Source organism: Allobosea sp. P1_B10, from assembly GCF_056406735.1.
Genome location: NZ_JBFTZP010000011.1, coordinates 1 through 56,759, shown reverse-complemented (window position 1 = coordinate 56,759; position 56,759 = coordinate 1). Strand labels below are relative to the sequence as shown.

50 protein-coding genes, 1 tRNA gene and 1 pseudogene (1 of these 52 running past the window's edge) are annotated in these 56,759 nt (G+C 65.0%); 28 read left to right on the top strand and 24 right to left on the bottom strand.

Going from position 1 to position 56,759, the window contains the following annotated elements; translation table 11 throughout:
* Positions 1 to 390: the 3' portion of a DoxX family protein gene (locus AC1D2L_RS20410; protein WP_476847731.1), read on the top strand. The gene continues 6 nt to the left of window position 1, outside the view; the window shows 390 of its 396 coding nt (coding positions 7-396); its start codon lies beyond the left edge, outside the window; the stop codon is at positions 388 to 390.
* Positions 391 to 464: 74 nt separating this feature from the next.
* On the opposite strand, the gene trxA is transcribed toward AC1D2L_RS20410, so the two are convergent.
* The 11 genes from trxA to AC1D2L_RS20355 form a co-directional block, all read right to left on the bottom strand.
* On the bottom strand, positions 465 to 785 hold the full coding sequence (gene trxA, locus AC1D2L_RS20405) for a thioredoxin (protein ID WP_476847730.1): 321 nt from the start codon (positions 783 to 785) through the stop codon (positions 465 to 467).
* A gap of 109 nt (positions 786 to 894) precedes the next feature.
* Positions 895 to 4,359 carry a double-strand break repair helicase AddA gene (addA, locus tag AC1D2L_RS20400; RefSeq protein ID WP_476847729.1) on the bottom strand — a complete coding sequence of 1,155 codons (3,465 nt, stop codon included), beginning with the start codon at positions 4,357 to 4,359 and terminating at the stop codon, positions 895 to 897.
* A complete protein-coding gene (addB, locus tag AC1D2L_RS20395; RefSeq protein WP_476847728.1) occupies positions 4,356 to 7,466 on the bottom strand; it encodes a double-strand break repair protein AddB in 3,111 nt (1,036 codons plus the stop codon). The genes addA and addB overlap by 4 nt, the downstream gene beginning before the upstream one ends.
* Positions 7,459 to 8,166, bottom strand: a complete 708-nt coding sequence (locus AC1D2L_RS20390) for a nucleotidyltransferase family protein (RefSeq protein WP_476847780.1) — start codon at positions 8,164 to 8,166, stop codon at positions 7,459 to 7,461. The genes addB and AC1D2L_RS20390 overlap by 8 nt, the downstream gene beginning before the upstream one ends.
* Before the next feature lie 191 nt (positions 8,167 to 8,357).
* Entirely contained in the window at positions 8,358 to 9,914 is a 1,557-nt protein-coding gene (tsaE, locus tag AC1D2L_RS20385) for a tRNA (adenosine(37)-N6)-threonylcarbamoyltransferase complex ATPase subunit type 1 TsaE (protein ID WP_476847727.1), read from the bottom strand.
* On the bottom strand, positions 9,911 to 12,391 hold the full coding sequence (locus tag AC1D2L_RS20380; protein ID WP_476847726.1) for a sensor histidine kinase: 2,481 nt from the start codon (positions 12,389 to 12,391) through the stop codon (positions 9,911 to 9,913). The genes tsaE and AC1D2L_RS20380 overlap by 4 nt, the downstream gene beginning before the upstream one ends.
* A gap of 399 nt (positions 12,392 to 12,790) precedes the next feature.
* On the bottom strand, positions 12,791 to 14,191 hold the full coding sequence (ahcY, locus tag AC1D2L_RS20375; protein WP_476847725.1) for an adenosylhomocysteinase: 1,401 nt from the start codon (positions 14,189 to 14,191) through the stop codon (positions 12,791 to 12,793).
* Between the two features lie 261 nt (positions 14,192 to 14,452).
* Positions 14,453 to 15,241 (bottom strand): class II glutamine amidotransferase, encoded by a 789-nt coding sequence (locus AC1D2L_RS20370; protein WP_476847724.1) that lies wholly within the window; start codon positions 15,239 to 15,241, stop codon positions 14,453 to 14,455.
* 87 nt (positions 15,242 to 15,328) lie between these two features.
* Positions 15,329 to 16,336, bottom strand: a complete 1,008-nt coding sequence (locus AC1D2L_RS20365) for an Lnb N-terminal periplasmic domain-containing protein (protein ID WP_476847723.1) — start codon at positions 16,334 to 16,336, stop codon at positions 15,329 to 15,331.
* Positions 16,337 to 16,430: 94 nt separating this feature from the next.
* Complete coding sequence (locus AC1D2L_RS20360; RefSeq protein WP_476847722.1) at positions 16,431 to 18,041, bottom strand: phosphoenolpyruvate carboxykinase; 1,611 nt, start codon at positions 18,039 to 18,041, stop codon at positions 16,431 to 16,433.
* 217 nt (positions 18,042 to 18,258) lie between these two features.
* Positions 18,259 to 19,038, bottom strand: coding sequence for a HugZ family pyridoxamine 5'-phosphate oxidase (locus AC1D2L_RS20355; RefSeq protein WP_476847721.1), 780 nt, complete (start codon positions 19,036 to 19,038; stop codon positions 18,259 to 18,261).
* Between the two features lie 213 nt (positions 19,039 to 19,251).
* On the opposite strand from AC1D2L_RS20355, the gene AC1D2L_RS20350 reads away from it, so the two are divergent.
* From AC1D2L_RS20350 to hrpB, 6 genes are all read left to right on the top strand, one after another.
* A complete protein-coding gene (locus AC1D2L_RS20350) occupies positions 19,252 to 19,953 on the top strand; it encodes a response regulator transcription factor (protein WP_108045638.1) in 702 nt (233 codons plus the stop codon).
* A 110-nt stretch (positions 19,954 to 20,063) separates the two neighbouring features.
* A complete protein-coding gene (locus AC1D2L_RS20345; protein ID WP_476847720.1) occupies positions 20,064 to 21,860 on the top strand; it encodes a stimulus-sensing domain-containing protein in 1,797 nt (598 codons plus the stop codon).
* Positions 21,861 to 21,865: 5 nt separating this feature from the next.
* Positions 21,866 to 22,333: an HPr kinase/phosphorylase gene (locus AC1D2L_RS20340; RefSeq protein WP_476847719.1), complete on the top strand. Its 468-nt coding sequence runs from the start codon at positions 21,866 to 21,868 to the stop codon at positions 22,331 to 22,333.
* A gap of 111 nt (positions 22,334 to 22,444) precedes the next feature.
* The gene (locus AC1D2L_RS20335; protein WP_476847718.1) at positions 22,445 to 22,846 is read left to right on the top strand and encodes a PTS sugar transporter subunit IIA; all 402 of its coding nucleotides are present in this window, start codon (positions 22,445 to 22,447) and stop codon (positions 22,844 to 22,846) included.
* Between the two features lie 19 nt (positions 22,847 to 22,865).
* The gene (locus AC1D2L_RS20330) at positions 22,866 to 23,192 is read left to right on the top strand and encodes an HPr family phosphocarrier protein (RefSeq protein ID WP_476847717.1); all 327 of its coding nucleotides are present in this window, start codon (positions 22,866 to 22,868) and stop codon (positions 23,190 to 23,192) included.
* A gap of 239 nt (positions 23,193 to 23,431) precedes the next feature.
* Positions 23,432 to 25,939: an ATP-dependent helicase HrpB gene (gene hrpB, locus AC1D2L_RS20325; protein WP_476847716.1), complete on the top strand. Its 2,508-nt coding sequence runs from the start codon at positions 23,432 to 23,434 to the stop codon at positions 25,937 to 25,939.
* A gap of 116 nt (positions 25,940 to 26,055) precedes the next feature.
* Here hrpB and AC1D2L_RS20320 read toward each other — a convergent pair whose 3' ends face one another.
* The 3 genes from AC1D2L_RS20320 to aroA form a co-directional block, all read right to left on the bottom strand.
* Positions 26,056 to 26,871 carry a DUF1194 domain-containing protein gene (locus AC1D2L_RS20320; RefSeq protein WP_476847715.1) on the bottom strand — a complete coding sequence of 272 codons (816 nt, stop codon included), beginning with the start codon at positions 26,869 to 26,871 and terminating at the stop codon, positions 26,056 to 26,058.
* A 94-nt stretch (positions 26,872 to 26,965) separates the two neighbouring features.
* Positions 26,966 to 27,622 carry a (d)CMP kinase gene (gene cmk / locus AC1D2L_RS20315; protein ID WP_476847714.1) on the bottom strand — a complete coding sequence of 219 codons (657 nt, stop codon included), beginning with the start codon at positions 27,620 to 27,622 and terminating at the stop codon, positions 26,966 to 26,968.
* A complete protein-coding gene (aroA, locus tag AC1D2L_RS20310; RefSeq protein WP_476847713.1) occupies positions 27,619 to 28,959 on the bottom strand; it encodes a 3-phosphoshikimate 1-carboxyvinyltransferase in 1,341 nt (446 codons plus the stop codon). The genes cmk and aroA overlap by 4 nt, the downstream gene beginning before the upstream one ends.
* Before the next feature lie 262 nt (positions 28,960 to 29,221).
* On the opposite strand from aroA, the gene AC1D2L_RS20305 reads away from it, so the two are divergent.
* The 6 genes from AC1D2L_RS20305 to AC1D2L_RS20280 all read left to right on the top strand — a co-directional run bounded on the left by AC1D2L_RS20305 (position 29,222) and on the right by AC1D2L_RS20280 (position 33,728).
* The gene (locus AC1D2L_RS20305) at positions 29,222 to 29,623 is read left to right on the top strand and encodes a TIGR02300 family protein (RefSeq protein WP_476847712.1); all 402 of its coding nucleotides are present in this window, start codon (positions 29,222 to 29,224) and stop codon (positions 29,621 to 29,623) included.
* A gap of 203 nt (positions 29,624 to 29,826) precedes the next feature.
* A tRNA-Ala gene (locus tag AC1D2L_RS20300) sits at positions 29,827 to 29,902 on the top strand.
* Between the two features lie 165 nt (positions 29,903 to 30,067).
* Complete coding sequence (locus tag AC1D2L_RS20295; protein WP_476847711.1) at positions 30,068 to 30,781, top strand: tyrosine-type recombinase/integrase; 714 nt, start codon at positions 30,068 to 30,070, stop codon at positions 30,779 to 30,781.
* An 87-nt stretch (positions 30,782 to 30,868) separates the two neighbouring features.
* A complete protein-coding gene (locus AC1D2L_RS20290) occupies positions 30,869 to 31,054 on the top strand; it encodes a hypothetical protein (RefSeq protein WP_476847710.1) in 186 nt (61 codons plus the stop codon).
* A gap of 50 nt (positions 31,055 to 31,104) precedes the next feature.
* Positions 31,105 to 31,947 carry a hypothetical protein gene (locus AC1D2L_RS20285; RefSeq protein ID WP_476847709.1) on the top strand — a complete coding sequence of 281 codons (843 nt, stop codon included), beginning with the start codon at positions 31,105 to 31,107 and terminating at the stop codon, positions 31,945 to 31,947.
* A gap of 2 nt (positions 31,948 to 31,949) precedes the next feature.
* Positions 31,950 to 33,728, top strand: a complete 1,779-nt coding sequence (locus AC1D2L_RS20280; RefSeq protein ID WP_476847708.1) for a DnaB-like helicase C-terminal domain-containing protein — start codon at positions 31,950 to 31,952, stop codon at positions 33,726 to 33,728.
* A gap of 315 nt (positions 33,729 to 34,043) precedes the next feature.
* Here the strand turns inward: AC1D2L_RS20280 and AC1D2L_RS20275 are convergent, their stop codons facing one another.
* Together AC1D2L_RS20275 and AC1D2L_RS20270 are read right to left on the bottom strand one after the other, a co-directional pair.
* Entirely contained in the window at positions 34,044 to 35,708 is a 1,665-nt protein-coding gene (locus tag AC1D2L_RS20275; RefSeq protein ID WP_476847707.1) for a calcium-binding protein, read from the bottom strand.
* Between the two features lie 646 nt (positions 35,709 to 36,354).
* On the bottom strand, positions 36,355 to 37,857 hold the full coding sequence (locus AC1D2L_RS20270; RefSeq protein WP_476847706.1) for a hypothetical protein: 1,503 nt from the start codon (positions 37,855 to 37,857) through the stop codon (positions 36,355 to 36,357).
* Here AC1D2L_RS20270 and AC1D2L_RS20265 point away from each other — a divergent pair.
* Together AC1D2L_RS20265 and AC1D2L_RS20260 are read left to right on the top strand one after the other, a co-directional pair.
* Positions 37,836 to 38,156 carry a hypothetical protein gene (locus AC1D2L_RS20265; RefSeq protein WP_476847705.1) on the top strand — a complete coding sequence of 107 codons (321 nt, stop codon included), beginning with the start codon at positions 37,836 to 37,838 and terminating at the stop codon, positions 38,154 to 38,156. The two genes, AC1D2L_RS20270 and AC1D2L_RS20265, sit on opposite strands and share 22 nt — an antisense overlap.
* Positions 38,157 to 38,509: 353 nt before the next feature.
* Positions 38,510 to 38,815: a hypothetical protein gene (locus AC1D2L_RS20260; RefSeq protein ID WP_476847704.1), complete on the top strand. Its 306-nt coding sequence runs from the start codon at positions 38,510 to 38,512 to the stop codon at positions 38,813 to 38,815.
* 27 nt (positions 38,816 to 38,842) lie between these two features.
* Here the strand turns inward: AC1D2L_RS20260 and AC1D2L_RS20255 are convergent, their stop codons facing one another.
* Positions 38,843 to 39,118: a helix-turn-helix transcriptional regulator gene (locus tag AC1D2L_RS20255; protein ID WP_476847703.1), complete on the bottom strand. Its 276-nt coding sequence runs from the start codon at positions 39,116 to 39,118 to the stop codon at positions 38,843 to 38,845.
* Between the two features lie 97 nt (positions 39,119 to 39,215).
* Here AC1D2L_RS20255 and AC1D2L_RS20250 point away from each other — a divergent pair, with 97 nt between their 5' ends.
* The 8 genes from AC1D2L_RS20250 (at position 39,216) to AC1D2L_RS20215 (ending at position 47,279) form a co-directional block, all read left to right on the top strand.
* A complete protein-coding gene (locus AC1D2L_RS20250) occupies positions 39,216 to 39,611 on the top strand; it encodes a hypothetical protein (protein WP_476847702.1) in 396 nt (131 codons plus the stop codon).
* Between the two features lie 136 nt (positions 39,612 to 39,747).
* On the top strand, positions 39,748 to 40,872 hold the full coding sequence (locus AC1D2L_RS20245) for a hypothetical protein (RefSeq protein WP_476847701.1): 1,125 nt from the start codon (positions 39,748 to 39,750) through the stop codon (positions 40,870 to 40,872).
* 74 nt (positions 40,873 to 40,946) lie between these two features.
* Positions 40,947 to 41,381: a hypothetical protein gene (locus AC1D2L_RS20240; protein WP_476847700.1), complete on the top strand. Its 435-nt coding sequence runs from the start codon at positions 40,947 to 40,949 to the stop codon at positions 41,379 to 41,381.
* Positions 41,382 to 41,393: 12 nt separating this feature from the next.
* Positions 41,394 to 44,033, top strand: coding sequence for a hypothetical protein (locus AC1D2L_RS20235; RefSeq protein ID WP_476847699.1), 2,640 nt, complete (start codon positions 41,394 to 41,396; stop codon positions 44,031 to 44,033).
* A gap of 1,160 nt (positions 44,034 to 45,193) precedes the next feature.
* On the top strand, positions 45,194 to 46,069 hold the full coding sequence (locus tag AC1D2L_RS20230) for a hypothetical protein (protein ID WP_476847698.1): 876 nt from the start codon (positions 45,194 to 45,196) through the stop codon (positions 46,067 to 46,069).
* 181 nt (positions 46,070 to 46,250) lie between these two features.
* Complete coding sequence (locus tag AC1D2L_RS20225; protein WP_476847697.1) at positions 46,251 to 46,706, top strand: DUF5681 domain-containing protein; 456 nt, start codon at positions 46,251 to 46,253, stop codon at positions 46,704 to 46,706.
* 169 nt (positions 46,707 to 46,875) lie between these two features.
* Positions 46,876 to 47,064 (top strand): hypothetical protein, encoded by a 189-nt coding sequence (locus AC1D2L_RS20220; protein WP_476847696.1) that lies wholly within the window; start codon positions 46,876 to 46,878, stop codon positions 47,062 to 47,064.
* Positions 47,061 to 47,279 carry a hypothetical protein gene (locus AC1D2L_RS20215; RefSeq protein WP_476847695.1) on the top strand — a complete coding sequence of 73 codons (219 nt, stop codon included), beginning with the start codon at positions 47,061 to 47,063 and terminating at the stop codon, positions 47,277 to 47,279. Before AC1D2L_RS20220 ends, AC1D2L_RS20215 begins: the two co-directional genes overlap by 4 nt.
* Before the next feature lie 515 nt (positions 47,280 to 47,794).
* On the opposite strand, the gene AC1D2L_RS20210 is transcribed toward AC1D2L_RS20215, so the two are convergent.
* The 3 genes from AC1D2L_RS20210 to AC1D2L_RS20200 all read right to left on the bottom strand — a co-directional run bounded on the left by AC1D2L_RS20210 (position 47,795) and on the right by AC1D2L_RS20200 (position 51,642).
* Positions 47,795 to 48,679, bottom strand: a complete 885-nt coding sequence (locus tag AC1D2L_RS20210) for a hypothetical protein (protein WP_476847694.1) — start codon at positions 48,677 to 48,679, stop codon at positions 47,795 to 47,797.
* A gap of 2,003 nt (positions 48,680 to 50,682) precedes the next feature.
* A complete protein-coding gene (locus AC1D2L_RS20205) occupies positions 50,683 to 50,967 on the bottom strand; it encodes a hypothetical protein (RefSeq protein WP_476847693.1) in 285 nt (94 codons plus the stop codon).
* A gap of 192 nt (positions 50,968 to 51,159) precedes the next feature.
* Positions 51,160 to 51,642 (bottom strand): hypothetical protein, encoded by a 483-nt coding sequence (locus AC1D2L_RS20200; protein WP_476847692.1) that lies wholly within the window; start codon positions 51,640 to 51,642, stop codon positions 51,160 to 51,162.
* A 206-nt stretch (positions 51,643 to 51,848) separates the two neighbouring features.
* Here AC1D2L_RS20200 and AC1D2L_RS20195 point away from each other — a divergent pair, with 206 nt between their 5' ends.
* The gene (locus AC1D2L_RS20195) at positions 51,849 to 52,481 is read left to right on the top strand and encodes a hypothetical protein (protein ID WP_476847691.1); all 633 of its coding nucleotides are present in this window, start codon (positions 51,849 to 51,851) and stop codon (positions 52,479 to 52,481) included.
* A 133-nt stretch (positions 52,482 to 52,614) separates the two neighbouring features.
* Here AC1D2L_RS20195 and AC1D2L_RS20190 read toward each other — a convergent pair whose 3' ends face one another.
* Together AC1D2L_RS20190 and AC1D2L_RS20185 are read right to left on the bottom strand one after the other, a co-directional pair.
* Positions 52,615 to 53,004, bottom strand: a complete 390-nt coding sequence (locus tag AC1D2L_RS20190) for a PilZ domain-containing protein (protein WP_476847690.1) — start codon at positions 53,002 to 53,004, stop codon at positions 52,615 to 52,617.
* 225 nt (positions 53,005 to 53,229) lie between these two features.
* Complete coding sequence (locus tag AC1D2L_RS20185) at positions 53,230 to 53,628, bottom strand: BLUF domain-containing protein (protein WP_476847689.1); 399 nt, start codon at positions 53,626 to 53,628, stop codon at positions 53,230 to 53,232.
* A gap of 168 nt (positions 53,629 to 53,796) precedes the next feature.
* On the opposite strand from AC1D2L_RS20185, the gene AC1D2L_RS20180 reads away from it, so the two are divergent.
* The 4 genes from AC1D2L_RS20180 (at position 53,797) to AC1D2L_RS20165 (ending at position 56,183) form a co-directional block, all read left to right on the top strand.
* On the top strand, positions 53,797 to 54,105 hold the full coding sequence (locus tag AC1D2L_RS20180; protein ID WP_476847688.1) for a hypothetical protein: 309 nt from the start codon (positions 53,797 to 53,799) through the stop codon (positions 54,103 to 54,105).
* Between the two features lie 102 nt (positions 54,106 to 54,207).
* Positions 54,208 to 54,474 carry a hypothetical protein gene (locus AC1D2L_RS20175; protein ID WP_476847687.1) on the top strand — a complete coding sequence of 89 codons (267 nt, stop codon included), beginning with the start codon at positions 54,208 to 54,210 and terminating at the stop codon, positions 54,472 to 54,474.
* Positions 54,471 to 54,776: a hypothetical protein gene (locus AC1D2L_RS20170; protein ID WP_476847686.1), complete on the top strand. Its 306-nt coding sequence runs from the start codon at positions 54,471 to 54,473 to the stop codon at positions 54,774 to 54,776. Before AC1D2L_RS20175 ends, AC1D2L_RS20170 begins: the two co-directional genes overlap by 4 nt.
* A 126-nt stretch (positions 54,777 to 54,902) precedes the next feature.
* A complete protein-coding gene (locus AC1D2L_RS20165) occupies positions 54,903 to 56,183 on the top strand; it encodes an NAD(P)/FAD-dependent oxidoreductase (protein WP_476847685.1) in 1,281 nt (426 codons plus the stop codon).
* A gap of 76 nt (positions 56,184 to 56,259) precedes the next feature.
* On the opposite strand, the pseudogene AC1D2L_RS20160 reads toward AC1D2L_RS20165, so the two are convergent.
* Both AC1D2L_RS20160 and AC1D2L_RS20155 read right to left on the bottom strand, forming a co-directional pair.
* Positions 56,260 to 56,526, bottom strand: a pseudogene (locus AC1D2L_RS20160) (alpha/beta family hydrolase); the annotation flags it as partial.
* 45 nt (positions 56,527 to 56,571) lie between these two features.
* Positions 56,572 to 56,759, bottom strand: a 188-nt coding sequence (locus AC1D2L_RS20155; protein ID WP_476847684.1) for an integrase core domain-containing protein, incomplete at its 5' end; no start/stop codon positions are given.

The following is a 56,759-nucleotide window of genomic DNA, read 5'->3' as shown; positions in this document are numbered from 1 at the left end:
GCCTTCAATTCGCTCGGACGCTTCGCGCCGCACCTCCTTGGTGTGCTGCGAATCTTTACGGCGCTGACTTTTATCTCGCACGGTACGCAGAAGATTCTTGCTTTCCCGGTTGCGCCCTCATGGGGCATGCCGGCTGCCTTCTCGCTCCCCTGGACCGCCGGGATGCTCGAAATCATCGGCGGCGCACTCGTGCTCGTCGGCTTCCTGACCCGGCCCGCCGCCTTCGTGCTGTCGGGCCTCATGGCCAGTGCCTACTGGATGTCTCATGCTCCCAAGAGCTTCTACCCGCTCCTGAATGGTGGCGAGGCGGCCATGCTGTTCTGCTTCATCTTCCTCTACATCGCTGCCGCCGGTCCCGGCGCCTTCGCGATCGATTCCCGCAAGGGCTGAGAGCGTCACGCTCATGAAAAACCCGCCATCCCCGAGGGGCTGGCGGGTTTTTTTCGTCTGTAGCCGGGCGCGGATCAGACGGCGCCGGCGATCCAGCGCGACAGGTCGCTCTTGGGCGCCGCGCCGACCTTCTGCGAGGTCAGCTTGCCGTCCTTGAAAAGCATCAGGGTCGGGATCGAGCGAATGCCGAACTGGGCAGGGATGGCCTGGTTCTCGTCGACGTTCATCTTCACGATCTTGACCTTGCCGCCCATCTCGCCGGCGATCTCCTCGAGCGCCGGGCCGATCATCCGGCAGGGGCCGCACCATTCGGCCCAGAAATCGACCACGACCGGCTCGGCAGACTGGAGGACATCGGCCTCGAAGCTTGCATCGGTCACTTTGCTGGTAGCCATGGCTGAATTGCCTTTCGAAAACATGTTGGCAGCGTCGCTGCATTCGTCGGTGAAGCTATGAATGCGGGGGGCCGGGGTCAAGGCGCGCCCGTAAGCCGGTGAAGCAGGTCTAACCCGCCATTTTCGCCAGGGCGGCCTCGAGCAGCCCGGCATCCGGCTCCAGGATGTCGAGCGTCGCGGTGTAGATCGCCAGCGTTCGGATGCTGCGGCCGGGATAGATCTCGCTGACGAGTGCCCGGTAGGCACCGAGCTGCGCCAGCGTCGTCGCGGGCATCGCGTCGACACCCGCAGGCGGTCGTGCCGTCGTCTTGAAGTCGGCGATGACAATGCTGTCGGGGGCGATTGCGAGCCGGTCGATCTGCCCCGAGACGGCGCGCGTCTCGCCATTTCCAAGCGTGATCGTGCCCGCAACCGGCACCTCCGCCAGCGAGCCACCGGCGAACAGGAGAGCGAGGTCAGGCTGGCCCAGCAGCGCCTGCACCTCCGCGACCGTCCGGGCTCGGCGCTGCGGCGTCAGGGCCGTGCCGCGCGCCTCGGCCAGTGCCTGCGCGACGCTGGCGCGCTGCTCGGGAGAGACACCGGGCAGAATCTGGAGCAGCAGATGCGCCAGGCGGCCCGCAGCCGCAGCGGCTGCGAGGAAGGGTCCATCGGCGGGACGTTCGGCGCCATCGGCAGCAGCCAGAGCGCTGGAGGGTTTCAGCGGCGGGGCGGGCTCGGCTTCGGTCGGCGCGGCGCGGCGCAACCACGCAGGCTGTTCAACAGGCAGCAGAGGCGGCGTGGCCTCCTCGCCGAGATGTGGGTGGGGCGCCGAGGTCATGAAGCGCAGGATCGTGCCCTCGCCATCGGGCGCCGGCACCTTGACGAGCCCGGCAGCGGATGCGCCCAGCCCGGCCGCAACCATCGCGTACCAGGACCCCTCCGGCGCCTCGCCCTTGGTCTGCGCGCCGCAGACGATCAGCCGGTCTTCGGCCCGGGTCATCGCGACATAGAGCAGACGATGATGCTCCTCGACCATCTGGGCGACGACCCTGGCCTTGGCTTCACGCGTTGCGGGCGCATCGTCGCTGCTCGCGGGCGGCCAAATCGGCACGGGAGCGCCAGTCGGCGGAGCGACCATCATGATCTTGGGCAGGCGTTTCGCACCGGGCTCTGGCGCCAGATCGGCCATGATCACGATCCCGGCCTCCAGCCCCTTGGCGCCGTGGACGGTCATGACCCGCACCTCGCCGGCGCTCGACGACAGGTCGCGCTTCACATCTGCAGCGGTGCCGGAGATGTGTTGCAGGAAGCCGGCAAGCGAGGGGCCGTATTTGCGCTCGTGGTCGAGCGCGACATTGAGGAAGGCGTCGAGCGCGTCCCCGGCCTCGCTGCCGAGACGGGCCAGCGCGAGGTTGCGCCCGCCGCCGGGACCGAGCAGGCCCGCGAAGAAGCGGAACGGTCCGCAACGCGCGGCCTCCTCGGTCCAATCCGCAAGCATGGCCTCGATCGCGGCATAGCGCGGCTCGCTTTGCGCTGCCTCCTGCAACGCCGTGCGCAAAGAACCCGTCCGGAGCGGCGCCAGTCGCAGCAGGTCGTCATCGTCGAGCCCGATCAGCGGCGTCTTCAGCGCGGTTGCCAGCGTCAGGTCGTCGTCGGGCAGCAGCAGGGTGCGCCCGAGGACGACCAAATCCTCGACGGCCGGGTGGTCGGCGAGCGTCAGGCGGTCGCGGCCGGTCACCGGCACGTTCTCGTCCTTGAGCGCTCGGACGATGGCCTCGAACAGCGCGCCGCGCTGGCGCAGCAGGATCATCACGTCGCCCGGCGCAAAAGGATTGCCGAGGTCGTCGCGCCGCTCGCGGTGCCATTTGCCCAGCGTCGCGGCGATCCGCGTCGCGAGTTTCGCGGTGCCGCTGCGGCGCGTCACGGCATCGACGGGCGTCGTCCAGGCGTCGGGGGGATCGCCGACATCATCGGCGCAGATCGGCCAGAGGTCGACGCAGCCGGGATCGCCCTGGCGCACGGTGTCGTGCAGTTCTGGGCTCGCCGAGCCGTCGAAGACGAGCCCGCGGGCATGCTCCGGCAGCGCGAACACTGCATCGACCGCCTGCATGATGTCGCGCGTCGAGCGGAAGGAGGTGTTGAGGCTCACCGGCTCGAAGCGTTGCTGCGCGTCCGCGATGCGGCGGCCGAGGCGCGTCCGTTCTGCGCCGAAGACGGCCGGCGCCGCGCCCTGGAAACCATAGATCGACTGCTTCTCGTCGCCGACGGCAAAGACCGTGCGCGGCTGCGGGCTCTCCTCGCGGCCGCCGAGCCCGCTGGTGAACTCGTCGGTCAGCCGGCGCAAGATCGCCCATTGCGACTCGCTGGTGTCCTGCGCCTCGTCGAGCAGGATGTGGTCGATGCCGGCGTCGAGCTTGTAGAGCACCCAGGCGGCGTCGACCCGCGCCAGCAACGAGCCCGCCTTGGCGATGAGGTCGTCATAGTCGAGCAGCGAGCGCTGGCTCTTGAGGCGCTGGTAGCTCGCGAGCATCCGCGTCACAAGCACGGCCAGCGCATGGCTGCGGTCGCGGATCGCGATGGCGTTGAGCGCATCGCTGGCTTCGAGGACGGCCTTCGCGACGCTTTCCAGCACCGAGAGCAAGTCGGGCTCGAGCAGGGACTTGCCGCGCCCGCTGACGTTGGAATTGATCGTCCCTTCGCCGGTGATGAAGCCGGGCCGGCAGAAGGCGACGGGGTCGCCATCGTCCTGGCCCGCGATCAGCGCCCGCAAGGTGCCCGCAAATTTCTGGCGGGTGGCGCTGCCGGCTTCGAGTTCGGTGATCAGGCGCGGCAGGCCGGCCATCGTCGAGATCGTCAGCCGGAAGCAGCCATGCACCTCGTCGGCATCGAGCTCGGGCGTCACGTCTAAAAATGCCGCGATGCCCGCCCGCATCTCGGCGGCATCGCGGGCGCGGCCCTGCGTGTCGCTGAACAGGGCGCGCTGGCGCAGCGCCTCCTGCATCATCCCGTCAAAGGTGTCCTGCGCGGCCTGCCGGGCGAGCAGGTCGAGCGCGCGGGCGGCCTCGCCCTCGGGGTCCGCCACGACGGCGGCCAGAAGCTCGCGTCGCGCCGCGCGCAGCATCTCGGCCTGCGCGAGATCGTCGGCGACCTCGAAGCGCGGCGGCACGTTCGCTTCGAAGGGTGCCGCCTGCAGCACGCGCGTGCAGAAGGCGTGGATGGTCTCGATCTTCAGCCCGCCCGGCGTCTCCAGCGCCTGCGCGAACAGCCGGCGTGCGGCCGCGCGCTGCTTCACCGAGGGCGCCTCGCCCGTCAGCTTGGTCAGCTCCCGGGCGAGGTCCCCATCAGGCAGCGTCGCCCAGACCGAGAGCGCCTTGAAGATGCGGTTGGCCATGTTGGCGGCCGCGGCCTTGGTATAGGTGATGCAGAGCATCCGGCCGGGCGCGACGTTCGCCAACAGCAACCGCAGCACCCGGTTGACCAGCACATGCGTCTTGCCCGAGCCCGCATTGGCCGAGACCCAGGCGCTCAGGCCGGGGCTCGCCGCCAGCGCCTGGCGTTGCTGCGTCAGTTCGGGAACGATCCAGCCGGGCTTCATGCCTCGCCCCCGTCATCGTCGCCCGCGGCAGCCGCCGACCATTCCTTGACCCGCGCGAGATGGTCGTAGGCGCTGGCATATTTGATGTAATCGGGCGCGCGGCGCGAGACGAAGGCCTCGCGGCCGGAGCGCAAAGCATCGAGATGCTCGAGCAGATGCGTGAGATGGCGGGCCGCGACATCCGCCACGCTTTCCCCGCTGAATTCGAGCGGCTTGTCCTTGGCCCAGCCCTTGGGATCGTGGTGGAGCTTGAGATAGACCAGAGACTCGACCGGCGTCGCGCCGACAAAACCCTCGAAGCCGGCGCGGGCCGCAAGCTCGGCCTCCAGCGTCAATTGCGGCGCAAAGCCTTTTTCGACCTGCGCCTTGCTCGGTGGGGCGCCGGTCTTGAAGTCGATGATGCGCAAGGCGGGCTCGCGCGTGATCTCGATCCGGTCGGCCCGGCCGCTGAGCCTGAACTCGGCGCCATCGGCGAGCCTGAACGCGGCCGCGGTGCGCAATTCGACGCCGACACGCGCAAGCGTCTCGCGCCGGCGCTGCTCCCAGCTGATGAAATGTCCGGCTGTGATCAGGAAACGCGGCCACCAGAAGGCCTGCACCTCGGGAGTCGCGGCGAACTTGCGGAAGGCCTCCACACCGATGGCGATCAACAGCGCATAGGCGTCGGCCGGCAACTGGTCGGGATAGGTCTCGGCGAATGTGCCCACGATGTCGTGCAGCAGGCTGCCGCGATCCTGGGCGCCGGGATCCTCGACCAGCGCATCGAGCGCGTCGAGCTTCAGGATTTTTCGCGCATGGATCTGGTAGGGATCGCGATAGAGCGTCTCGACATCGGTGACGCTGAGCGAGAGCGGCTGCAAGGCACGTGCCGGTTTTGGCGCTGGCCGTCCGACGGGCTTGACCGGCGCCGCCTTGCTCAGCACCTCGGCAAGGCCGAGCAACTGCGCGCCGGCCGCGCTGGCCTGCGCCCAGAGCGGCTCCGGCGTCACCGCCTTCAGCCGCAGCCAGAACCGCGAGGCGATCGTCTCGGATTCGCCGGCTTTGCGCGCCCGCGTCAGCGTGACTTTTCGCGCCATCAGCGCGAGCTCGAAATCATGGGCGGTCTGGCCGATGCGACGCTCCGGCGCCGGCAGGCCGAGTTCCGTGCGCATCGGCCGGTTGATGAAGGCGTCAGTCTTGGCGTCGGGCGGCCAGATCGTCTCGTTGAGCCCGCCGAGCACGACATGGTCGGCCTCGAGGAGGCGCGCCTCGAGCAGACCCCAGATTTTTACGCGGGGGTGCCCGCCGCCCGGCCGGCGCACGACGCGCTCTCCCAGCAGGCCTTCGAGGATCGCGATGAAGTCCGAGGCCCTGCCGCCGGCGGGCATGTCAGCTTCAGCGCCCGCGAGATCGTCGAACAGCGCCGACAGAGCTTCGCCGTCGAACCCGGCAAAGGCGCGGTCGGCGCCTTCCTCGTCGAGGGCGAAGGCGAGTACGGCCGCCTTGGCTGCGGGGGCCACGGTCGCGAAGGAGGCATCGGCTGCCTGCAACGCTTCGATCAGCGGGGCGAGCGCGGTCTCGATCCGCTCGAGCAGCTGGGCCGCGAGCGCTTCGTCATCACCTGTCAGGCGGCGGCGCGGGCCGGGCGCATGAGGCTGCGCCTTGAACCCGGGCATCGCGGCGAGCGCCCCGCGGAGCCCTTGCAGCCCAGGCGTCACGGCGACGCCGCGCCAGCTTCCGATCTCGAGCGCGGCTGCCGCACGCCGCATCGCCTCGGCTGGGAATCCGAGCCGGCACAGCGGATGTGCCAGCAGCGGGACCAGGCTCGCCGGCGTGGCATTGGCAAGGGCGGCTTCGAGGATGAGCCGCATCAGCGCACCGACCGGCCAGCGCGACAGGGGCAGGCCGGCGGAATCGTCGACATCCACGCCCCAGCGCTGCAGCTCGATGGCGACGCGCTCGGCCAGCCCGCGATCGGGCGTGATCAGCGCCGCCTGCGCGCCCGGCTGCTCCAGCGTCTCGCGCAGGGCGATAGCGACGGCCAGAGCCTCCTCGCGCTCGTTGGCGGCCTCGACCAGGCGCAGACCGGCAAATCCGGGCGCCAGTGTCTCGCTCGTGAGGCGTTCCGCCAGCCCAGCCCAGAGTTCGGTCACCGAGGCCGGCAGCAGCGCCTCGCGCAACAGGCTGGCCCGGGCCGCGCGGCTGGCATCGGCGCTCCCGAGGCTTCGGACATCGGCGCGCGTGGCCTGCATGATCCCAAGCAGATGATGCAGCGCCGCCTGCGGATGCGAAGGGGCGGGCTCTGTCGCGATCGCCTTCCAGGCGGGTTCGCCGAGCTGCGTGTCGAGACCGGGCAGCACGACGGCGCCGTTCGGCAGTCGGGCGATGGCCGAGAGCAGCCGCGCGGTGGCGGGGACCGTTCCGGTCGAGCCCGCGGCGATGATCGGCCCGCTGGCGGCGCCGGCGAGCAGGCGCTCGCGCTCGGCCTCCAGCATGGCGTTGCGGAAGGAGGCGGGGTCGCAGGCGTTGCGTTCGGCGAGGATCGCCGGCCAGGCCTCGCCGAGAATGGCAAGGAAGCTGGCGTTGAGCTGCCAGACCTGGTCGAAGCGCGACGCGTCCAGCGTCGCAAGCCTTTCGATCGCCACGCCCTCGGTCTGCATCTGGTCGAGCAGCGCTGCGAGGTCGCCAGCGAGTCCATAGGCTTCAGACAGCGTCGCCGGCACCAGCGAAGGCTCTGAGGGGTCGAGCCGGAGATGGCTGCGATTGGCGGTGCGGCCCCAGGCGTCGACCAGGCGTGTCAGCAGCATGCGTCGCACCAGCGGGTCGATCGGCGCGAGGCGTTTCGCGTCCCAGACACCGGCGCCGATGAGGGTTGTCTCAGCCTCGTCGACATCGCCCAGCGGCACGATCCGGGGCAGCAGCAGGGCCGCTCCGCCAAGCCGCGCCGAGAGGCAGGCGGCGAAGGCACGCGCAGCGCGCCGCGTCGGCAGATACAGCGTGGTGCGCGCCAGCACGGCTGGGTCGGCGGGGTCGTGGATCCGGCCGAAGCGGCCCTCCAGCATCGCCTGCGCGAGGACATCCAGGAAGGGCGCGCCGGCTGGAATGCTGAACAGGTTGAGCTCAGGCATCGAGCGCCTGCGCCGCCGCGAAGGCGGCTTCCGCGGGCGCGATCGCCTGCGGCGTGCCGACATGCAGCCATTGCCCTTCGAGCACGAGGCCATGGAGCCGGCCGGCGGCGATGGCACGGTCGAAGAGCAGGTTGAGCGAGAAGGGCCCCTCGGGCGTGTCGGCAAAAAGCTCGGGCTTCATGATCGCGACGCCTGCATAGACGTACGGGGCGCTTTCGGCCTTGCCACGTCGCGCCAGCCGTCCATCCTCGCCGCGAAAGAAGTCGCCCGCGCCGTCAAAGCCGATGCTGTCCTCGCGCCGGGCCAGCAGCAGCAGCATGTCCATGGCGTCCCCATTCCAGCCCTGCGCCATCGCCGCGATATTGGAGCGGCCGGTCTCGCTCCAGAGGGAGTCCGAGTTCACATGGAAGAACGGGTCGGGGCCCAGCAGAGGCAGCGCCTTCTTCACGCCGCCGCCGGTCTCGAGCAGGATCGCGCGTTCGTCCGAGATCGTCACGCGCGGCGCAATGCGGCCGGCGACATGCGCTTCGATCTGCCCGGCGAGATGGTGGACGTTGACCACGGCGTCCGACACGCCGGCTTCCGCCAGGCGGTCGAGCGCATGGTCGAGCATGGCCTTGCCGCCGATGGCGACCAGCGGTTTGGGCAGCGTGTCGGTGATCGGGCGCATGCGCTGCCCCAGCCCCGCCGCCAGCACCATGGCGCGGCGGATCGGTGCCTTGTGGCTCTGGGTCACGCGAATCTCCTCGGTCATGGCGCTACGCTAGCAGAAGCCCCACGCTGCATCACCCATCAGCCGTATCCCGAGGAGCCGCGAAACGGCGTCTCCGTGGATGATATGATGTGCGGGGGGACCACCTGCCGGAGCCCCATTCGAGACGCGACCGCTGCCTATGCTTCCTCGAACAGGCTCGGCAGATGCGTCTCGTACCAGGCCTTCAGCTCCGCCAGGGCCGGATGCTCGAGATTGCGGCGCAGATAGCTTTCGATGCGCGGCAGGTGCTTGAGATAGGCGGGCTTGCCATCGCGCTTGTCGAGCCGCGCGAAGATGCCGGCGATCTTGGTGTTGCGCTGCGCGCCCATGATGGCATAGGCGCGGGCAAATCCGGCGAGGTCGAATTCGGGATCGCTGCCGCGCCGCGCCGCGCCATAGGCAGCGAGCAGGCGCAGCTCCAGCCCGGCGGGAACATCGACGCGCGCGTCCTGGCCCAGCGAGACGAGGTCATAGGCCGGGTGCCCGAGGACCGCGTCCTGGAAGTCGATCAGGCCGACCTTGGCATGGCCTTCGCGCGCGGCCAGCCAGATCAGGTTGGGGGAGTGGAAATCGCGTAGGGTCCAGGTCGTCGGCGCCGACAGGATCTCGTCGAAGAGCCGGCCCCAGATGCGTGCAAATTCGGCCTGCGTGACGGCGGGCAGCGTCACCCCGGCGATATGGGGGGCATACCAGTCGAGGATCAGTTCGGTCTCGATCGCCAGTGCGGCGCGGTCGTAGTCGGGCACGACATGGTCGCGCGCCTCCGCCACGGGCAGGATCGTCGGCAGCGTGTGGCGATGCAGGTCGGCCAGTAGCAGGGCTGCGGCCTCATAGCGCTCGGGGATAGGCCCGTCGCCATCGATCACGCCTTCGGAGCCGAGGTCCTCGATCAGCAGCAGTCCGGTCGAGAGGTTCTGCGCAATGATCGCGGGCGCGGAATAGCCCAGCGAGGCCAGGGCGCGATCCATCGCCACGAAGGCGTCGACGCTTTCGGCCAGATGCGCGATGGCGCTGTAGGGCTTGCCCTGCCGGATCACCGGGCCGTCTGGTCGCGGCGGCGAGATCATCAGCACCGCGCTGCGGCCATCGGGGTGGCCCAGCCGCTCATAGGCGCGGCTCGAAGCGTCGCCCTGCATGTAGTCGCGCCGCGCATCGCCCCAGCCGGCCGTGTTGAGCATGGCCCGGGTCGCCAGCGCGATTGCGAGCCGCTGGCGCCAGAGCACGCCTCCGACCAGCGTCGCGATGCGTCCGGTCTCTGGGTTGCCGGGGTCGACGTCGAGCACGATGTCGAGCCTGCGCCCTGCCGGCAGGCGGGAGCCGGCGCGGTCGGGCCACTCGATCAGCGTCACGATCCGGTCGATGTCCTCGATCAACCCGATATCGTCGAGCTCCTCCGGGGAGCGCACGCGGTAAAGGTCGGCATGCAGCACGGGGCCGCGTGGCGTGTCGTAGCTCTGCACCAGCGTGAAGGTCGGGCTCGGCGCCTCCAGCTCCGGATCCTCGGAGAGTTCGCGCAGGATCGCCCGCGCTAGCATCGACTTGCCGGCGCCGAGATGGCCCGACAAAGCCACGATGTCCCCAGGCTTGAGGATGCCGGCGAGATCGCCCGCCAGACGCAGGGTCGCGGTCTCGTCGCCAAGGACGAGCCGGTGCGCGCCGTCGCTCGGGCCGTCCGTCAGATGTGCAGCGCTCATTCGGCGGCGTCCGACAGCGACACGCCCTCGGAGGGGAACAGGGCGCTGACGCGGGTTCCGCGCCCTGGCTGCGAATCCAGCATCACGCGGCCGCCATGCAATTCGACGATCGAGCGCACGATCGAAAGGCCGAGCCCGACACCGCGATGGCTGGAGCCGAGCGAGTGGCTCTCAAAGCGGTCGAATACCTTCTCCTTGACCTCGTCGGGGATGCCGCGGCCCTGGTCGGCGACGGTGATGCTGACGATCCCGTTGGACCGTCCGGCCGAGACGGTGATCGTCTGCCCCGGCGTCGAGAACCCGATCGCGTTGGAGATCAGGTTGTAGAGGACCTGCCGCAGGCGCTTGCCGTCGGCGCGCAGCGGGCCGGTCTGCGGCGCGATGTCGACCTTGAGCGTAAGCTTGCTGTCGGTGAGCCGGTCATGCAGGCCGGCAGCGGCCTGGGCGATGGTCTCGGCGACGTCGACATCGCCGAGTTCGAGCGCCAGCGCGCCGTTGTCGATCGTCGCGAGGTCGAGAATGTCGTTGATGATCGCCAGCAGCGCGCCCGATGAACGCACGATATGGCCGGTATAGTCGCGCTGCTTCTCGTTGAGAGCGCCGATCGCCTCGGTGCCCAGGAGCTGGGCGAAGCCGATGATGTTGGTCAGCGGCGAACGCAGCTCGTAGGAGACGTGGTGCACGAAATCCTCGCGCAGCCGCGACACCTTCTCCAGCGCTTCGTTCTTGTCGGTCAGGGCGCGCTCGACATTCACCGATGCGGTGACGTCGGCAAACGAGATCAGGGTCGCGCCGTCCGGCAGCGGGGCGGCGGCGCAGTCCAGCACGCTGCCGTCGCGGCGCTCCATCCGGCAGCCATAATCCTCGCGGGCATCGCGCACGCCGGTGACGACGCTGTGCAGCTCGCTCCAGACCTCGTCATGCGGGAAGAGCGGCCGGCACAGGCGCAGAACCTCGTCGATATGCGGCGAGGCGCTCGATAGGTCGGCCTCGATCCTCCAGGCCTGCGCAAAAGCCGGGTTCGAAAGCTTCAGGCGGCCGTCCGACCCGAACACCGCGACGCCTTCGCGCAGCGAATCCAGGGTTTCGCGCTGCGTCCGCGAGAGCGCGTTGAAGCGCGATTCCAGCGTGAAGCGCTCGGTGACGTCGTCATAGAGATAGGTCACGCCGCCCTGCGGATTGGGGCTGGCGACGACATGCACGGTGCGCCCGTCGGGCAGATACCACCAGTCCTCGTTGGCGCGGGTCGAGGTATAGGCGGCCTGGACGCCGGCCTTCCAGCTGCGATAGTCGCCCAGTTCCGGCAGGCGGCGCTCGGCACGCAAGCGGTCCAGGATCTCGCTGTCGCTGGGCAGACCGTCGAGGAAGCCGGCATCCAGCGACCACAGGCCGTCGAAGCCCGAATTGCGGTAGAGCAGCCGCTGCTTGGAATCGAACACCGCAACCGCCGTCTTGAGCCGGTCGAGCGTGCGCACATGCGCATCCATCTGCCGCTGGAGATCGGCGCGGACGGCCTCGAGTTCGCTCATGTCGGTCGCCATGCCGGCAAAGCCCGCCGGCGTCGGCAGTTCAAGGATGTCGAGCGTGCGCCGCTGCCCGGCAACAACGGCCGGAGCGCGCGCGCTGAAGCTGACGCCGTCGCGGCGCGCCTTGGCCGCGGCCTCGCGCTCGCTGCGGTCGAGCAGTTCGAGCCCGTTTTTCACGGCCTCCGCGCCATCGCCCGCTTCGACAGCGCGCGCATAGGCGTCGTTGCACCAAGTCAGGCGCCCATCCTGCGCGCGCGTCCAGGCCGGCTGCGGCAGGCTCGAGAGCAGCGTGGCCAGTGCGGCATGGTCCGTGGTCAGGCCGGCAAGTTCGGAGCGCAGGGTCATGACCTGACCGCGCTCGCCGGTCACTTCCCGGAAGCGGATCACGGCCCGCCCTGCCACAGGTCGGCCCTCGATGTCGATGAAGGCGCCGGTCTTGGCGCGCAAGGTGAAGCCAAAAGCCTCGCCGCGCTCCTTCAGCGCATCGGTCGCCAGTTCGAGGCGCTTGGCATCGGCATGGGGCGCCCAGCTGCCATAGGCCAGTGCCAGCGTGGCGCCGGGCGCGCCGAGGAAACCGCTGTCGCCCTCGAAGATCGGGTCGCTGTTGCGGCCCTTCCAGCTCACCACGACCTGCGGATCGGAGGCCAACAGCGCCGCCAGCCTCTCCTGCTGGCCGCGCGCCGCCTCGAGTTCGCCTGCGAGCTCGGCCTCGCGGCGACTCCAGCGGGCGCGCTCGCGGACATAGATCAGGGAGGTCGTCGCCGCAAAGACGGTCAGGCCGCCGAGCAGCATGGAGATCGTGCCGGTGCTCAGGAATTCGGGCCGCACCGGCGCCAGCCAATCGGCCTGTGCCAGGGCGATCGAGGGCGTCTGCGCGACGGCAAGCCCCGAGAGCGCTGCGCGACTGCGCCAGCCCCCGCCGCTTTGATCCTGTCGCCTCGAACGTCTCATTCCTGCGTCCATCTTCATTGGGCGGCCGCATTGCGCGGCCTGGCCGGTCGGGGATCTGTCATGGCCTCGAGCCGGCGGATCCGCCGCCCGCTAGCCCGGTCTACGCCCGCCACCGCACCAATCACATCCGAGCATCGATCAGGCTCCAACGCACAGGCAGGGACCCGAATCAGCCCCACTCTAATCATCCGCAGACTCCGTCAGGAAGTGCTTAATCGATCGTAAATTCGCGGATTTGGGACGCATTCGATCGCGCGGCGCGCCTGAATCAACACCTAGATGCAGATACCCCTCGCGGGACTATTAGTAGTGGTTTGCGGACTGGTCCTTTCTGCATAGGCCAAAGAAAAAGGCCCGGCGCGAGCGCCGGGCCTTCTGGAAATCCGGTCGTGCCGGATGTCAGTAGCGGTAGAGCTCGGGCTTGAACGGGCCGGTCTGCGAGACGCCGATATACTTCGCCTGCGCATCGTTGAGCACGGTCAGCTTGGCGCCGACCTTGGCCAGGTGCAGCGCCGCGACCTTCTCGTCGAGATGCTTAGGCAGGGTGTAGACCTTGTTCTCGTACTTGGCGGCGTGGTTCCAGAGTTCGATCTGGGCCAGCGTCTGGTTCGAGAACGAGCAGGACATCACGAAGGACGGGTGCCCGGTCGCGTTGCCGAGGTTCACGAGGCGGCCTTCCGACAGCAGGATGATCCGCTTGCCGTCGGGGAACTCGACCTCGTCGACCTGCGGCTTGACGTTGTCCCACTTGAAGTTCTTCAGGCCCGCGACCTGAATCTCCGAGTCGAAGTGGCCGATGTTGCAGACGATGGCGCGGTGCTTCATCGCGCGCATGTGCTCGACGGTGATCACGTCGAGGTTGCCGGTGGCGGTCACGAAGATGTCGGCGCGGGGCGCGGCGTCTTCCATGGTGACAACCTCATAGCCCTCCATCGCCGCCTGCAGTGCGCAGATCGGATCGACTTCGGTGACCATGACGCGGCAGCCGGCCTGGCGCAGCGAGGCCGCCGAGCCCTTGCCGACGTCGCCATAGCCGGCGACGAGCGCGACCTTGCCCGACATCATCACGTCGGTACCGCGGCGGATGGCATCGACCAGCGATTCGCGGCAGCCATAGAGGTTGTCGAACTTCGACTTGGTGACGCTGTCGTTGACGTTGATCGCCGGGAAGGGCAGGCGGCCGGCCTTGGCCAGTTCATAGAGGCGATGCACGCCGGTGGTGGTCTCTTCAGAGACGCCCTTGATGGCGGCGCGGGTCTTGGTGAACCAGCCCGGATTGGCCTTGAGCTCGCGCTTGATCAGCTTGAAGAAGATCGTCTCTTCCTCGTTGCCGGGCTTGTCGAGGAAGGCAGCGTTGCCGGCCTCGGCCTCGGCGCCCAGGATGATCAGGCTGGTCAGGTCGCCGCCATCGTCCAGGATCATGTTGGGGGTGCCGCCGTCGCCCCAGGTCGCGGTGCGCAGCACGTATTCCCAATACTCTTCCAGCGTCTCGCCCTTGATGGCGAAGACCGGCACGCCGGTCGCGGCGATCGCGGCAGCGGCATGGTCCTGGGTCGAGAAGATGTTGCACGACGACCAGCGCACATCGGCGCCGAGCTCGGTCAGCGTCTCGATCAGCACGGCGGTCTGGATGGTCATGTGCAAGCAGCCGGCGACGCGGGCGCCCTTGAGCGGGAACTTGCCGGCATGTTCGGCGCGGATCGCCATCAGGCCCGGCATCTCGTCCTGGGCCATGTTGATTTCCTTGCGGCCGTAATCCGCGAGGCTGATGTCCTTGACGACGTAATCGGTCTTCGACACGGGGGCTGCTCCACTGGCTCGATCGCGCAAGCTGCGCGAGATGAATGACGCGGGGTCTTTAGCAGCGCGGCGCAGCGGGTGCAATCAAAGATATAAAGATGTCTTTATGTCCGATGTCGGGGCTACCGGATGGATTAGCGTTCAGCCGTAGCGGCAGCACGGCGCGACCGAGCCGACGAGGTGACAGACCACCGTCGTGCAGGGCGTAGTCAGCGTGTTGTATCAGCACAACTCAAGCGAAAAGCGGCTCGCGTCGCGGCCTCACGCCGCCTGCTTCAGCCCAACTGCAAACGGCGTCACGGCGACCGCACCCGCGCGCACCGAGACGAGGCTGTTGCAGGGCAGCGCCTGCCAGCAGTCGCGGGCGGCGTCGACGGGCTCGGAGGCGATGACGATGCTGTCGCCGCGGTCGCAGACATAGAGCGACGGCGGCTTGGTGTCGGAGGACCAGCGCACGGCGTGGAGTGTTTCGCCATCGGCGAGCGCGCCGGCAAAGCGCAGCGGCTCGCGGATGCCGGCCGCCTGCATCAGGGACAGCGCATCGCCGAGCGCTCCCGACAGCGCCTCGCCGGGCGTGGCGCCCTCGCCCATGCGGGCCAATGCGAGCAGGAAGATCGCCTCGGAATCGGTCGTGCCGGTGCGCGCGCCATAGAGCGCGTCGGGGATCAGCGCCTCGAGCTTGCGCCGGATCAGGCTGTAGCCGCCGACTTGACCGTTATGCATGAACAAGTGCCGGCCGTGGACGAAGGGATGGCAGTTGGCCCGCGTCGTCGCGGTTCCGGTGGCGGCACGGACATGGGCGAAGAACAGATGCGAGCGGACCTGCCGGGCGATGGAGAGGAGGTTCTCATCCGACCAGGCCGGCCTGATCTCGCGGTACTGGCCGGGTTCCGAGCGCTCGCCATACCAGCCGACGCCAAACCCGTCGCCATTGGTGCCGCTCTTTGCCTCCTCGGCATGGAGCGACTGGTGGATCAGCGAATGCACCGGCGCAGCGACGAAATCTTCCATGAAGATCGGCGCGCCGGCATAGGCGAGGAAACGGCACATGGTTCGTCCCGAATCAGCTGCGGTCAGGGGTGCCGCATGGAGGAGATTATTCTCCAAGCATGAATGGCGGGATAATGGCGCTCAGCGCTACGGCAGCCCGGCCGGGACGCCTTCGCGGATCTTTTTCGAGAAATCGGGATCGTCGAGGGAGATCGTGCGGGCGCGTTCGCTGATCCGTCCCTGCCGGACGAGGTCGTCGAGCGGGATGTCGGTGCGGACCGCACCGATGCGGTGCAGGTAGCCCGGCAGATAGCCCGAGAGCAGCACGCGCGGATCCAGTGGCAGCGAGAATTTCCACCCCGGCGCGACCGAGCCGACGAGGTGATAGACCACCGTCGTGCAGTTGGTGGTCAGCGTGTTGTACCAGCGCGGCTTGAGCGAGAGCCGGTTCACGTCGCGGGCATAGGCCAGCAGCATGTCGCGCGCCTGCGAAGGCGAGGCTGCCAGCCGGAACAGCCGGACATCCTCCTTGCGGGCATGGGTGCGCAAACCGACGATGTCGCGCTCGTCGGCGGCGACATAGGCCATCTCGTAGCTGCGGAAGAAGCCGGCCAGCGCCGACCATTCCTCGCCCTGCTCGCGCCGGACCTCGATCGAGAAGGACAGCGGCGGCTGGTCGGTGAAGGTGAAGGAGACCAGCAGATGCGCGATCGCCTCGCCTGACCAGTAGGACAGGAAGAGATCGGCGCCCGCGATCCTGCTCAGATCATAACTGCGGGTTTCCCAGCGCTGGTCGTAATCGGACTCGCTGCGCCAGCGGAAATCGCGGACATTGGTGACGGTGATCGCCTCGCCCTCGCGGGCGATCTGCGGCAGCCGCGCGAGCTCGGGAATCCAGACGCGGTCATGGGAAGGCGCCATGCCGTTCCACCAGCCGAGCAGGCCGAGAAACAGCACCGCATAGGACAAGGGCAGGCGCAGCGCGCCGCTCCAGATCCCGATGGCGCCGGCGAGCCCGGCAATGACGAAGCCGATCGCCGCAACGGTCGCCATCGTGCCGCTCAGACGGAACAGCAGCAGGCCGGAGCCCCACGCAGTCGAGCCCAGGATCACCAGCGTGACGAGGACGCGGAAGGCGACGATCAGGATTGCCACGCCGTATCGCCCCATCTGTTGTCGGGTTGAGCGCGGGAAACCCTCTCCCATAGGGAAAGGGTTTCCCGCGCATGCATTTGCAAGGTGTTACGCCTTACGCCGCCAGAGAGTTCGTCGGCGCCGCCGCCTTCACGGCATCGTCGACATGGCTCTCGAAGCGCTTGAAGTTCTCGCGGAACATCCCGATCAGGTTTTTGGCTGTCTCGGCGAAGGCGGCCTTATCCTGCCAGGTTTTCACCGGGTACAGGATGTGCGGCTCGACGCCGGGCACCGAAGTGGGAACGGCGAAACCGAAATAGGGATCCCGGCGGAAATCGGCGCGGTTGAGCGAACCGTCGAGGGCCGCCGTCAGCAGGCGGCGGGTGACGCGGATCGGCATGCGCCGGCCGACGCCATAGATGCCGCCGGTCCAGCCGGTGTTCACCAGCCAGCAATCGACATGGTGCTTGGCGATGAAATCGCGCAGCAGGTTGGCGTATTCCGAGGGGTGGCGCGGCAGGAAGGGCGAGCCGAAGCAGGTCGAGAATTCGGGCTCGACGCCGGTCAGGCCGCGCTCGGTGCCGGCGACCTTGGCGGTGTAGCCTGAGAGGAAGTGGTACATCGCTTCGGCCGGGGTGAGCTTGGCGATCGGCGGCATCACGCCAAAAGCGTCGGCGGTCAGCATCACGACGTTCTTGGGCACGCCGGCGCGGCCGGTGCGCGAGGCGTTGGGGATGAAGTCCAGCGGATAGGCCGAGCGGGTGTTCTCGGTCTTGGACTGGTCGTCGAAATCGACCTCGCGGGTAATCGGATCGAGCACGACGTTCTCGAGCACCGTGCCGAAGCGCTGCGAGGCGGCGAAGATCTGCGGCTCGGCCTCGGCCGAGAGCTTGATCGTCTTGGCGTAGCAGCCGCCCTCGAAGTTGAAGATGCCGTCCTTCGACCAGCCATGCTCGTCATCGCCGATCAGCGTACGGTCGGGATCGGCCGAGAGCGTGGTCTTGCCGGTACCCGAGAGGCCGAAGAAGATCGCGGAATCGTCCTTGGAGCCGACATTGGCCGAGCAGTGCATCGGCACCACGCCCTTGGTCGGCAAGACGAAGTTCAGATAGGTGAACACCGACTTCTTCATTTCGCCGGCGTAAGCCGAGCCGCCGATCAGCACGATCTTGCGGGTGAAGTCGATGGCGACCACGGTCTCGCTGCGGCAGCCATGGCGCTTGGGGTCGGCCTTGAAGCTTGGGAGATCAACGATGGTCAACTCGGGCAGATAGGAGGCGATCTCCTCGCGCGCCGGGCGGATCAGCAGGTTGCGGATGAAGAGCGAGTGCCAGGCCATCTCGGTGAAGACGCGCGCCTTGACCCGGTGCACCGGGTCGGCGCCGCCATAGAGATCCTGCGCAAACAGCTCCTTGCCCTGCGCATGGCTGATGAAGTCGGCCAGCAGCGCCTCGAAATATTCCGGAGAGATCGCGTTGTTGTTTTCCCACCAGACCGTGTTCTCGGTCAGGGCGTCGCGGACGGTGAACTTGTCCTTGGGCGAGCGACCGGTGTGGCTGCCGGTATCGGCGCAGAGCGCGCCGCCGCGGGCAAGCTCGGATTCGCCGCGCTTCAGCGAGATCTCATAGAGCTGTGGCGCCTCGAGGTTCCACGACACCGATTTGAGCTTGCTGAAGCCAAAAGCCTCGGCGCCATGCGCGGTGTTGTAGTGACCGATTGTATCCACTGGTAACCTCCCGGGGCGCGGGCCGCTTCAGCGCGGTCGCTATTGGTCTGCAGTAACGCACGGGAACAACCCGTGCGGACGAGGTGGAGGGCTCTTTAGGCCCATGATGACGCCGGCTCAAGCTGCGGGAAAGTCTGGCAAAGCAAGAATTTTCCCTAAATCGTTTGAAATCGCCGGAATGGTGAACGCTACCCCCGCCGCGCTCACGACCTACCGTTCACGACTTGGCCGCGGCTTCTCGGGCGAGCCTAACAAGGATAGTCTCCACCGCCTTTGCCGTGGTGACGCGCTCTGGAAACACCAGTCTGGCAGCGACATCACCGCAGACCATGTCGAGCCCTTCGGGATCGATGCCGGTGGCGCGCCAGCGCCCGTCGGGCAGGCCGAGCAGCCTCGTCGCATAGCGCGCCAGCGCATCTGCGTGGTCGTCGTTCATGTGCTCGACGGCAAGGGCCTCGCCCTCGATCAGGCTCTCGCAGCCGGCAAGGTCGAGCAGCACGTCGGCGGGCTCGATCTCGCCGGCACGGGCGAAGCCGCCATTGGGATGGACGCCGGCGACCGCGAGCCGAAACAGCGAGAAATCGGGGAAGTCGACATAGAGCCTGGCTTTTGGGTGGCGCGCCAGGAAGCGCTGGCGCGCGCGCGGATCGTCGCAGCGCTGCGCCCGGCCAGTCACGCTCAGCCGCTCGGAATTGGCCATCGGGTCGCCCTTGCCGAGCGTCGCGAACAGGATCGAGGCGCGCGGATCTGCATCTAGGTTGCGGGTGTGGAGCGCCAGCCGCGAGGCCAGGAACAGCGGCGTCCCGTCGAAATCCGTGGCGACGTTGATGAGGGTGGTCAGCGGAAAGCCGCTGACGGGATCGAGCGTCGCCAGCGCGCCGGTGCCGGCCCGGCGCAGGGCGCGCCGCGCCATCGCGACCGCGTCGAAACCCGCAGCCGGTGCGCCGTCAAGTTCGGTTCCGCGCGGCGTGATGGCAGGCTGCATCGGCTGTGTCATCTCATCTCTCGCTTCGCCGGTTTCGCGCCCGCGCAGCGCCCGTTCGTGGCAGAGATCCAGCGGCTGCGACGATGGCGCGGCTGAACCTGTTGGAGTATCCATGCGTTAAGCCATAGCGAAACCGCCACGGCGCCGCTAGATTAGGGCCATTCTTTAGCCGCTCTCTCACGGGAGTGGAGCGATATTGCAACGAGGCCGAGAGACCCGACGCTTATGCCAACCATTGCGCTGGTCGATGACGACCGCAACATCCTGACCTCGGTATCCATCGCGCTCGAAGCCGAAGGCTATCGCATCATGACCTATACGGATGGCGCCTCGGCGCTGGACGGGCTGAAGCAGAACCCCCCAGATCTCGCGATCTTCGACATCAAGATGCCGCGCATGGACGGCATGGAACTGCTGCGCCGCCTGCGCCAGAAGTCGGATCTGCCGGTGATCTTCCTGACGTCGAAGGACGAGGAGATCGACGAGCTGTTCGGCCTCAAGATGGGCGCCGACGATTTCATCCGCAAACCCTTCTCGCAGCGGCTGCTGGTCGAGCGCGTCAAGGCGATCCTGCGCCGCGCCGGCGCGAAGGACCCCGCCGCTGCACCGCGCAGCGAGGATGCCAAGGCCCTCGAGCGCGGCCTGCTCCGGATGGACCCCGAGCGCCACACCTGCACCTGGAAGGGCGAGCCGGTCACGCTGACCGTGACCGAGTTCCTGATCCTGCAGTCGCTGGCACAACGACCGGGCGTGGTGAAGAGCCGCAACGCGCTGATGGACGCCGCCTATGACGACGAAGTCTATGTCGACGACCGCACCATCGACAGCCACATCAAGCGCCTGCGCAAGAAGTTCAACCAGGTCGATGTCGATTTCGACATGATCGAGACCTTGTATGGCGTCGGTTATCGCTTCAAGGAAGGCTGAGGCCTGTCGTGATTGCGAGCGTAGCGAAGCAATCCAGCGTCTCGCTTGACGTCCCCTGGATCGCTTCGTCGCTGCGTTTCTCGCAATGACCCGAGAGAACGCAGTTTGTAATGGCAACGATCGACGACGAACGCAGGACCGCTGAAGGGCAGCGCGTCGGGCCGGGGCTGCGCAAGCGCCTCGTCGTGCTCGGGCGCCGCGCCGTGCGGGCGGTCTCGTCTCGCGCCGCGTCCAGCCTGACGCGCCGCATCGTCGTGCTGAACCTCGCCGGGCTGTTCGCGCTGCTGCTCGGCTTCCTCTATCTCAACCAGTTCCGCGAGGGGCTGATCGAGGCGCGGGTGCAGAGCCTGCTGACCCAGGGCGAGATCATCGCGGGCGCGATCTCGGCCTCCGCGACGGTCGAGACCGACAGCATCACAATCGACCCCGACAAGATCCTGCAGCTACAGGCCGGCGAAAGCGCGGGGATCGCCGAGGATCCGCTCGATTTCTCGATCAATCCGGAAAAGGTGGCGCCGCTGCTGCGTCGCCTCGTGACCCCGACCAAGACGCGCGCCCGGATCTACGACAAGGACGGCCTGCTGACGCTGGACTCGCGCAATCTCTATTCGCGCGGCGACATCCTGCGGCTCGACCTGCCTCCGCTTGGACAGGCCGACGAGCCACCGCTGCTGGAGCGCACCTGGAATCTGCTGCGGAACCGGCTCGGCAGCCCCGACGTGCCCGCCTATGACGATTTCGAAAACGCCAACGGCAAGGCCTATCCCGAGGTTGCGCGGGCACTCAGCGGCGTTCCGGCCAGCATCGTGCGCGTCAACACGCGCGGGCAGACGATCGTCTCAGTCGCCGTGCCGGTGCAGCGCTTCCGCGCGGTCAAGGGCGCGCTGCTGCTCTCGACGCAAGGCGGCGATATCGACGCGGTCATAGCTTCCGAGCGCTACGCCATCTTCCGGGTCTTTGCTGTCGCTGCGGGCGTGATGATCGTGCTCTCGGTGCTGCTGGCCGGCACCATCGCCGAGCCGATCCGCAAGCTTGCCGATGCCGCCCAGCGCGTGCGCAAGGGCGTGAAATCGCGCGAACAGATTCCCGATTTCGGCAATCGCCACGACGAGATCGGCCATCTCTCGGGCTCGCTGCGCGACATGACCAAGGCGCTCTACAGCCGCATCGAGGCGATCGAGAGCTTCGCGGCCGACGTTGCCCATGAGCTCAAGAACCCGCTGACCTCGCTGCGCAGCGCCGTGGAGACACTCCCGCGTGCGAAATCCGAGGAATCGCGCGGGCGCCTGCTCGCCGTCATCCAGCACGATGTGCGCCGGCTCGACCGCTTGATCTCGGATATCTCCGACGCCTCGCGGCTGGATGCGGAGCTTGCGCGCCACGATGCGGCGCCGGTCGATCTCGCCCAGGTGCTGAGCGCGGTCGTCGAGGTCCAGAACGAAACCCGCCGCGAGGACCGGCCTCATATCGACCTGACGATCGAGCGGCGCGGACAGCGCCCGGGCGGCCGTGACGACTTTCTGGTGATGGGCCATGATTCCAGGCTCGGCCAGGTCATCGTCAACCTGATCGACAATGCCCGCTCCTTCTCGACGCCCGACAAGCCGGTGCGGGTCGCGCTGACGCGCGAAGGCGGCGACATCCTGGTGTCAGTCGAGGATGAGGGGCCCGGCATCGAGCCCCATGCACTGGAGCGCGTCTTCGAGCGCTTCTACACCGACCGCCCCAATGAGGGCTTTGGCCAGAATTCCGGCCTCGGCCTGTCGATCTCGCGCCAGATCGTCGAGGCCCATCGTGGCACGATCCAGGCTGAAAACCGTCTCGGGGCCGCAGAGCCCGATGGCGAGCAACCCCGGCTCGGCGCGCGCTTCATCGTGCGGCTTCCGGCTCTGCCGCAGGCAGCCTGACCAGCATGACGACGAAAACCGAAGGCGGCGAGGCCGTCCGCATCCATGCCAGCACCGTGGCGATCGGCGAGGCCGGGGTCCTGATCCGCGGCGAATCCGGCTCCGGCAAGTCGGCTCTGGCGCTGGCTCTGATCGCGGCAACGCAACAAGCCGGGCGCTTCGCGCGGCTGGTCGCCGATGACCGGACTGAGATCAGCCCCCGTGGCGGCCGCCTGCTGGCGCGCCCCGTCGCACCGCTGGAGGGACTGATCGAGCGTCGCGGCCTGGGCCTGACCCCGGAGCCGCACTTGGCCGGGACGATCGTCCGGCTCATCGTCGATATCCGCGCCACGGAGCCTGCCCGGATGCCCGAACCCGAGGATCTCGTCGAGCAGGTGGCGGGGATCGACCTGCCGAGACTGACCATCATGGGCCGCCCGGGCGAGGAGCGGCTGGTGCTGACAGCGCTCCGGCTCTTCATGGACGCGTCATAAGACCGCAATTTTGACAAGTTTGAGACAAGCCGTCTTGCGCATATCCCGCGCCTGCCGCATAAACCGCGACCTTGTCCGGGCGCATTGCGCGCTCTCCAGGCGCCATAGTGAATGATCGGACTCGTCCTCGTGACGCATGGGCATTTGGCGACGGAATTCCGCGCCGCGCTCGAACACGTCGTTGGCCCGCAGAAGAGCCTCGCCACCATCGCCATCGCTCCCGATGACGACATGGAGAGCCGTCGCCGCGACATCATCGCGGCCGTCGACTCGGTCGAGACCGGCGATGGCGTGATCGTGCTGACCGACATGTTCGGCGGCACGCCCTCCAATCTCGCCATCTCCGTGATGGAGCCCGGCCGCGTCGACGTCGTCGCGGGCATCAACCTGCCCATGCTGATCAAGCTCTGCAGCGTTCGCGAGGAAAAGAGCCTCGACGAGGCCGTCACCAGCGCGCAGGATGCCGGCCGCAAATACATCACTGTCGCCAGCCGCGTTCTGGCCGGCAAGTAAACGGCTGAACGAGGGCGTGTTGGGCGAGGCTTACGACGAGAACTGCGACTGCCCGGAACCTGTGATCCCCGCGGGCGCGCTTCACTGCGAGCTGCCGATCATCAACAAGAAGGGCCTGCACGCCCGCGCGACCGCGAAATTCGTGCAATGCGCCGCGGGCTTCGACGCCGATGTCACCGTGACCCGTTGCGGCGAGACGGTCGGCGCGACCTCGATCATGGGCATCCTGACACTGGGAGCTGGAATCGGCTCGACGATCACGGTCGTCGCCAAGGGACGCGAGGCCCGCGAGGCCCTTCAGGCCCTGACAGCCCTCGTGGCGGACAGGTTCGGCGAGGGGGAGTAGCTGCGTTCGTCGCCGAGGCCAGGGATAGCGAGGCGCTTCATCCAGACCACCGCTGTTCCCACGCCAAGACCATGACGCTGTCCCTGAGAACGACGTCCATGATGCTCCCGAAGACACCGCGACCGCAGGTGCATCCTTCAAGACGCTGTGCACCGCGCTCCTCAGGATGAGCGCTGCGAGATAGACCGCCAGACCTCCGCGCTTGCGAATAACCGTCCCATGCGCCACATCGCGGCGTCATGCGGACCTTCGACACATCCCTGCCGATCGATGCGGTGCTTGCAGATCTCGCAGGCGCACTGCGCGCGAACCCGAACGCCGTGCTCGTCGCGCCGCCCGGCGCCGGCAAGACCACGCGGGTGCCGCTGGCCCTGCTCGACGAACCCTGGACGCAAGGCGGCAAGCTGATCGTGCTCGAACCGCGCCGGCTCGCGGCGCGCGGCGCGGCAAACCGCATGGCCCAGACATTGGGCGAGCGCGTCGGCGAGACCGTTGGCCTGCGCGTCCGGCTCGGCTCGAAAATCGGCCCAAAGACCCGCATCGAGGTCGTCACGGAGGGCGTCTTTGCCCGGATGATCCTGGACGATCCGGCGCTCGATGGTGTCGCGGCCGTGCTCTTCGACGAATTCCACGAGCGCTCCCTCGATGCCGATTTCGGTCTGGCTCTCGCACTCGACGCGCAATCGGGCCTGCGCGAGAACCTGCGGATCCTGGTGATGTCGGCGACGCTCGATGGCGCCCGCGTGGCAAGATTGCTCGGCGACGCAGCAGTCATAGAGAGCCAAGGCCGCGCTTTTCCGGTCGAGACCCGCTATCGCGGCCGCGATCCGCTGAAGCGCATCGAGGATCAGGTGACGGACGCCGTCATCCAGGCGCTGAACGAGCAGGGCGGTTCGCTGCTTGTCTTCCTGCCGGGACAGGGCGAGATCCGCCGAGTCGAGGAGCGCCTGCGCGAGCGCATTCGCGATGCCTCCGTCGAGATCGCGCCGCTCTATGGCGCGCTCGACCAGTCCGAGCAGGACCGCGCCGTGCTGCCGGCGCCGGCGGGACGGCGCAAGATCGTGCTGGCCACCGCCATCGCCGAGACCTCGCTGACCATCGAGGGTGTGCGCGTGGTGATCGATTCAGGCCTCGCCCGCGTGCCGGTCTACGAGCCCGATATCGGCGTGACCCGGCTCGAGACCCGCCGGGTCAGCCGCGCGGCGGCCGATCAGCGCCGAGGCCGCGCCGGGCGTACAGAGCCCGGCATCTGCTATCGCCTCTGGGAGGAAGCCGGCACCGGCGCGCTGGAGGCTTTTGCGCGGCCCGAAATCCTATCCGCCGATCTGAGCCCCCTACTGCTCGACTGTGCCGCCTGGGGCGTCAGCGACCCCTCCACGCTAGCCTTCCTCGATCCGCCACCGCAGCCGGCGCTGAAGGAAGCACGCAGCCTGCTGGCGAGCCTTGGTGCGCTCGATGCCGATGGCCGCATCACGGTGGATGGCAAGGCGCTGCAGGCCCTGCCGCTGCCGCCGCGGCTGGCGCGCATGGTGGTCACTGCCGCGCGTCTCGGCGAGGCCCAGGCGGCCGCCGATCTCGCCGCCATCCTGGTCGAGCGCGGGCTCGGCGGCGATACGCTCGATCTCGCCGAGCGCCTCGACCGCTTCGGCCGCGAGCGTGGCGGCCGGGCCGCCGACATGCGGCGGCTCAGCGAGGGTTGGGCGCGCTCGACCGGCAAGCCAACGGCGTCGTCCCAGGGAACGCGCCTGTCGGCCGGTTTCCTGCTGGCGCTGGCCTATCCCGATCGCGTCGCCAGGGCGCGCAATCCCGGCTCGGGCCAGTACCTGCTTGCCAATGGCCGTGGGGCGGGCCTGGAGCCCTCCCAGAGGCTGGCGCGCGAGCCCTGGCTGGTTGTGGCGGAGATGACCGGCGCTGCCCAGCAGGCGCGCATCATGGCCGCCACGGGGATCACAGAGGAGGAGGTGCTGCGCCTGGTTGCAGACGGGCTCGCCCCGCTCGGGCTCGACGAGCGCACCGAGACCAGCTTTGACCGGCCCGCCCGGGCTCTGCGCGCCCGCGCAGTCAGGCGTTATGGCGCGCTGACCCTGTCGGAGCGGCCGCTGCCTGCTGCTGCGACGGCCGAAAACGCCGAGACGCTGGCGCGGGGCGTCGCGGCGCTTGGAATCGGTTTGCTGCCCTGGACCAGGGGACAGATGCAATTGCGCGAGCGCTGCGGTTTCCTCCGGCAGGCGGTGGCGGCAACGGGCGGCGACAATCCCTGGCCCGATCTCTCCGACGAGGGGCTCGCTGCTGCGCCCGAAGACTGGCTCGCGCCGCATCTGGTCGGCCGGGCCTCGCTCGCCGCCATCGCGCCCGGCGATCTCGACGCGGCGCTGTCTGAACTCCTGCCCTGGGACCTCAAGCGCCGGCTCGACAGCGAGGCGCCGACGCATTTCTCCGCACCGACCGGCTCGAATCTGGCCGTCGACTATGCCGCCGAGGCCGGTCCGACGATTTCGGTGCGCGTGCAGGAGCTTTACGGGCTCGCGACCCATCCGTCGCTGGCTGGCGGGCGCGTCCCGCTGGTGTTGGAATTGCTCTCGCCCGGCCACAAGCCGATCCAGATCACGCGCGACCTGCCGGGTTTCTGGCGCGGCTCATGGAGCGCGGTGAAGTCGGAGATGAAGGGCCGCTATCCCCGGCATCTCTGGCCAGACGACCCCGCCGCCGCCCTGCCTACGACACGGGCCAAACCGCGCGGCACGTGAGCCGCGGCGCCTCCCGTCATTGCGAGCGCAGCGAAGCAATCCAGTTTGGTAAAGCGCTACGTCCTCCTGGATTGCTTCGTCGCTGCGCTCCTCGCAATGACGGCGTTTGCGTGCTCTCAATTCCCCATCCGGTCGCGCCATTGCCTCTCTCCGGCGAGGCATGTCGCGTTGGGGTCGCGGTTCTGCGCCTTCTGGACCAGCGCCCCCGGCTCTGCCGGAAGATCTGCGATCTCGCGCACCAGCTTGGTCTTGGTCGCCTCGACGAACTGGTGGCGCTCGCGGACCGGGATCACGAAGGCGCCGATGCCGGTGATGACACAGTCGGTGTAGTAGACGTCGAGATTGTCGATATCGAAATAGCTCGCCTGCTTCAGCATGACGGGCAGCCCATTGATGCTGATGCCCTTGTCGCGCGCCTCGTCGCGGGCGGTCGTCACCGAGCGACCGTCATTGTTGGCGCCGTCGCCGGAGATGTCGATGACCCGGCGCATCGCCGTGATGCCGGGCTGCTCTAGCAGGCTGACGCCGAGGTCGATCGCCGCCGAGATCGAGGTGCGCCGCCCGCGTCGCGTCTGCGCCTCACCGAGTTCCTCTGCGAAGGCGATTGCCGATTGCGGGCTCTCGATGATCGTCCAGGGCTTGACGATGTGCTGGAAATTGCCGCCGGCCCATTCGAAATAGGTCACGGCGATCTTGCCGAGAGCCCCTTTCGCGATCGCGTCGTGCAACTGCTTCGAGCGGAACGCCTCGATGTAGCCGTTGCGCTGCAAAGCGAGTTCGTCGAGGTCCATCGAGAAGGAGACGTCGACCGCCAGCACGAGCGCGACATCGACCTCGTCTGGAGGTGTGGAGGATTGCTGCGCGCTTGGAGACCTCACGGTCCAGACCGCCGCCGCCGTCAGACACAGGATACCGCAAAGCCAGCGCCGCATCGCCACCTCCGTCACATCTCGCAACGGTAGTGTGCGCTTGCTTTGCCCGGCCGCCAAGGGCGAATGCCGGGCAGGGGGAGCCTGTTAAAGCAGCTTAGACGCTGCCGCGCCGGGCCTCGACGATGCCGATCGCAGCCGCCAGCACCTCGTCGATGGTCAAGGCGGAGGTATCGAGCAGTACGGCATCCTCCGCCATCTTGAGCGGCGCGTCGCTGCGGCCGGAATCGCGGGCGTCGCGGCGGCGGATATCGGCCAGAATGCCTTCGAAATCGGCAGCCTCGCCGCGCCCGGCCAGTTCCTTGTGGCGTCGCGCGGCGCGCACCTCCGGCGTGGCGGTGACGAAGAGTTTTGTCCCGGCCGCCGGGCAGATCACGGTGCCGATGTCGCGCCCGTCCAGAACCGCGCCGCCGCCCCGGGCTGCAAAGCGCCGCTGGCGTTCGATCAGGCCGCTGCGCACGGCCGGCATCGCGGCGACCACGGAGGCCGCCTCGCCGATCTCGCGCCCGCGCAAGCGGTCCTCGCTGAAGCCGGCCTCGTCGAAGCCAGCGACAATCGCCTCGGCCGCCGCGGCATCGTGGATGTCGTGGCCGCCATCGAGCACGGCGCGCGCCACCATGCGGTAGAGCAGGCCGGTGTCGAGATAGGGCATGGCGTAGTGAGCCGCCAGCCGCCGGGCCAGCGTGCCCTTGCCGGACGCTGCGGGGCCGTCGACCGCGATCACGAGCCTGCTGCTTGTGGAGCCGCCGCTCATGCGATGTCGCCGCCCAGTCCGTTCATCAGGCCGACGAAGCTCGGGAAGCTGGTGGCGATCATGGCGCCATCATCGACGGTCATCGGCTTTTGCGTCGCCATGCCCATCACGAGGAAGCTCATCGCGATGCGGTGGTCGAGATGCGTGGCAACGGTGCCGCCGCCCGCGACGAGCCCGCCGGTTCCTTCGACGACCAGGTCGTCGCCCTCGATGGCGCAGGTCACGCCGGCCGCCTTGAGGCCGGCCTCGACCGCCGCAAGGCGATCCGATTCCTTGACGCGCAGCTCCTGCAGGCCGCGCATCCGCGTCGTGCCGGTGGCGAAGGAGGCCGCGACCGCCAGCACCGGATATTCGTCGATCATCGCGGGCGCCCGTTCGGGCGGCACGGTGACGCCCTTGAGAGAACCAGCCCGGATGCGCAGCGTCGCGACCGCCTCGCCGCCTTCATTGGCCTCGCTCTCGACGGTGATGTCGGCGCCCATCTCGCGCAGGGTGGTGAGCAGGCCGCTGCGCAGCGGGTTCGTCATCACGCTTTCGAGCAGGATGTCGGAACCTGGCACGATCAGCGCCGCCACCAGCGGGAAGGCGGCCGAGGAGGGGTCGGCCGGCACCACGATCGGCGCGGCGCGCAGCTCGGGCTGGCCCTTGAGCATGATGCGACGGCCATGCTCGCCCTCGGGCGTCACGCGGACGTCGGCGCCGAAATGCGTCAGCATCTTCTCGGTGTGGTCGCGTGTGGCTTCTGTCTCGATCACCGTGGTCTCGCCGGGCGCGGCGAGCCCCGCCAGCAGCACGGCCGACTTGATCTGCGCCGAGGCGACCGGAGTGCGATAGGTGATCGGCACCGCCTCCTTGGGCCCGCGCAGCGTCAGCGGCACGCGGCCGCCTTCGCCCTGGGAGACGATGGTGGCGCCCATCAGCTCGAGCGGGTCGAGGATGCGGCGCATCGGCCGCTTGCGCAGGGACGCGTCGCCGTCGAAGGTCGTGGTGATCGGGTGCACGCCGCACACGCCCATCATCAGGCGCGAGCCGGTGCCGGCATTGCCGAAATCGAGGATCTCGGCGGGCTGCCGGAGGCCGCCGATGCCGACACCCTGGATGCGCCAGGCGCCGGGACCGTCATGATGCACGATGGCGCCGAGCGCGCGCGCGGCGGCCGCAGTGCGCATCACGTCCTCGCCCTCGAGCAGGCCAGAAACCTTCGTCTCGCCGATCGCGAGCAGTCCAAAAATCATCGCGCGATGCGAGATCGACTTGTCGCCGGGCACGCGGACGCGGCCTTTCAGGGGCCCCTTGGCGCGGGCGGTGACCGGGGTAGGCTCATCGGCATGCGACACGGCGGTCTCGTTTGCTGCTCGGTGCGAAAAGGTCTTGAACGCATAAGGCGCGGCAGGCCCGGATTCAACGGCTGCGTCGCGCTGGACAGGCATCCGCCGGGCGGCCATGGCAGCGGTTGCGCGGCGGATATCGGGGCTCTAGCATGGGCTTTCGACGTGCGTCACCCGCGCGCCTGAGCAAATCAGCATTTGACAGCGCCGGCTGCCCCGACTAACGGACGCGCCTGCTTTTCAAAACATGAATGATTGAAGGTCCGACGCAGTGGCGAAACCGGAACTTGGAACTAAACGCGTTTGCCCGGTCACGGGACGCAAATTCTACGACCTGAACAAGGATCCGATTGTCTCGCCCTACACGGGACAATCCTATCCGCGTTCGATCTTCGAGCCGCAGGCCAAGGCCGCAGCGGCCGCGGCTCCGGCCAAGTCGGATGAGGACGAGGATGAGGTCGAGGCCGCCGACGGCGCCGTCGAGCTTGTCTCGCTGGATGAGGCGGATGCCGAGTCGAGCGAGAAGGAAGCCGTCGTCACCAGCGAGGACGACATCGAGGTCGAAGACGACGTCGCGCCCGATGACGACACCTTCCTGGAAGAGGACGAGGAAGGCGACGACGACGTCGCCGACCTTATCGACGGCGATATCGAGGGCGATGAAGACGTCTGACGACGCGTGAATCGGCCTGCTTCGAAATCTTTTCGAACGAATGTCGATTTCATGAAATTCACCGCTTGAGTCTTCCGGCTCAGCCGCCTATAGAGCGCTTCGTCGGCGCCGCGGTGCCGGACACGGAACGGGTTTCCCGCCAAAGCAGCGGGAAACAGCCCGATCCGGAATATCCCGATCGACCCCCAAATCGATCGGCTAGTGGGGCCATAGCTCAGTTGGGAGAGCGCTTGAATGGCATTCAAGAGGTCGGCGGTTCGATTCCGCCTGGCTCCACCAAACTACCCTTCATCGACATGCACTGACGACCGCAACCGGCCCCCAAAGGCCGGGTTTTGCGTGTCTAGGCTCCGTGAGCCTGCGCTGGCGTGCGTTGACAGCCGCGACAATTGTTGGCCCTTCTAATGGCCTAGTCGCGAGGCCAACAAAGGCGAGGCCAACAGAATGCCGCTGACAGACATCGCCATCCGAAATGCCAAGGCCGGCCAGCGGGTCGCGAAACTGTCTGACGGCGAGGGCTTGCAGCTTTGGATCATGCCTACCGGCGCAAAGCTGTGGCGGCTGGCCTTCCGATTCGACGGCAAGCAGAAGAAGCTTTCCATCGGCCCTTACCCCGACATCGATTTGAAAGGTGCTCGCGCCCATCGAGAGGCGGCCAAGCAGCAACTCCGCGCCGGTCAGGATCCAGCGGAGCAAAAGCGCATTGAGCGAATCACAAAGGCGGTAAGCCGGGCGAACACCTTTGGGCTGATAGCCGACGAGCTGATGGCTAAGAAGGAAGCGGAAGGGCGGGCGCCTGCAACTATGGAAAAGGCGCGGTGGCTCATCGGTCTCGCCCGCCCGACACTCGGCACGCGGCCCATTACGGAAATCTCGGCTGCCGAAATCCTGGCGACACTGCGCAAAGTCGAGGCGCGCGGGCGGCACGAGACCGCCAAGAGCTTGCGGACGGCCATCGGGCAGGTTTTCAGGTTCTCTATCGCCACCGCCCGCGCTGCCAATGATCCAACTTTTGCCCTTCGCGGCGCGCTCATCGCCCCTAAGGTCACGCATCGCGCGGCGATTACGTCACCCAAGGAGCTCGGCGCCCTGCTGCGCGCGATCGATGGGTTTGACGGCCAACCGACCACCTCGCCACGAATGACGACACTGCCCTGAAGCGCTCGCTCGAAAAGTTCGGCGCCTGCGTGAAGGCCATGCTCGACACCGTCCCGGCGGTTTTCGTCCAGGCCGAGGAGGTCGACCATGAGCGGTGAGGTCTATCTGGCAGAAGACGAACGCGGCTGGCTCATGATCCACAAGAGCCAGTACGGCGATAGCTCGGGCATGGAGGGGCCGTTCGCCTCCACCGTCCAGGCGCAAGCCGCGGCGAAGGACATGGCGGAGCGCTTCGGCGCCCGCCTGATCCTATTGCAAGACGGGGGCCGCTGATGGCGTCTCCTCTCACCCCTCACGACTGCGATTTGCGCGACTTTTCGTTCATGCCCCTCGACATCGTCAGGCTCTTCGGCAGCGAATTCCACGCCTCGTCCACCGACGCCGAGTGGCGTGCCGGCGTCACGCTCTGGCTCAAAAGCTTCCATCAAGTGCCGGCCGGTTCTTTGCCAGATGACGATATCGTCTTGGCTCGCCTCGCTGAGATGGGCCGGAACCTGCGCGGCTGGAAGAGGGTACGTCCCGTCGCGATGCGCGGCTGGCGTCGATGCGATGACGGCCGTCTCTATCACCCGGTCGTGGCCGAGAAAGTAAACGCGGCGTGGGATCGGAAACTGGTCGCTAGGGAGCGCGGGAAAAGAGGAAACGATGCTCGCTGGGGGCGCATCCGAGGGCGGCTAAAACCGGAAAGGTCAGAAACTACTCGAGATGACAATCCGCACCGTGAGTTTTCCACTCCCTCCATCTCCGAGGAAAAACCCAAAGGAAACAACGAAACGGGCATCCTTGGTAGATCCTCGAACGATCCCCGCTCGATCCCTGAAGGATCGCAAGGGATAGGGACAGTATATTCCGCTGCTAACGCAGCGGGCGCATGCGCCCCGCCGGTGCCTTCGGCAATCCCTGCCTCTCCCGACTGGCGGACCTCGCTCTTTCGGGATGGCGTCGCCATCGTGGTCAATCTCACTGGCAAGAGTCAGGCGGGAACCCGCGCCCTGATTGGGAAGTGGCTTAAGGCGAGCCGGGACGACTGCCGACAGGTTCTCCGCGTGATCGAGGACGCTCGCGAGACCAACCCCGCCGATCCGGTCGCATGGATTGAGGGCGCGCTTCGCGGGCCTCGCAAGCCGGCTACCAACGATATGGCATTTGTGATGGCGAGGGCCTGACGATGGATTTCCTGGAAACCGTTCGCGCCCAAGGCATCCGCCTCCGCTCCTGGCAATCGGGGAACCACAAGACGACCTGCCCGCAATGCTCTGCGGGCAGAAAGAAGAAAACCGACCCTTGCCTGTCTGTCACCATCTCGCCCGACCGCGCCCGCTGGCAGTGTCACCACTGCCAATGGACCGGCGGCGCCGGAGGTGACGATTTCCGCAGCACCCCGAAACGCGAGGTCCGCATGTTCAATCGTCCTGCCCGCGTCGAAAACCCGGTGCGCCCTGACAAGCTGCTGGCGTGGTTCGCCGGCCGCAGCATCAGCGCTGCCACGGTCGAGCGCATGGGCGTCCATCGCACGCAGCATTTCTTCCCGCAGACGGGCGCGCAAGAAAGTTGCGTGGGCTTCCCCTATGAGTGGCAGGGCGTCCTGCGGAATGTGAAGTACCGGAACAACGCCAAGCATTTCGTCCAGGAGAAGAACCCGGAGCCGGTGCTCTACAACGCCGACGCGATCGAGGCTGGCAAGGATCTGATCTTCGTCGAAGGCGAGATGGACGTGCTCGCCATGATCGAAGCGGGCTTCGACAACGTCGTCAGCTTGCCCAACGGCGCCCCGGAAATGCCGGAGCAGTCCGACAAGCGCTATGAGCCGCTGGCGACACATGCAGTCGAACTGGAGGCCGCCGGCCGCATTCTGATAGCCACCGACATGGATGGGCCCGGCGAGATGCTGGCGAACGAACTGGCGCGCCGCCTGGGCAAGGATCGGTGCTGGCGGATCCGGTTCCCGATGGAAGACGAGATCACCGCCAAGGACGCCAACGAGTGCCTGATGCACTTCGGCAAGGACGTGCTGCGGGCTCGGGTGGAGAAAGCCGAGCCGTGGCCGATCGATGGGCTCTATGGCGTTGACGAGTTCTCTGATCGGGTTTGGGAGATGTATCGGGGCGAAGGACCGCAACCGCTCTCCTGCGGCATGGGCTCGGATCTGGATAAGGCCTTCAAGGTGCTGCCGGGTCAGTTCGTCGTCGTCACCGGCATTCCCAACCACGGCAAAAGCCGCTGGCTTGATCAGGTGGCGGTCTCGATGGCTCAGCTTCACGGCTGGCGCTGGGCCATGTTCTCGCCCGAGACCGGCAGTGAGCAGCACATTGCCGACCTCTGCGAGATCAAGGCGGGCCGCCCATTCCATGAAGGTCCGACCGACCGGATGGATCAGGAGGAGCTGCACACGGCCCTGGGCTGGGTCAGAGAGCGTGTTGTGCTCATCGACGCAGGCGAACACACCCCAAGCGTCGATTGGGTGCTGGAGCGGGCTCGGGCGGCGGTCCTGCGTTACGGGATCAACGCCCTCATCATCGACCCTTACAACGAGCTTGAAGCTGGACGCTCTCCGCACCAGACCGAGACCGAGTTCGTCTCGCAGCTCATCAGCAAGTGCAAGCGCTTCGCCAAGATGCACGAGGTCACGGTGTTCATGGTGGCGCACCCGACCAAGATTGCAAACCCGACCGGCGGCAAGGAGCCGATGCCTGGGCTCTATGACATCGCGGGCTCGGCGCACTGGCGCAACAAGGCCGATGCCGGGATTGTCGTCTATCGCGATTACGAGGAGCGCTGCACCTACGTGATATCACGCAAGATCCGCCGGCAGCCGATTTGCGGCTCTCCTGGCATGGCCAAGCTCTGGTTCATGGGCGCGAGCCGGCGATTTGATCCCCAGCTCGGGAGCTACCAAACGCTGGGCGAGAAGCAGGATCCAGAAAACAGCAACAAGCGGGCGGCGTGACCGCGCTAGCATAGGACACCCGACCCATTCTTCGAGGTCGGGTGCTCTGCGGCTCAGGTCCTACCGGGCAGGAGCGCAAATTCTACCGGCGGCATTCAACAGCAGGCGACTGTCCGAAGGCTGGCCATACTCCGCTGCGCTTGGCGTCAGCATAGTATCCGTCACACATTGACACCTGACTCCCCACTGATCTGCTGACGCAGCGCTTATGGATCGCCTCGCATGCGTACACCTGCTTCTGATTGTTCGTTCTCTGCTGCGCAGCCGCCGGTGACATCAATGCAAGGGCGGTCAACGCGGCAAAAAGCAATCTGCTCATAGCGGGTCTCCATAGTTTGCTTGGCCGACGACCGCCTGACGCAGGAACATATTGGCAGCATCATCGATGGTGTGCAGATCAGGCTCGTCTAGAATGGCGTGGCCCATCATCTGGCCGATGATTGCTCCCTTGGCCTTGTTCAGGCTGTCCTCGGGGGTCAGGCCGGCTCCACGGTAAATTTGCTGGAAGTAGCTCATCTGCGAGTCGAAATGCGCGATCTGCGTCGGGGAGGCGGACCTGCCGAACACCTCCTGATAGCTGCTCAGCACGAAGCTCTCTGCCCCGAGCGCACCATAGCGGCTAGCGAAGCCTTGGGTCTCTGAAAATCCATAGCCCAGAGCTTCGTAGGGACCGAGCGACGGGTTGAGCACACCCCTCGCCGCGTACGCTTCGTATTGCATCTGCGCGAAGCCGGTGAGAGCGGCGAGATGCACCTGTGTCGGTGCTGTGCCTCCCAACAAGTTGGCGATGACGAGCGCAGGCACGGTCGAGGTCTGGGCCTCTTCGATCAAACCATCGATCATCTGCTCGAAAGTGATGGTTTCGGCGGCTAGTGCCGCTTTCAGAGCATCGATAGTCGGCGATGAAAGGCCCGGCACAACGGCTTCCAGCGCCGTTGCTACCTGTTCGGGAGTCGGCGCCGTCCACGGCACGAGGAGCGCCGCATCCAGTGTTACATCGGCAAACTTCAATCGGTCTATGTTCAGGAGAGTATCGGTGCCCTCAGGGGCTCCGGCTCGCAGATCTGTGACCGAGAGGCTGCCACTCTGGTTCCGGGCTATCGCATAGTCGTTGCGGTTGCCCAGATACTCGGCGGTGTCCGTTCCCGAGCCGCCATCAATCAGATCGTTCCCGCCATTACCGCGCAGGACATTGTTCTTACTGTCACCGGTGATGCTGTCGTTGAACGCCGTTCCGCGAACGTTCTCGACATTGCTCACCTGGTCTATAGTCCCGAAGCCGTCCCGGATCGTGCCGGTGGCGAGGTTTGCGATAATCGAGTTCTTCCCGTCGCTTGCATTGGCATCCCGCAAATAGTCGACGGTGTCGATACCGTCGCCGCCATCAATGGTATCGGCTCCTTTCATGCCTCTGAAACGGTCGTTTCCGGAACTGCCCGTGAGGATGTCGTCGGCCATCGAGCCGCGGATCGCCTCGAAGTTCGCTATGGCGTCGGTGAACGCGATACCCCCGGCATACTTCTTCTGGACCGTGCCTTGTCCCAGACTAGCGACGATCCCCAGGAGTTCGGGATCGTTGGCGTAGTGCACCTCGTCGAAGCCGCCGCCTCCGTCCAGCCTGTCGTTGCCTGCAAACGGCCGGATGATATTGTCGCTGGCCGACCCGGTGATGACATCGCTGTTCTTCGTTCCCGCGACCTCCGAGATGTCGAAGTACCGTTCGGCGTTGCCGTAGCTGTCCGTTCCCTGTCCGGTCGCAAGATTCACCGTGACGCCACTCGGGCCGGTCTCGGTGTCATACCAGACGGCATTTGCGTAGAGAGTAAGATTATCCGTCTGGCCGGGCGAATGGCCGTAATAGGTGTCGCTGCCCTTGCCGCCGCGAAAAACGTCGATGGAACCACCGAGTCCCTCGAAGGTGTCGTCTCCATCCGTGCCAAATAGAGTGTCGTCGTTGTCTGTACCTCTGATGGTTACCATTTCGATCCCTTCCCTAAAATGGGGCCGCTCGCGGCAAGTCAAAAAGGGTCGCGCTCGCTGTCCTTGGCTGTGTTCTTCCAAAGCTCAACTTATCAGGCGCTCGCTGGCAAGAAGACCTCGCAAACGGGGCGGATCAGAGGAGCGCAATGGGTAATACCTTTGGTCAACCGCGCGCCAGTCATCAACGTGATGGGGCCAGCGCGCATTAACGATAGGGAGGTCGGGAAGGGCTGTTCGGGGCGAGAACCGCGCCCTGGCGTCCAATCTGCCTCTGCACCATCGTAAGGAGGTTCAGATGCCCGGCGACGAATTTCGCAGCACCTATGATGCGTGGCGATGCCAGGCGTCTGTGACATCTCGGGCTCGGCCCATTTACGCAACCAGGCCGACGCCGGCATTGTCGCCGATCGAGACTACGAGGCTCGTAAGACCATCGTATCTGCCCAGAAGACTTGGCGTCAGCCTATGTGCGGAGCGCCCGGCTAGGTCGATTCTGGTTCATGGGTCATGAGCGGCAGCTATCGGGCGCTTGGTCCTGCTGAGCGGGCGGATTTTTCGACTCCATTTTCGGCCCTCCTCGGTGCGCTCGGAGTGGATCATGGCGGCCACTTTTGAACTAGTGTTCGAAATGCATTCGTCTGCGTCGTCAGACTGGTTCGTCCGGGCGAGGCGGTCTTTGCTGCTGGCGAGCCCGAGCAAGCCGCGCCTCCTTCGCCAGCTTGTTCAAGTCGTTCGCCTTTGATGGGAAGCTGCCTTGCGGGATGGGCAACCGATTTTCAGCACGCCGCAGTTCGTTCACGAATGTCACGAAGGCTCCCGTGCTTTCGAGTGCAAACTCACGCTTCAGCTCATCCGGCCAAGGTGCGGCGCGCAGGCCTGAATAGGACGGAGCGTCGAGCCGCGACCGGGTTGCCGGAGCCTCGGGCGGCGGCTGCTCCCTCAGTAGCGATGGTTTGAAGGTCCGACGCAAATAGGGGAGCAGAGCCGGAGCGGGTTTTGCCACCTCCTCAAGCATTTTAGGCGGCGGAGGGTCGGTCTGTGCCAGCTCAGCTTTTGGCGTGATCGGAAACAGGCTGACGACCTTCCCAGTGCCCGCGCCCCGTGCCGGTTTCCATATGCCGTAAGCGTCGGCGGTCGATAGAAACTGCAGCCTCCGATCCACCTCGCCGGCGGTCAGTTTCACAGTCCCACCGCCTCGAGCGCGTAGGCGTCGCACCAAGCTTTCGCTGGCATAGCCTCGACGTGGAGATGTTGGACTATCGCAAGCTGCCCAGAATTCTTCGGCGCTCCAGCCCGCCTCTGCCTCGAAACCGCCGATGCTCTTGGCGATATCTTTTTTGTGCTCGTCGAGCGCATCGACAATATCCAATCCAATGATCGGACCCTTTTTGCCCTGGCGGAGCATAACAATGTAGCTTGCGAGCGTGACCTCAAATCGCTGCGCCAATCGCTGTACTGTGAGCCAGAAAACGGCGTTGACCAACTCGCAGGAGGCCTCAAAGAGTTGGCGTTCGATAGAATCGCCGTGGCGGTAGTGTCGGTATTCGGTGGCTGGTCCGACAACTAGTTGATCGATGTCGTGAATGAAGAGCACTTCGTCATCCGGTCGCTCCATGACGACCGCAAGGCCGTAGTAGGGGAGTTCGCGCCATTCTGGCGCCGGAATCCATTGCCCTCGATCGTCGAGCATGTTCATCGCGAGGCGAACGCTGAGGTTGTCCTTGGTAGTGATGGTCGCGTCCACGACAACCCGATGGTGTCCATGTCGCCCCCTGCGACACTGCTCAAGCGCGTCGAAATTCGTGTAGCTTAGGTAGTTATCCAAATAGCGATCGATTGGTCGCCGATCGCCTCGCAATGCAGCTTCGCAGTCGCGGAATACCGACTTTGGGAAGTCGCGAAAGCTGTCCCGCACCGCGTCTCTGCGAGCGTCGTCCGCTGCATTGAAGCCGCTATCCTCCTGGGCCTGCTCGCCAGCCGCACTGTGCGCTTCGTCGAGGGCGAGCAACTGGCGGGCGCGCTGGTGCGGCGCTGCATTCTTCGCCCAATGGTCGTCAGGCAGATCATCGAACGCCGCAAGCCGAGGCGTTCGGCCTGGCTGATCACGTCGTGCCGGGACTTCCGGGTGTGAATCGTGATGCGGCGGCATTTGTGCTGCCCGAAGACGTACTTGCGGACATGCTTGAGCATGGTGCGCGCAACCGGACCGTCCCAGGCGACGGACGCTTCGACATTCGCGCCCGTGAAGTTGTTGAAGATGATGCCGCCGGTAAGCTCGCCCTTGGCGTTCTCCCAGCCAAGCGCGGTATAGGGCGGGATGAAGCCTTCGACATCGACCTTCGCCGCAACCCACTGCCCGACGCGCTCGGGCTGATCGTAGACAAGCCGATTAGGAGCGAGAGTTTCGCGAGGCCCCACGGCGACATCGCTCATCGTGCGCTGGCCTGACTAGGCAGCGACAGAACCGCAAGCTGATCGCGCAACATGGTACGGACAATGCTCGATAGGGGAACGTGACGGCGCTCGGCCTCGGCGTCGATGCTGGCACGCAGCTGTGGCTCCACGGCGAGTGTGAGACGTTCCGTCTTCGTTGCTCTGCGCTTGCGCATGGTGAACCTCCAATGTGAGGCTGAGTATCGTTCAAATGCGACATTTACGCAATTAAATCAATGAGTTGTGCAACGAAGTGCGCTGGCATGCGCTGTCGTGCGCTGGCATTCGCAGGCTTGGCTGCCGTTCATATTAGAAGGATTACAATCTTTGATGTGAATGCGTATTCCAATCACCGAATGAGGCGTGCAATGGCCGAAGGCACCGAGAGTTGGCCCCATCATGTTGAGCTGCGCCTCGCTGGAGAAGACTTCCACGCGAAGCTGCGCGACATCGAGGAATGGCTCCAAGCTTGGGAAATTCCATATCAGGTCTGCGCGGCGCTGAGCGAGACGGGCTCGCTACGGATCTGTTTCGCAGAAGAGAAGTTCGCCCGCGCGTTCATCTTCCACAAAGGCGGGACGCTCGCTCCTGGCGACGAGGCTGAGACTGCCATGCTTGAGGACAAGGCCGACGAGGTCGAATTTCAGCGGCTTGCAAATGACCGTATAGAGTAGCCCCGGAAAGCGCGCCACGGTGGCGCGCTAGGTCGCCTTCCGGCGCGCCTTGGGCTCCGGCCTATGTTCCTTGCCGGGCTCCCGCACGCGGACGCCGATGCCGCCGCCATTCTCGGGGATTAAATCCGCGCCGAGCCGCGTCAAAGCGTCTGCCAGCGCCGCAAGCGTGGCCGGGTGAGGCTCGCGCTCTCCCCGCTCGAAGTCGGTAAGCGTGCGCTCAGAGACATTCGCAGCCTTTGCCAGATCGGACTGTTCGAGTCCGAGCAGGATGCGCGCCGCCTTGCACTGAATTGGCTTGATCATGTGAAATGTCCATCCTTACATTTTGCCTGTTGACATGCAACAGGTATGCATCCTATTTGTAGACATCGGCAAATCAGATGCAAGCCCCGAGGCGACGATGCAACAGACTGCTCCCCTTTCTTCGCTCAGCGCCGGCCGCGCCTCCTACAATCTCTCGGCCATCATGCGCCGCGCCCATCATGAAGGTCGCTTCGCTCTCAGCATGTGCCGCACGCTGGCTCAGCGCCGCGCCCAGCTCTCCCGCTGGCTCACGCTGGCATGGGTCGAGGCTAAGCGCGAAGCCGCCGCCCTGACTGCCCAGGCTGAGCAGGCCGCTCAAATCCGCACCACCCTTGCCGAGCGCGCCCGTCAAAGCGTTGCACTGGTCGCCAGCTACGGCGGGGCCGAGGGCGTGCGGCAGGCAATCGCCTCCGAGCAGATGCGCGACCGGATGGACTTCGCCGCCCTCGCCAAGCTCGAAACCGCTCTCTCCGCTGTGTCGGGAGCGCACTGATGACACCGACCTATCGCTTCAGCCGCTCCATGAGCCTCGCTCAGGATTCGCGACCGAGGGGTTTCACCCGAACTTCTTCTCCGATGACGACGGCGTGTCTCTCGGGCTTCTCAAACAGAATTGCAGGTGGTGACCAATGCAGGCACCCAAGGCACCCGATCCATACGCGACGGCGCAAGCCCAGGCGCAGATGTCGAAAGAAACCGCGATCAGCCAGCAGGGACTGAACGCCATGGACCAGCACACCCCCGATGGCTCGCTTGAATACAGTCAGAGCGGCGAAACCTGGGCTGACGGCACACCGAAATTCAGCGTCACGCAGACGCTCTCGCCGGGCAACCAGAAGCTCTACGACCTCAACAATCAGACGCAGCAGAACCTGGGCCAGATCGGCGTGAGCCAGTCGAAGCGGATCGATGAGCTGCTCTCGACCCCGCTTAACCTGAACGTCGGCCAGATGCCTACGGCGCCCGATGGCTCGACCAACCGGTATGGGCTGCCCGGCGCTACGACGGTCAGCTCCCGCTACGCACCCGACGCCATCATGGTCGACCGCGCAAACATCGAGTCAAACGCCGACCTCGAAAAGCAGCTTATTGACCTGGGCAACCAGCGCCTCACCCCCCAGCTCCAGCGCCAGCGTGCAGACATTGACGCCTCGCTTGCAGACAAGGGCATCAAAGCCAATTCCGACGCCTATTCGCGGGCGATGACGGATCTTGGCCAGACGGAAAACGATGCCCGTAACCAGCTCATACTGAACGGGCAGAACCAGGCATTCCAGCAGGCTCTAGCGCGCTCGCAGAACGCCTTCACCCAAGACCTGTCCCGCACAGGCCAGTTCTGGAACCAGGGTACTCAGAAGGCACAGCAGGACTTCACGCAGGACCTGTCGGGGCGCCAGCAGTATTTCACCGAGGCGCAGTCCAACGCCGCCAACGAGCAGCAGCAGGATCAATCGCTCTTCGATCGCGCCTGGCAGACCTACACAGGCCAGATGCAGGGCCGGCAGCAGACGATCGACGAGATACTTCAGCAGCGCAACCAGCCGATCAACGAGATCAGTGCGCTTATGTCCGGGTCGCAAATCTCGAAGCCGACCTGGACCAGCACGCCGCAGGCCTCGATAGCGGCGCCGGACCTCATGGGCATGGTCCAGTCGAACTACGCGGCCAAATCCCAGCAGTACGGGGGGATGCTTTCCGGCCTCGGCTCGATCGCCAGCAACCTGTTCAAGATGGCTCCGGGCGTACCAAAATGATGGATGTGAACGCCTTCCCTCCCGGAACGCCGCTGGACCAGCTGCCGGCATTCAATGTCAGCGAATGCGAGAGCATGCCCGGCGGCCTGATCTTCTCGGTCGGGTTCAACATCGCGGCGCTTCAGCTCCTCGCGCCGAACTCGCCCCGCGCGTTGGTGTGGCCCTGCCCGCTTTTTGCCTTCACCAATGGCGAGGCGACCATCGCGGCCGTGGTGCAGAACCACAATAGCGGCGTTGCCGAACTCGTGATGATTCCAAACGGCCTGGAGGTCACGCGGGCAATGATCCGCAAGACCTATCAGACGTGCCTGGAGCTTCACCTCGGCGGCGTTTTCGAGCTGCTGGTCTACGCCCCCCAGGGGGATGCTCGGATGCGCAGGCGCCTTCGTCGCTTCGGCTTTGTCCGGGTCACGGAAGGCGAGGCCGAGGACGCGGCCGTTTATCGCGTCTTCACCTCCGAATTTCTCTCGCCATCGGCCAGGCGCCGGCTGCGCATGAAACTCTCTTAAGGGACTCACCGCATGGCATGGTTCAATCCATCCGACCCGAACTCCGGCACGCACATCGTCTCGGAAGAGGCGATTGCGAACCGCCGCAAGGTGGCGGAGGCGATGGCACGTCGGGCAGCCAAGGCGCGAGCGATGACCAGCCCTTGGCAGGCCGTTGCGCAAGGCTTCGAAGGCTTCGCAGCCGGCATGGAGGCCCGCAAGGTCGATCAGATGGAGCGGTCGAGCAACAATACCTTGGCGGACAAGATGGCAGCGGCTTTTGGTGCCGGCAGTTCTGCTACGCCAGAGGCTGCGGCGGTTGCGACGAGCGCGGCCGACACTGGCCCCGCCGGCTCCGCAGCGATTGCGGGCGCCGGCCCTCTCAACGTCTCGCCAGAGATCAAGGAGGGTCTCGCACAGACCGCCGCCGCATTGAAAGTTGACCCGGTCGATCTGGCCACGCTCGTTTCTTATGAGACCGGCGGCACCTTCGACCCAACTAAGCGCGGCCCAACAACGAAATGGGGGCAGCATCGCGGCCTGATCCAGTTCGGGGAGCCCCAGGCGAAAGAACACGGGGTCGATTGGGCAAATCCGGTAGGGTCACAGCTTGGTCCGAATGGCGCCATCTTCAAATACTTCCAGAAGAACGGCGCGCAGCCCGGCATGGGGCTTCTGGACCTCTATTCGATTGTCAACGCGGGCGGCCCCGGCCGTTACAACGCCTCTGACGCCGCGGCTGGCGGTGCACCCGGCACGGTCCGGGATAAAGTCGAAAAGCAGATGCACGGCCACCGCGCCAAAGCTCAGGCGCTTTTCACCGCCAATGCCGATCTGCCGGCGCCTGGAGCGTCTACCGTCGACATGGAAACCGGCGCTGACGGCTTTGTCATCCCCGGCGTCGAAAACCACCCGACGCCCACTGTCGTCGACCCACTCCAGAACCCAGTCGACAACGGCGCAAGCTTGCCGCCGCAGGATGCAATTCAGCCGCTTGCTCAAGCAGGCGGCGTACCACCGTCCATCGGATCAGCACCGGCAGGCACCCAGCCATGGGAGATGGTTCAAGGTGGCGCTGGACCGAGCGCTCAGCCCGTTGAGCAGCCAGAAACGAACATGCCCTTGCCTCCGGTCTTCCAATCGGAGGGCATCAGCCAGCCTTGGATGAACACGGCTCTGCCGGCGGATCGCGCGACCCAGGCTCTGCTCTCTACGCAGCAACCGCCGGCCCGGCCCGCCAACCTGGCCATGCCAACACCTCAGGCCGATCTGCCGGCGCCCGGGGCGGTACCGGCGGTCGGACAGTTGCCTTCAGCGCTCCCTCAGACGGCGCCGCGCACACCGGACCTGACAAATACGGAATCCGGCGGCGCGCGCGAGTTCGCAGTTGCCGAAGGGCAGCGTCGGCTTGGGCTGCCGTCAGGCGATGCTGTCACGAGTGTCACGCAGGCGCTCCAAGCACGAGGCATCCAGCCGAGGGGCCTCGCGCCTCCTCCTGAGTCCGTCGCGAAGGTTGTCGCCGCATTGCCTCGTGACGCGGGCACTGGCGAAGCTGTCCCGGCTCAGCCGGCAACCGCCGCTCTCGCCAATGCTCAAGCGCTCGGCAGCAATATGCCGGCGCAGGCCAAGCTCGGAATCGACATGATCCGCGCCGGTCGCAGGACGGAGGGTCTGGCCATCGTCATGGAGGCGATGAAGCCCAAACAGTACGGCTTCCAGGTCGTTGGCGATCAGATGTATCGAACCGACCCGAGGACGGGGCAGGTTTCACCGGTCGGCGTCGAAAAGCCGGTTCAGCCCATGGCGGTCGCTGCTGGCACCAACCTCGTAGATCCTCGCTCGGGCAAGGTCGTTTATCAGGGCGGGCAGGGCTTTAAGTCTCTAACCGATCCCGCCGAGCGAGCAGCGGCTGGCATACCGGCCGACGACCGGAGGCCCTATCAGGTAGGGCCGGATGGCAAGCTTTCCAGCGCTGGCGGGGGAACGACGGTCAACGTCGATACGAAGGGGCCGAGCAAGTTCACCGAAAAGGCCAACGAGTTGCAGGCAAAGCGCTACGGCGAGATGGCAGAAGCGTCCGATTCCGCCCGTCAGATGCAGGGCGACCTCGACATGCTCGAAGGGATGTCGAAGGGCATCGCCACGGGGCGCGGCGCAGAGACCCGACTGGCCATGGCGCAGTTTGCCAAAGCCTGGGGCTGGGACGACATCGCCAGCGGCCTGACGGGCGGCAAGCTGCCAGAGATGGAGGCCTTCACCGCTCTGATCGACAAGCTCACTCCTCAGATGAGGCAGGGTATGCCAGGCGCCGCGTCGGACCGGGACGTGACGATATTCCGCAACGCGCTGCCCTCCATGCTCAGGACGCCCGAGGGCAACCAGATCGTCCTGGGCACGCTGCGCTCAATGAACGACTACAAGATGCGCCAGGGCGATATCGCGACACAGGCGTTGCGAGGGGAGATCAGCCAGGCGGAAGCGGACAACGCAGTCCGGGCGCTCGAAAGCCCGTTCGCCAAGTTCAAGGAGTATCGCGCCGCGCAGGACAATCCAGCGGGTGGAGCTGCCGCCGGCACACAGGCCGCGCCGCAGCAGCCGGCCCAGAGCGAGCCCCGCAAGTCGGTCGGCGGCAAATCGTACGTCAAACGCGGCAATGAATGGTTCCAGGAGTGACGGGAATGGCGAACAAGGTCACAGACCCAGAACTCCTGCGGCTTCTTGAAGCCGACACGCTGAGCGTTCGGGCACCGTCTGGCGTCACGAAGGTCACAGACCCGGCCCTCCTGGCGCAGCTCGAAGCGCCAGAGGCCTCTGTGGCGACGGTCCCCACGTTCGACGCCATGGGCACCCCGACTGGTGGCTTGGAGCCCGCCGCGCCAGGCTCAACGATGTCCTACGGCGATCAGATGCGGAAGGTCGGCGGGTTGGTGGATGACGGGGTTCGCCTCGCCGCAAACGGCATGACCTTTGGTATGGCCGATCGTATCGCTGGGACTGGCGACGCTCTCACAGGGCAGGCACCGTCCTACAGTGCGGGCGTTGACGCTCAGCACGCCAGGACGCAGGCGCTTCGTGAGGCCGCTCCCGTTGTCTCTGACATCGCAGAGGCGGCAGGCGGGCTCGCCACGGGCGTCGGCTTGATCAGGAATGGCATGACACTCGCCGGACGCGTTGGCTCTGGCATCGTGCCTCGGGTTCTCGGCTTTGGAGCGGAGGGTGCGGCGTACGGCGCGGCGAGCGGCGCCGGCAATACCTACACCGATAACCCTTGGGACTACGCTAGGAATGCCTTCGAAGCCGGCAAGGTGGGCCTGGGCATCGGCGCGAGCATGCCGGTCCTCGGCTCCATGGTTGGAGCTTTGTGGCGGGGCGGGAGCGCCGTTGCGGGGCGGAACGTTGACGGGGTCGGTCGCGCAGGATCAAGCGTCATGCGGATGGCCGCTCAGGCAGACGAAACCGGCTTGCGCGCTCTGCCCTCCATGGGACCGGAGGCCATGCTGCCAGATGCCGGCTCCTCGATGCTTGGGCTGGCTCAGGGCGCAGCCACGGGCAACGGTCCAGGCAAGTCCGCTCTCGTCAACGCGCTGCGCGAGCGCGACGCGGGGACTGGGCACCGCCTAGCGAACGTGGTCGAGCGCTCGATCGGGCCGGCGCCAATCCCCTCGCAGGTTGAAGCGGGCCTGGCTGCTAATCGCAACGTGATTGCCGAAGGCTACGGCCCTGTCATGCAGGGCGCTCGCGCTGTCGAAACGGCACCGGTCGCAGAGGCGCTGGAGACCGCTGCCATTCGGTTACGCGGGCCGGAGCAGCGCGCAGTCCGCGATGTCAGGCGCATGCTCGATATCGATGGCGTTCCTGGGCAGCTCGACCGCGACCCGCAGACGCTTATGGCAACTCGCCAGGCAATCGATGGGTTGATGCAGGGCGAGGCCAACGGCCGCGTCATCCAGCAGTTGACCATCGCGCGGCAGCAGATCGACGACGCTCTCGCTCGCGCAGCCCCAGGCGTGAAAGCCGTTGATGGTCGCTTCGCAGAGGTGGCGCGGCAATCCGAAGGGTTGCAGCGGGGAAGTCAGATCTTCGACGGCGGCAAGACGGCGATCCGTCCAGTCGAGTTGGCTGCTGAGATCAGGGCAGGCGCGCTGCCGCAAGGAGTGATGGTTGGGCCATCTGCTGTGCCTTACCGGGTAAAGCAGGGCGCTCGCGCCGAGATCGACCGCATCGTGGGAACCCAGGTCAACGACCTCAACGCGATGCAGCGGACGCTCGGCACGCCGCAGGATTGGAATGCTCAGAAGGCGGCGACCGTCTTCGGCCAGGACAATGTCGATAGCATCGTGCAGGCGATCCAGACGAACCGCACCTTCCGCAATTCACTCCAGCGGATCGCTCAGGGATCAGACACAGCAGCGCGCACCGAGGGCTCGAAGCTGCTGGAGGCCGGCGAAGGGTTCAAGCCTGAGGCGAGCGCCACGGGCATCGCAGTCACCGCGTTCCAGAAGGTCGCGAAGGCGCTGATGGGGGCGAACTCGCAGGCGACCAAGGATCAGGTGGCGGCGACGATGGCGAGCCCAAGGGTCAGGGAAATCACTGAGATGCTTTTGCGGCAGGCAGAGACCGCTGGAGCCGGCGCCCGCAGTATCAGTCGCGCCGTGGCGAACCCGGCATATCTCGGAGGCGCCTCCGCTTCTGACGGCGGTCGTAGATGAAGCCATATGCGAGACAGAGGCTTACCCAAAAGACGATGGCGACATTCGAGCTGTCGAACAGCCCCATCCAGTGGCGCAGAAGCCATGCGGCGACGAGGCCTAGAACAGTGACGGCGACGAACTGGAGAAACGTGCTCATGCCGCGCCACCGTGCCGCGCCGGTCGCTAGTCGTCAATCAGGATGCGTATGATGGGTTTGCCTGCAAATACAGCGACAGTGCAGCGCGGGGCACCGTTTCGGCCCGGTCAGTCCGGCAATCCCGCTGGAAAGCCGAAAGGCGCTCGCCACAAGGTGACGCTTGCCATGGAGGCCCTGCTCGATGGGCAACATGAGGCCCTGACGCAAAAGGCGATCGACCTCGCTCTGGCCGGCGACATGCAGGCTCTCCGCCTTTGCATGGATCGCCTGTCGCCTCCCCGGAAGGACCGGCCGGTTGCGTTTGATATGCCGGCCATTGAGACGCTGGAGGATCTGCCGAAGGCGACCCAGGCGCTTATGCACGCCGTCGCGGCGGGGGAACTCACGCCATCGGAAGCGGCCGAACTCGGCAAGCTGGTGGATGCCCATGCGAAGGCGATCGAGGTCACGGACCTGCATCGCCGCCTGGAAGCGCTGGAGGGAGGGCCGGGCCGATGAGGGACTTCCACTCGAGGTTGGCGAGGCTGGAAGCTCGGAAGCGTCCGTCCTTCGTCATCGAGATTAAAGCCAGCCGCGACGCTCGCGTTGCCGAATTGGGGCGTTTTGGGCCGTTGCCGAACGAGCCGAACCGGCGAGCCGCCATCGAGGCGGGGATGAGGGCCGACACGTGAACGGCTCCATGCGAACGAGACTGACGAAGCTCGAAAGAGCGCGGCGAGCGCATGCTCAACATGTGCTGTTTGCCTCAAGCCCGGCCGATGCCGACCGCCAGCAGTTTCACCTCGTGCAATCCGGCCACGCGCAGGAGCGTGACGAATTCATTCGGTTCATTACCAACTACGAGGAGCGGCTATGAGCACGGCAGCAATAGCAAAGCGCATCGCGCAGCTCGAAGCGAAGACGCGCAATTCCGATGATTCGTTGCTGCCTTGTCATTATGTGATAGGCAGCTCGCATGAAGAGTTGGCAGCGGAGCACGCTGTCCTGATTGCCTCGGGCGAGGCTAACGTGCGAGATCGGTTTATCAACATACGAATAATGGCGCCTATCGGCCGCCAGCGGCTAGGATGACAATCCACCTCAGGCTCGTCGCCGAAGTCGACCATGCGATCCAGCCTGAAGTACGTGAGGTATACTTCGGAGACATCATGGCGACGCGGAGCCAATAGACGGCCACACGTGGTTCACAGTGACGAGCGCCCTCCCGGCCGATCCGTTGTTGCAATGATCGGCGGGGCAAGGTGCCACATTCTGCTCGAGCGCCTAATGAGAAAGCCCAGCCCCCCATTCGGAGTACCGGGCTTGAATGACAGTTGTCGCGCCGGCCTGAACGCTTTTACTTCTTGGTTTCGCGGCCCGGCTGGAGAGCGCTGGGCGAACTTGATTGCTTCAGATTTCCTTTGACACCTTGGCCGACGATTTGCCCGCAGCGTCATTGGTGTGATCTGTGGACGGGGTACCGGAACCTGGCCTAGGTCGGCTATCGCTAGCGCGACGCACTTGGCTGGCTGTCTTCTCGCCTTTTTCAGCCATATCGTTTCTCCCGACTTGCAGTAGGGCGGGGGCTATGCCCCCGCTATTGATCCTCATCGGCTGCCGAAGATTGAGCCGAGGTCCATCTCCTCGTCGCGATGCCTGCCACCCAGTTGAGCAGCCATCCACGCAGCCGCTGCACCCAGCAGCAAAACGGCTGCGGTGAGGAAGGCTGTGATGACAGCAATCTTACGGGCGCGCTCGGCGGCCTGCTTGGCTGTTTCCTTGGCCTGATTGAGCTTTGTGAACGTATCGTCGACGCGCTTCTGCGCTTCGGGCTGGGGAATGTTCATCCGCGTCGCGACTCGGGAAGCGATGTAGTCTCGATCTCCAGGCTCAAGCTTTCCTGACGACAGGCCGGCGATGAAGATGCGCGATGCTTCCTGCCGTTCCTCTGCGGTAGGAGGGGTGGATCCATTGGTACGCATCACCGAGTCCAATGCCGAGTTGAGCGGATCGGCTTGCTGAGCGACTAGAGCTGCAGCTCCGCTAGATGCGGCCCCCGCACCTGTTGCTGCTGTTTTCGCCGCCCCAATCAAGGATGAGCTAGCGAGCGCTGTAACGATCAGCGCACCGGCGGCCCAGACAACTAGACCATGCGCACCGTCACGGACATGACGTTCATGGTCGCTAGCGTCAGCTGCGGGACGACGCATTCGTCCTGCCAAATATCCGCCAGCGCCGCAGGCCGACACCGTAATCCAGATGGCCCATAGACCAGCAGCAATGGCCAGTGCCGTCATTCCGGTTGATCGAGACGTATCTGCCGAAACTAGGCTCAGGCCAATCGCTGAGCCGAACGTGGCCATAACGGTCGTGATGGCGGCAGAAAGCACCGCACCGCCAAAGATGGCGCTCCATTCAAGGTAGGAGCCATCCGCAGCTTTTGCGGCTGAGGGAGGGGACACGACGACGAGATCGGGTGAATTGAGGGTCATGATGCGGTCCTCACCGCAATCCGAGGAACGACAAGATGGCTAGAACGACCACGATGAGGCCGATGATATAAATGATGCCGTTCATGAATTCCTCCGGCGCAACGCCACATATGTGGCGAGGGCCTAACTAGGAGGTTCGCTTTATGGTTCCAACCAACGGCAAGAGACGGAACCGTCGCGGTCTTCGCGTGTTCAGCACTGGCAAAACAGGAGGCTAATATGGGTCGCGGAATATTGCTTTGGATGCTTGGGATACCTCTGCCGATCATCCTCTTATTGGCGTTCTTCCGCTGATGCGTGTTGGTGGCCGTGGCTTGATATCGACGCTCGTTTTGAAGGCCGAATTCCATCGTCGAGGCGCGGCGGTCCTTCTCAGCGATCGAACGCAACACCGATCGAGCGCTCGTTCCTCCAAATGATCCGGACAGGCCATCGATGCCGATCGCCCTAGCTGCCGAATAGACCTCGCTTACGCTTTAAAAAATCCAGCGGCCGCGGGGCTTGGCCCCCGCCTACCGTCATCACCCATTGGCGCTGTCCTCCTTCACGCCGCGCGATATCGCCCACCTCTTCCCAAGGCTCGTGCGATTAAATCGTCACGAGCCCGCACTTGCTCGCCTTTGTATGGTGCAATCCAAAGGCTTGTTCCAACTGGCGCGAGAATATGGCACCGAGGGCGGCAGGATGAACAGACGGTTGTTTCTCTCAACGCTTTTTTGCGCATCCTCGGCCGCAACCCTCGGCACAACTACATTCTCCGGAACCGCTTCCGCGAACGATCCACAAACTGTCTCCAACGTGGTCGCAAAGGCGTTGGACGCGGCAGAGATCGAATTCAGCCAACGGCCGCAACTTCATTACAACAGACAACCCCAACACCGTCGCCCAACTCGACGCCGTTGGCATCGCCGGCGTCGGTGATTGTGCAGCCCGGTGAGACGAGAGCTGCGGCTTGAGCCGAGAGCTAAGCCGCCGCCTGTCCCGACTTGAAGGTCATGAGCCAGGCGGGAAGAATCAAATACACGGTGAGTGAACGCACGCTGTCTCGATGGTAATTGGCTCGCCAGCTAGAACGGAGACTGGGCGGATGGCCCGAAGAACTGCGCCCGAACCTTACCGAGGCGCAATGGGTGGCCCGTAATCGCGACCCCGGATCCGAAGGGGCGCCTCAGGGCTAATTCCCTCTCTGAAACTGTCCTTGCGCTTTAGGCGCGTTGGCGAGCAGCTAAAGCCCGGTCCCCTTGCGGAGTACCGAGCTTGACGTACCGTCGATGCAGAACATGGAGCGTAGCTACTTCTTCGTTGCGCGCCCAGGCTGGAGAGCGCTAGGCGAGCTCGACGGCTTCGGATCGCCCGTTGTCACCTTTGCTGACGATTTGCCAGTGTTTGATCCGGTGTGATCTGTGGACGGAGTACCTGAGCCGGGCCTTGGGCGACTGTCGCTCGCGCGACGCGCCTGACCAGCAGTTTTCTCACCTTTTTCGGCCATGACCAATCTCCCAAGCGCCGGGTTTTTAGGCTCGCCTGCTTCCACGTGGCTCCGGCGAAGCCTCGGGTGAGGAAAGAGGTCTTGAGGCAGGCTTACCTCGTAAAAAGCTTCGGAGGCCCTGGAAGCGAGCTAATACAATGGCAGCGCTAAGTGCGCCCGCCGCTCCAGCCCCAATTGCCACTATTCGCTGTTGCGAATAGGGCGCGCGATGGGGCGGATGACTGAACGGCGAGGACTGGATCGCGACCTTCGCCGAGCGAACCGGACGCTTTCCGATGATTGACGCAGCAACCCCCGCAAAAACTGACAAAACGATCAAGCCGCCTGCAACAATCAAACTGGCGGAAGTGGGCCCTAAGCGAAACGCGAGCATCACGTAACCGGCATTCAGTACGTAACCTCCGGCGAAAATCATAAGCAATCCGGCTACAGCCATGAGGCCGTAGACGGTGGCTTTGCGCTTGATTGCTGTCGTCGCTTCAGCAACGAAATATGCGAACAACCCGCCCACGACTTACTTCGCTGCCCAGAAACCGAAGATGACGCCAGCTGCCGCCGCCCATCCTAGAGCGCGAAGCGGACGGGCTTTGACCTCATCCAAGATTAGTCGTTGAAGTTCGGATACCTGTTCTCCAGCCGCTTCAGTCATCTGGTCGGTGTCAACACCGTACGCCTTCAGGCTGGCCGCGACGCCGGTATTGCCCTCATTGTTTTGCTGGTCGCCGCGTTCGCCTGTCTCGGCGTTTTGCGACATCGCTTTGAAGCCGGTCGCAGTTGATGTACCGCTGCCGTTTTCCATGACACTTCCTCCGAATCTGGATTCGGCCGTCGCGCTTCGCGACGCTCGTGTCGCTGCAACCGCCCCGCTCCATTCCTGTTCCACACGTCGCTACGAAGGTTAGAGTTCACCCGTGCTTTATCCGCTGCGTTGGCGCGGCGCGTGCCGATAGGGATGGCTGGACCTGCGAACTTGGCGCCACTCGGCCTGCGGCTAATAGGCCGTTGCTTCAACCGTTTTTGCTCGTGCGGTGGAGGCAAAGAAGCTGCGGCCACTTTGGGCTGCGGTCTTCAGTTGATATTTCCAGTTCTTCGACCCGGCCTTGCCACCGCTGAGTTCGGCAAAGTCGTTCCGGTGGATGTCATCGCTGTCGCGCCCGCGGTAAACCAACACGCCGCTTCCCGTAACCACGATATCCCCACGCCGCAGGGTTGGATCCCGGAGATACCATCCGGGATCGGTGACGGGATCGAGCTTCACGATCGGCGCGGGACGAGACGATATCTCGATAGACCGCGTTGGTCGGCGGCGTGCTTTCCTAACCGTCATTTCTAACGGGTCGTACTCCACTATATGTCTTGAGGCCGGAGCCGCCAGGAAGGCCCGTGCGAAATCATCAAGAAATCCCGCTTGCGCATGGCCGCCCGTTCCCAGCAATCCTGCCGTGACCAAAACCGTGAAAGTTCGCGTCGCCATCTCTGCCGCTCCATTGACCCCGCTCTCTAACGAGCGAATCTGGGGAGAAGTTCATTTGGGGCTACGTCGGCGCAAGGCGACACATTGGGTAAGGTCCGGCTCAGAAATGAACAAGCCAACAACTAGTGCGTGATTTGAGGCCTTGCCCGGCGGATCCCCCTGACGGCTTCGGGAGTTAAATCGAGCCATCACGAGAGTTCGATCGGATGCAACATCAGCAAAAGAAGGCGTCGGGTGGATCTAGGGTTGCCGACTGGACGCTGCCATCCTCAGCAACCCTTGGTTCTTCGGTGAGGGCCACCGGTATTGAGCGTGAACTCCGGCGCCGCATGCCAGCGGCCGCTAAAAAAGCGGTCTCAGTTGCCAATGGGAGTGTCGAATTGCGTATGTCGGAGAGCGCAGCTGGCGAATTCCAAGCGGCCTCCGCAAGAATCAATGAGATACTGGAGGGAGTTGGACAGCTGCCCGTGCTCCCTCGCGAGGTGGAGGACATACTGTCGATCTCATCCCGCGAGCGTCACAAGTGGATGAAAGCTGGTCGACTACGCAGCGCTGGGACGCGGACGGTAAAGATGCGCGGCCGGTCGAAAGCCGTCACGTTCCATATCTTCGATCCCCGGCATATCGAGGATGTTCTCGACGGCGACCTACCGGCGCTCTGGAGAGATGAAGATGCGCAGGCAGCTGCCGAAAGTCGGCGTCGAGCGGCAGGCAAAGCGGCATTGAAAAGAGCAGAAAAAGCCCGGTCGATGAGCGTTGATTCTGAGAATGAAGAGGATGCTGCGCGGACGCCGTTGGAGGGATGGGACGCTTTCGCGGCAGAAGGGCTTCTACGCTAGCCGGCGAAGTGTGACGCTTGAAAGCCTCATTCCCGTCAGCAGCAGGAATACCGAAAGTCCGCCGGTTGGTGCCCGCCCGATGGAGCCCGTCTTGACGCATGGTCCTCCATTGAGCGGAGTGTCTCGCCGGCAGCTAGCCGTTCCCCCTAGGTCGACCTGCGGGGGGCGCTGGCGCGAGGGTCGGCAGGCAGGGGGAGGATGTTGCGAAGGCAGCGCCGTCAGCGGCGTACCGCGTTCGCTGGGTGTGCAATGGGAGCCCGTAATCACTGACGAACGAAACACCGATTGAGTGCTCTGCCCGCCAGATGATCCGAACTGGGCCATCGATGCCGACTGCCTTGGCGATTAGATTGAACTCGCCGTGCTTTGGAAAATCCAGCGGCACGCGGAGCCTGGCCCCCCCTGGCGAAATGTCCCTGATGATGCAGTGATACAGCCTCGGCTCGTCACGCGCGCGCAGTTCGGCAAGCTCAATCGTCGCTCGGCGGACGTGGCGTCGAATGCTGGGAGGTTGGGCTGGCATGGTAGCTGGCTATGAGACATAGCCGTTGCGATACCAGTACGACCTCAGCTCAAATTCTAACTATTCTCGAATGGCCATTCATCGGTCGACGAAGGCCTCACACCTGCCGAAAGCGCGGCCTCGTCGATCGAGCGCCGCCCGGCCCCTTGCAGGTAGACGTTGGCGCCCGTGCGATCAGTTAGCTCAGAGACGAACAAGCTGGCCGCTACCGGCCTTGTTCTCTATTTAGCTAGGCTGCATTGGCCTTTCCGACTCCAGAGCCTTCGCGAACTCAACTGCCTCCTGCCCCGACAGGTCGGCAGGGATTGCCGTCGTTCTCAGAACTCCGCCCATCGCCCAGGCTGCGAAATCGCGCTGTTCGACTGTCCGCGATTGAATGACGACAGCGTCTCGGTGCAGAAGGTCGTTCTCGATTCGGGAGAACGTGCTCACGACTTCGGTGCGGGGCCCTTCCAATATCTGAAGGAAAGTGTCGCCATCGAAGACAAGGTAGCCGGTGATGCCAAGCTTGGCGTTATTTCGGCTGGAGGATTTGACGATTTCGCGGAGCGCTTGCAGCATATTATCAATTCGCCCCGACCGATAAATGGAACGATAGACGAGCTGGTAGATTTCGCCGGGCATTTCAATCTCCGAAGGAATGTCAGGCCAAGGTTGCCGGCCTAAAGGTTGCATTTCCGTCTCGAAGCCGCCGCGACTTCGCCCTCCTCGGGCCAGACGCTGGACTTCAGGGCGTATGTTGCTCAGGTTGAGCGGCCAACGATGAACGGTAACGCTCAGGGAGGTGTCGCAATGAAAGCGCCTTCATACGGCTACCGATTCCAAGTTCACCTGGACATTGAGCTCGGGAGCCATGAACAAGCGCTGGTGGCCATGACCGAGTGGCTCAGTGAATGGGAGATGTGCTGCCAACTCACTGCCTTTGAGGACAGAGGTCGCTTCCGAGTTCGCGCCGCATTCGACGAAGAGCGGTTCGCTCGCGCGTTCGAGGTGAATTACGGTGGAAGGCGCCTCAGTGGTGACGAACTATCCAAAGCCATGAAAGAAGACACCGAGCACGAGGTGCTTTTCGACGAGATGGCGACCAGAACGCCGCCGTAGGCACCGAGGCCGGGGGTGAGCAGGAAAACTACCGCACCCGTCTACGCTATAGTCAAGATCGGCCAAGTCCCCGGCTAATGTCCCGGGGCACTGGGAGCCACAATGAATATTCCGACGATTGATAGTTTTGAAGCTTATCAGGCTGCTATGGCCCGCTTGGAAAGCTTGTCAGGTGTCCCCGTAGGTTCACCCGCCGCGCGAGAAATACGAGCGTTAGCAATGGCGGCCCACGCATGGGGCATCAGCAACAGCCCACAACGAGGCCAGCTTAGAAATTTTACCTCAACCGTGCGCTCAGTGAGAAAGACGTCGAAGCTGGGACTGGTTGATCAGATATCGCTCAAACATCGTCGAGGAAAATCAATATGAATACTGCCAATCTTCAGATGGAAGGCCTTCTTCTTGTCCTGGCGGCGCTCTGCGCAGAGCTCAAATCTCAGGGCGCTCTCAGCGAAGCATCGATCGCTGGAATGTTGAGCCGGGCTGAAGAAGGGGCGTCGGTGCGCGAAACCCGGCTTAGCGACGCGAACGCCGAGGCGGTGATGTTTCCGATCCGCTTCGTGCGCATGGCGCTCCGAAACGATGCTCAGGCCCTGGACTACCAGGCCCTGGCAGCTGAAGTTGGCCGTCAAAAGGATCGGCCCGCTATTGCTAGCGGGGGGGTAGCGTGACCTTTGGTCCGCTCCGCCTAGTAGTTGCTCGCCAATTCGGCCTGTTTCGTTGCATCGCCTACTGGTTCGCGTGTTCTCAGGCCCAATCCGCCTCGCTCAAAGCCAGGTCCCGAAAGGAAGCTCATGATGTCGGTGAGCATACCGGGTACGCCGCATCATCTCATCGTTATCGGGGCAGGGTTCGGCGGACTGGAGGTCGTGCACCGCCTTGCCCGCTCACCGTTGCGGATCACGCTCGTCGACAGGCGCAACCATCATTTGTTCCAGCCCTTGCTCTATCAAGTTGCGACGGCTTCGTTGGCCACATCCGAAATCGCTTGGCCGATCCGCCATTTGCTTCGTAGGCGTCCTGAGGTCACGACGCTGCTTGCCACCGTGATGGGGATTGACCGCGATATGCGTAGCGTGCGGCTCGAAGATGGGTCGACGGTGAATTATGACACCTTGGTAATCGCGACCGGGGCGCGTCACGCCTATTTCGGCCATGATGACTGGGAGCCGTTCGCACCGGGGCTCAAGACGCTCGAAGATGCAACAACGGTGAGACGCCGCATCCTCCTTGCCTTCGAGCAGGCTGAGCGCGAGCGGGACGAACAGCGTCGCTCAGCTCTACTGACCTTCGTCATCATTGGTGCTGGGCCGACCGGTGTGGAACTCGCTGGGACCATAGCTGAGTTGGCCCGCGCGACACTACCGGGCGATTTCCGCAACATCGACACGCGTCAGGCCCGCGTTGTCTTGATCGAGGGCGGCCCTCGTGTACTCGCCGGCTTCGCTGACGACCTGTCTACCTATGCGCAACGTTCTTTGGAATCGATTGGCGTTGAGGTTGTGCTTGGCCGTCCCGTCACCGCATGCTCGGCAGAAGGTGTTGTCTTCGGAGGCAACCTACTGCCTGCCGCAACCGTCATCTGGGCAGCCGGGGTCCAGGCCTCTCCGGCAGCACAATGGCTTGGCATTTCGGCCGACCGTGCCGGCCGCGTAATCGTTGAACCAGATCTTACGGTTCCCGACCACCCGGAGATATTCGTGATCGGTGACACGGCAGCGGTCTTCGATCAAGAGGGTTCCCCTGTGCCTGGCATAGCTCCTGCCGCAAAGCAGCAGGGAAGACATGTCGCAGCGACGATCCGCGCCCGACTGAGCCAGCAGAATGGCGTCAGGCGCTTCCGGTATAAACCTGACGGCAGCCTCGCTACCATGGGTAAGCGGCTGGCGATTGTCGATTTTGGTTGGATCAAGCTGCGTGGCGCGCTTGCCTGGTGGATCTGGGGCTTGGCCCACATCTATTTCTTGATCGGCGTACGTAATCGCCTCAGCGTCGCCTTAAGTTGGCTATGGATCCATGCGCGCGACCAGCGCAGCGCACGTCTCATCACTCAGGGCGAGGCAGGCCTGAAGCGATAAAAGACCGCCCCTGCCGATATACGTGGTGGAGGAATGTAGGTGTCCTCGATGCCATTGACGTTGAAGCTTGCTGCTCTCACGTGCCGCGCAGCCCCTTAAGCCGACCCGCCCATGTCGCAACAGTCGTACTCAAAGTCTTGAGATGGTCTGCTGGAGAAAGGCCTGTCAGCGCCTTGCGAGGCCTAAGATCATGGTCGCCATCCTCAAGCTATAGAAAATCGATGGCAGGTGACAGATCGTAGGTAGCGACCTCTTCCCGCGACCCGAAGGCATCACGCGTGCCCTGAACGATGAGGGTGGGAGTTGTCAGGCCAGCCAGATGGATAGAGAGCTGGCTCGGTTTGTCTGAACAGTTTGCGGGCTGTGGTTAGGTGGATTTCGGCCCTTGTTATGCTGCAACCGGGATTGGCTGCAGCGGGTTGAAGTAGACCTGATCGGGCGTCTGCCGTGCCAGGCTCTGATGAGGTCTCCTGCCGTTGTAGAAGGCGAGATACCGGCCGATCGAGGCGCGCGCGTCGGACACGCTGGCGTAGGCTCGCAGGTAGACCTCCTCGTATTTGACGGATTTCCAGATGC

Coding starts and splice junctions, on each gene's coding strand:
- trxA (WP_476847730.1), bottom strand. CDS start 785: ATGGCTACCAGCAAAGTGACCGATGCAAGCTTCGAGGCCGATGTCCTC.
- addA (WP_476847729.1), bottom strand. CDS start 4,359: ATGAAGCCCGGCTGGATCGTTCCCGAACTGACGCAGCAACGCCAGGCG.
- addB (WP_476847728.1), bottom strand. CDS start 7,466: ATGCCTGAGCTCAACCTGTTCAGCATTCCAGCCGGCGCGCCCTTCCTG.
- AC1D2L_RS20390 (WP_476847780.1), bottom strand. CDS start 8,166: ATGGTGCTGGCGGCGGGGCTGGGGCAGCGCATGCGCCCGATCACCGAC.
- tsaE (WP_476847727.1), bottom strand. CDS start 9,914: ATGAGCGCTGCACATCTGACGGACGGCCCGAGCGACGGCGCGCACCGG.
- AC1D2L_RS20380 (WP_476847726.1), bottom strand. CDS start 12,391: ATGAGACGTTCGAGGCGACAGGATCAAAGCGGCGGGGGCTGGCGCAGT.
- AC1D2L_RS20370 (WP_476847724.1), bottom strand. CDS start 15,241: ATGTGCCGTTTCCTCGCCTATGCCGGCGCGCCGATCTTCATGGAAGAT.
- AC1D2L_RS20355 (WP_476847721.1), bottom strand. CDS start 19,038: ATGACACAGCCGATGCAGCCTGCCATCACGCCGCGCGGAACCGAACTT.
- AC1D2L_RS20350 (WP_108045638.1), top strand. CDS start 19,252: ATGCCAACCATTGCGCTGGTCGATGACGACCGCAACATCCTGACCTCG.
- AC1D2L_RS20345 (WP_476847720.1), top strand. CDS start 20,064: ATGGCAACGATCGACGACGAACGCAGGACCGCTGAAGGGCAGCGCGTC.
- AC1D2L_RS20340 (WP_476847719.1), top strand. CDS start 21,866: ATGACGACGAAAACCGAAGGCGGCGAGGCCGTCCGCATCCATGCCAGC.
- AC1D2L_RS20335 (WP_476847718.1), top strand. CDS start 22,445: ATGATCGGACTCGTCCTCGTGACGCATGGGCATTTGGCGACGGAATTC.
- hrpB (WP_476847716.1), top strand. CDS start 23,432: ATGCGGACCTTCGACACATCCCTGCCGATCGATGCGGTGCTTGCAGAT.
- AC1D2L_RS20320 (WP_476847715.1), bottom strand. CDS start 26,871: ATGCGGCGCTGGCTTTGCGGTATCCTGTGTCTGACGGCGGCGGCGGTC.
- cmk (WP_476847714.1), bottom strand. CDS start 27,622: ATGAGCGGCGGCTCCACAAGCAGCAGGCTCGTGATCGCGGTCGACGGC.
- AC1D2L_RS20295 (WP_476847711.1), top strand. CDS start 30,068: ATGCCGCTGACAGACATCGCCATCCGAAATGCCAAGGCCGGCCAGCGG.
- AC1D2L_RS20290 (WP_476847710.1), top strand. CDS start 30,869: ATGAGCGGTGAGGTCTATCTGGCAGAAGACGAACGCGGCTGGCTCATG.
- AC1D2L_RS20285 (WP_476847709.1), top strand. CDS start 31,105: ATGCCCCTCGACATCGTCAGGCTCTTCGGCAGCGAATTCCACGCCTCG.
- AC1D2L_RS20280 (WP_476847708.1), top strand. CDS start 31,950: ATGGATTTCCTGGAAACCGTTCGCGCCCAAGGCATCCGCCTCCGCTCC.
- AC1D2L_RS20275 (WP_476847707.1), bottom strand. CDS start 35,708: ATGGTAACCATCAGAGGTACAGACAACGACGACACTCTATTTGGCACG.
- AC1D2L_RS20270 (WP_476847706.1), bottom strand. CDS start 37,857: ATGCCGCCGCATCACGATTCACACCCGGAAGTCCCGGCACGACGTGAT.
- AC1D2L_RS20260 (WP_476847704.1), top strand. CDS start 38,510: ATGGCCGAAGGCACCGAGAGTTGGCCCCATCATGTTGAGCTGCGCCTC.
- AC1D2L_RS20255 (WP_476847703.1), bottom strand. CDS start 39,118: ATGATCAAGCCAATTCAGTGCAAGGCGGCGCGCATCCTGCTCGGACTC.
- AC1D2L_RS20250 (WP_476847702.1), top strand. CDS start 39,216: ATGCAACAGACTGCTCCCCTTTCTTCGCTCAGCGCCGGCCGCGCCTCC.
- AC1D2L_RS20245 (WP_476847701.1), top strand. CDS start 39,748: ATGCAGGCACCCAAGGCACCCGATCCATACGCGACGGCGCAAGCCCAG.
- AC1D2L_RS20240 (WP_476847700.1), top strand. CDS start 40,947: ATGCCCGGCGGCCTGATCTTCTCGGTCGGGTTCAACATCGCGGCGCTT.
- AC1D2L_RS20235 (WP_476847699.1), top strand. CDS start 41,394: ATGGCATGGTTCAATCCATCCGACCCGAACTCCGGCACGCACATCGTC.
- AC1D2L_RS20230 (WP_476847698.1), top strand. CDS start 45,194: ATGCTCGATATCGATGGCGTTCCTGGGCAGCTCGACCGCGACCCGCAG.
- AC1D2L_RS20225 (WP_476847697.1), top strand. CDS start 46,251: ATGCGTATGATGGGTTTGCCTGCAAATACAGCGACAGTGCAGCGCGGG.
- AC1D2L_RS20215 (WP_476847695.1), top strand. CDS start 47,061: ATGAGCACGGCAGCAATAGCAAAGCGCATCGCGCAGCTCGAAGCGAAG.
- AC1D2L_RS20210 (WP_476847694.1), bottom strand. CDS start 48,679: ATGACCCTCAATTCACCCGATCTCGTCGTCGTGTCCCCTCCCTCAGCC.
- AC1D2L_RS20205 (WP_476847693.1), bottom strand. CDS start 50,967: ATGGAAAACGGCAGCGGTACATCAACTGCGACCGGCTTCAAAGCGATG.
- AC1D2L_RS20200 (WP_476847692.1), bottom strand. CDS start 51,642: ATGGCGACGCGAACTTTCACGGTTTTGGTCACGGCAGGATTGCTGGGA.
- AC1D2L_RS20195 (WP_476847691.1), top strand. CDS start 51,849: ATGCAACATCAGCAAAAGAAGGCGTCGGGTGGATCTAGGGTTGCCGAC.
- AC1D2L_RS20190 (WP_476847690.1), bottom strand. CDS start 53,004: ATGCCAGCCCAACCTCCCAGCATTCGACGCCACGTCCGCCGAGCGACG.
- AC1D2L_RS20185 (WP_476847689.1), bottom strand. CDS start 53,628: ATGCCCGGCGAAATCTACCAGCTCGTCTATCGTTCCATTTATCGGTCG.
- AC1D2L_RS20180 (WP_476847688.1), top strand. CDS start 53,797: ATGAAAGCGCCTTCATACGGCTACCGATTCCAAGTTCACCTGGACATT.
- AC1D2L_RS20175 (WP_476847687.1), top strand. CDS start 54,208: ATGAATATTCCGACGATTGATAGTTTTGAAGCTTATCAGGCTGCTATG.
- AC1D2L_RS20170 (WP_476847686.1), top strand. CDS start 54,471: ATGAATACTGCCAATCTTCAGATGGAAGGCCTTCTTCTTGTCCTGGCG.
- AC1D2L_RS20165 (WP_476847685.1), top strand. CDS start 54,903: ATGTCGGTGAGCATACCGGGTACGCCGCATCATCTCATCGTTATCGGG.